The organism is Arthrobacter sp. HLT1-20 (genome assembly GCF_054510895.1).
Map to the genome: position 1 here is coordinate 172,385 of NZ_JBTNDR010000001.1, position 57,671 is coordinate 230,055.

The window sequence follows — 57,671 nt, forward strand, 5'->3', positions numbered from 1 at the left end:
GAACTGGAAGCCAATCCGCTCCCGGCCTCTGTGACGGGGATCGGTCACACCCGGTGGGCCACCCACGGCGGACCAACTGACGCCAACGCCCACCCACATGTGGTTGCCGGCGGAAAGCTGGCCGTGATCCACAACGGCATCATTGAAAACTATGCCCCCCTCAAGGCCGGGCTGGTGGCGAACGGGCACACCTTCCTCTCCCAGACTGACACCGAAGTCGCCGCAACCTTGTTGGGTGAGGTTTACCAGGAACTGGAAGCCGCCGGAACTTCTGCGGGCACCCTGCTCTCCGTTGCCATGCAACAGGTGGCGCAGCGCCTGGAAGGCGCGTTCACCCTGGTGGCAACGCACGCCAATGAGCCCGGAGTGGTCGTTGCCGCCCGACGGAACTCGCCCCTTGTTGTTGGTTTGGGCGACGGCGAAAACTTCCTCGGATCAGACGTTTCGGGATTCATCGATTACACGCGCCGTGCCGTGGAATTGGGGCAGAACCAGGTAGTCACCATTACGGCGGACAACGTCACCATCACCGACTTCCATGGTGTGCCCGCGGAAGGCCGCGAGTACCTGGTGGACTGGGATGCTGCGGCCGCGGAGAAGGACGGCTACCCGTCCTTCATGGAAAAGGAGATCAACGACCAGCCGGATGCCGTGGCGCAAACCCTGCTGGGACGCTCGGATATTGATGGCAACCTGACCCTGGACGAGATCCGGGTGGATCCGTCAGTCCTGAAGTCCATCAACCGGATCATTGTCCTGGCCTGCGGCACCTCGGCCTACGCCGGACAGGTGGCCCGCTACGCCATTGAACACTGGTGCCGTATCCCCACGGAGGTGGAACTCTCCCATGAGTTCCGGTACCGGGATCCGATTGTTGATGAGAATACGCTCATCGTTTCCATCTCGCAGTCCGGGGAAACCATGGACACTTTGATGGCCGTCCGCTATGCCCGTGAGCAGGGTGCCAAGACGGTGGCCATCTGCAACACCAACGGTTCAACCATTCCGCGCGAGTCGGACGCGGTGCTGTACACGCATGCCGGACCGGAGATTGCCGTGGCCTCCACGAAGGCTTTCCTGGCGCAGATCACTGCTGCCTACCTGCTGGGCCTTTATTTGGCACAGTTGCGCGGAAACTTGTTCCAGGGCCAGATCAAGGACATCCTGGCCGAACTGGCCAAGACGCCCGCCAAGATCGCCACGGTGTTGGCCAACGCAGAACAGATCAAGGAACTGGCCCGCAGCATGGCGGACACCCGGACTGTCCTGTTCCTGGGCCGCCACGTGGGCTACCCCGTGGCCATGGAAGGTGCACTCAAGCTCAAGGAGCTGGCGTACATCCATGCTGAAGGCTTTGCCGCCGGCGAACTCAAGCACGGACCCATCGCCCTGATTGAAGAAGGCCAGCCGGTCATTGTTGTTGTCCCGTCGCCGCGTGGCCGTGATTCCCTGCACGCCAAGGTGGTCTCCAACATCCAGGAGGTGCGCGCCCGTGGCGCCATGACCATTGTGATTGCCGAGGAAGGCGACGAATCGGTGCGCGAGCATGCCGAGCATGTTTTCTACATCCCGGAGACCAGCACCCTGCTGGCGCCCCTGCTGACCACTGTTCCGCTGCAGATCTTCGCGTGCGAGCTTGCCACGGCCAAGGGCTACGATGTGGACCAGCCGCGCAACCTGGCCAAGTCAGTCACCGTCGAATAGCGGCAGCTCTGGTCTATGACGCAGTAGATGCTCGCCGAATGCACTTCCCGGCGCGTTTTATGCATCAACTGCGTCATAGTCCCAAGGGGATAGGCTGGGGTCATGATCATTGGGATTGGTGTAGACGTTGTTGACATTGAGCGCTTTGGCCGCCAGCTGGAGCGGACCCCGGGGCTGCTTGACAGGCTGTTTGTGCCTGCCGAGCGCGGCTTGAACACCCAGTCGCTCGCCGCCCGGTTTGCCGCCAAGGAATCCGTGGCCAAGGCCTTGGGCGCCCCGGCCGGGATGAACTGGCAGGACTGCTGGATCGGCTTGGATGAGAACGGGCCCACCATCAATGTCAAGGGAACGGTGGCGGCGGTGGCCAAGTCCAAGGGCATCAAGCACTGGCACCTGTCCATGAGTCACGACGGCGGCATCTCCACGGCCATGGTGATAGCCGAAAGCTGACATGCTCCACGCCTACTCAGCCGCCGCCGTCCGCGCAGCCGAACAACCACTGCTGGATGCCGGGCGTGGCCCGGAACTCATGCACAAGGCAGCCCACGGCCTGGCCATGGGCGTGGTCTCGGTGCTTCGCGCCCGCGGCCGTGGCGTCTACGGCGCCAGGGTTGTCCTGCTGGTGGGATCGGGCAACAACGGTGGCGACACCCTCTACGCCGGCGCCTACCTGGCCGCTCGAGGAGCCCGGACGACGGCGCTGCTCACCAGCGCACGTACGCATACCAAGGCGCTGCTTGCGTTTGAGAAGTCCGGGGGACGACGTGTTGCCCTGGGCGATGGCGTCGCGGCGAGTTTCATGAGCGAAGCCCGGCAGTCCGACGTCGTCATTGACGGGATACTGGGGACCGGCGGCACTGGCGGACTACGGGAGCCGGTGGCGGGGATGGTGGCGCACCTGGCAGGATTCGCTGGGCGCGGGCCGGCGGTGGTGGCCTGCGACCTTCCCAGCGGTGTGGACGCTAGCACGGGCGAGGTGCACGGCCCCGTGCTGCGTGCCGATCTGACAGTCACGTTTGGCGCGCATAAGACGGGTCTTCTCAGTGCTCCGGGCGAGCAGTACGCCGGCACCGTGGCCCTGGTAGATCTTGGAATTGGCCGGCATCTTGGCCTGCCCGGGTTGTCCCGGATTGAGGCCGCGGACTTTGCTGGACTCCTGCCGCAGCCCGCCGCCACTGACCACAAATATACCCGCGGGGTGGCGGGGGTGATCGCCGGTTCGGTGCTGTATCCCGGTGCGGGACTGCTGGCCGTGGCAGCGGCGTCGGCCTGTGGGCCCGGGATGGTGCGCTATCTTGGCCCGGAGCAGGTGGCAACAGCCATCCATGTACGCAACCCTGAAGTGGTGTGTTCGCAAGAATTCCCCCGGCAGGTGCGCGTGCAGGCATGGCTCGCCGGGCCCGGGATTGACGGGGACCAGGCGCAACTGGACCGGGCCGCCGAGGCCATCGGCTCTGGCTTGCCCACAGTGGTGGACGCCGCAGCTTTGGCCCTGGTGACGCCAAGCAGCGGCGGGAATGAATGCCTGGTCCTGACCCCGCATGCCGGGGAGCTTTCGCAACTGCTGGCCCGCTGCGGCGTTGACCTTGACCGTGCCCGGATTGAGGCTTCCCCCTTGGCCGCGGCCCGCCAAGCCGCGGCACTGCTGAGGGCGGTGGTGCTCCTGAAGGGGCCCACCACCGTAGTGGCCTCACCCGATGGGCACGTCTTCACCCAGGCCAACGGTACGCCCCGCCTGGCTGCTGCCGGGAGCGGGGACACCCTTGCCGGGATACTGGTGGCCCTGTTGGCCATGGGTAGCGGGTCGATTCACCTGGCCAGGACCGCCGCGCTCGCAGCCGCGCTCCACGGCCAGCTGGCGCAGACGAACGCCCAGCAGCCACTGAACGCCGGGATGCTGGCGGCGCGCATCCCCGTTGTGTGGGCCAAACTCAGCCAGCAGCACTAACCTCAGGGGGACTTGTGGACATTTGGCCGGGCAGGGCGCACCCATTGGGCGCCCACGCAGATGGTGAAGGCACCAATTTTGCCTTGTTCAGTGACGGTGCGCAGGCCGTGCAGCTGTGCTTGTTTGACGACGCCGGAGCGGAGACCCGCCTGCCGCTCACGGAAGTGGACGGCTACGTTTGGCATGGCTACGTGCCGGGTGTGGGTGCCGGCCAGCGGTACGGGTACCGCGTGGATGGGCCGTGGGAACCTGCCAAGGGGCTGCGCTTCAACGCCAACAAGCTGCTGCTGGACCCCTACGCGCGGGCCGTGAGCGGGCACATCACCTGGGGCCAGCCCCTGTATGGCTACGACTTTGCGCAGCCGCTGGCCCGCAATGATGAGGATTCGGCCGGCCACACGTACCGGTCCGTGGTGGTGGCGGACAGCTTCGACTGGGCCGACGCCCAAGGCCGTCCCGACGCCCGCCCGGGCATTCCCTATCACCAAAGCGTCATCTACGAGGCCCATGTGAAGGGGCTGACAGCCCTGCACCCTGATGTCCCGGAGCACCAGCGCGGCACGTATGCCGGGGTTGCCCACCCCGCGGTGGTGGCCCACCTGAAAAACTTGGGGGTGACCGCCGTCGAACTTATGCCGGTGCACCAGTTTGTCCAGGACGAGCGGCTGTTGAATGCGGGGCTGCGGAACTATTGGGGCTACAACACCATCGGCTTCTTCGCCCCGCACAATGAGTACGCAGCCGGCAGCGATCCTTGCGATCAGGTGCGCGAGTTCAAGGAAATGGTTAAGGAACTGCACGCCAACGGCCTGGAGGTCATCCTTGACGTGGTGTACAACCACACGGCCGAAGGTAACCATTTGGGCCCCACCCTGTCCTTTCGCGGGATTGACAATGACGCCTACTACCGGCTGATTGAGGAGGATAAGCAGCACTACCTGGACTACACCGGTACGGGGAACCAGTTCAACGTCCGGGAACCGCACGCGCTGCAACTCATCATGGATTCGCTGCGGTATTGGGTGACTGAAATGCATGTGGACGGCTTCCGCTTTGACCTGGCCGCCACGCTGGCGCGCGAGTTTTATGACGTGGACAAGCTGTCCACGTTCTTTGAAATGGTGCAGCAGGATCCCGTGGTTTCCCAGGTTAAACTGATTGCCGAGCCTTGGGATCTGGGACCCGGCGGCTACCAGGTGGGCAACTTCCCGCCGCTGTGGACCGAATGGAACGGCAAGTTCCGGGATACCGTGCGGGACTTCTGGCGCGGCGAGCCGGCCACCCTGGGCGAATTTGCCACCCGGCTCACAGGCTCATCGGACCTCTATGGCCATTCCGGGCGCCGCCCCGTGGCCTCCATCAACTTTGTTACGGCCCACGACGGCTTCACCCTGGCCGACCTTGTCAGCTACAACAGCAAGCACAATGAGGCCAACGGGGAGGACAACCGGGACGGTGAATCCCATAACCGCTCCTGGAACTTTGGTGTGGAGGGCCCCACGGACGACGCCGGCATTGTTGCGTTGCGGGCCCGTCAACAGCGCAACTTCCTCACCACCTTGCTACTGTCCCAGGGCGTTCCGATGATCCTGCACGGAGACGAACTGGGCAGAACCCAAAACGGCAACAACAACGCCTACGCCCAGGATTCGCCGCTGACGTGGATCAACTGGGAGGCTGCGGACACGGCACTGGTGGACTTTGTCTCCCGGCTGGGGCGGTTGCGGGCGGCGCACCCCGTGTTCCGCCGTCGTCGGTTCTTCAGCGGCCGTCCCGTGGAGCGCGGGGACGACGCCGGGCTGCCGGACATTGTGTGGCTGCGGCCCGACTCGGCGGCCATGACCGGAGACGACTGGGACAACGCCTTTGGGCACAGCATTGGTGTTTTCCTCAACGGGGACGGCATACCGGATTGCGACGCCCGGGGCCGGGCCGTGGTGGATGACTCATTTCTGATGCTGTTCAACGCCAGTGCGGCAGGCGTTGATTTTACGCTGCCCAGTGCCGAGTACGCCCAGCGCTGGGTGGTGGAAGTCCACACCGACGGTGTCCCCGACAGCCAATTGACGGCGGGGGATGTGGTCCCGGTGGCGTCGCGCGCGGCCCTGATCTTACGGGGGCTTGGGCGCAGCTGATCCTGGGTTGCGGCGGCGGCAGGCGGCCGGGCCAGCGCCCTAAGGGTGTGTCTGGCAGGGCCACCCAAATGGCGGTTGGCGGGGCGCCGGTGGTGGCAAGATAACAGGTATGACTTTTCATGCAGCGGAAAACCGTTACGAGACCATGCCCTACCGCCGTGTTGGGCGCAGCGGGCTGAAATTGCCAGCCATTTCGCTGGGCCTGTGGCACAACTTCGGGGACGATAAGTCCTTTGACGTGCAGCGGGACATCCTGCGCCGGGCCTTCGATCTGGGCGTCACCCACTTTGACCTGGCCAACAACTACGGCCCGCCGGCCGGCAGCGCGGAAACCAATTTTGGTCGCCACTTCAAGGACGACTTTGCTGCGCACCGCAACGAGCTGGTCATCTCCACCAAAGCCGGCTACCTGATGTGGCCTGGCCCGTACGGCGAATGGGGCTCCCGCAAGAGCCTGCTCTCCAGTCTGGACGAGTCGCTGACCCGCATGGGCCTGGACTATGTTGACATCTTCTACAGCCACCGCCCGGACCCGGAAACACCCATGGAGGAAACCATGGGCGCGCTGGACCACGCCGTGCGCTCCGGCAAGGCACTCTACGCCGGCATCTCCTCCTACACCCCGGCCCAAACGCTGGAGGCCGCCCGCATCCTGAAAGAAATGGGCACGCCGCTGCTCATTCACCAGCCCTCCTACTCCATGCTGAATCGCTGGACCGAAAACGGGGAGCCGAACCTGTATGAGGCGCTCGACGCCGTAGGGGCTGGTTCCATCGCCTTCTCACCATTGGCGCAAGGCGTGCTCACCGACCGTTACTTGAAGGGCGTCCCCGCCGATTCCCGTGCGGCGAAGGAGCACTTCCTGCACGAGCACGATCTCACGGCGGAGAAGATGGACCGCGTGCGCGGACTGAACAACATTGCTGCCGGCCGCGGGCAGTCACTGGCCCAGATGGCCATCGCCTGGATCCTGCGTGAGCAGCCCAAGGGCACCCCCGTCACCTCGGCCCTGGTGGGCGCATCGAGCGTGGCGCAGCTGGAAAACAATATTGCAGCCATCAACAACCTGGAATTTAGCGCAGCTGAGCTACATGCCATTGATGAGTTTGCGGTGGAATCAGACATCAACCGGTGGGCGCAAAAGTAGCATTCTTGGCGGTTTTGTGACAAAACTGCGAGACACTGCTGCCCTGAGGGAACAAATTCGGGGCAGCAGTAGTTGACTAGAATGGTTAAGGGCGCCGTTGGGGCGTCAGGTCCGGTCGAAATAGCCGTGCGTCGTGTCTTTATGTCAACCGTGAAGGCGTGCGTCGACCCATCACCATAAGTGTGAGAGCCGGACCCTGTGAGTTTTATGAAGGAGTTCCGTGTCCAATCATCCTATTCGGGTTGCCATCGTAGGCGTAGGAAACTGTGCCGCATCGTTGGTACAGGGTGTCCAGTACTACCAGAACGCTGATCCCAGCGCGAAGGTTCCGGGCTTGATGCATGTTGAGTTCGGCAAGTACCACGTCAATGACGTGCAGTTCGTGGCAGCATTCGACGTTGACAGCAAAAAGGTGGGCCTGGATCTTTCCGACGCCATCGGTGCCAGCGAGAACAACACCATCAAAATTGCTGACGTTCCCAACTTGAACGTGCCGGTCCTGCGTGGAACCACGCTGGATGGCCTAGGCAAGTACTACCGCGAGACCATCGTTGAATCCGATGCGGCCCCCGTGGACGTTGTGGCAACCCTGAAGGCTGCCAACGTTGACGTCATGGTCTGCTACCTGCCTGTTGGCTCCGAAGCCGCAGCCAAGTTCTACGCCCAGTGCGCCATCGACGCAGGGGTTGGCTTCGTCAACGCCCTGCCCGTCTTCATCGCCGGCACCAAGGAGTGGGCTGACAAGTTCACCGCCGCAGGCGTGCCGATCGTGGGCGATGACATCAAGAGCCAGATCGGTGCCACCATCACGCACCGCGTCATGGCGAAACTGTTCGAAGACCGTGGCGTCGTATTGGACCGCACCTACCAGCTCAACGTTGGTGGCAACATGGACTTCAAGAACATGCTCGAGCGAGAGCGTCTGGAATCCAAGAAGATCTCCAAGACCCAGGCCGTCACCTCCAACACCTCAGCCGTGTTGGGCGAAGACGATGTCCATATTGGTCCGTCCGACTACGTGGCCTGGCTTGATGACAGGAAGTGGGCTTTTGTCCGCTTGGAAGGCCGCAACTTCGGTGACGCCCCCGTGTCTCTGGAGTACAAGCTAGAAGTGTGGGATTCACCCAACTCGGCAGGTGTCATCATCGACGCCATCCGTGCGGCCAAGATCGCCCTGGACCGCGGCATTGGCGGGCCCATCCTGTCAGCCTCTAGCTACTTCATGAAGTCCCCGCCGGAGCAGTACGCGGACGACGTTGCCCACGAGAAGGTTGAAGCCTTCATCCGGGGCGAGATCTAAAACCCCTTCTTACCGACGCTATCGCAGCAATGGTGCCTTTTTTCTGAACGCTATCGCAGCAATGGTGCCTTTTTTCTGAACGCTATCGCAGCAATGGCTGAAAAAAGCAGAACGCCCTCTCACTCTTGTGAGGGGGCGTTCTGCTGTCCGGGCGTTCTGCTGTCCGAGCGCTCCGTGGATCTTGGGCCAGGGCTCGTTTCGGCCTGCGGTGGAATGGCTCAGCTGCCGGACGCAAAGCCTGAGGCAATGGACGGATCCACCCAAGCATCCCGCAAGGCCATCTTGATGAGCCCCACAGCATTCTGAAAACCGTCAGCAACATCTGACTGGGTGAATATCAGCACGGTCCAACCGGCAGCCCTGAACGCTTTGTCCCTGCGGAGGTCACTGCGCTGCTGAAGCTCGTCAAGGTGATGGGCGCCGTCGAACTGCAAGGCAATACGGTGGGCACGGTAGCCGGCGTCTGCCGAAGGGCTGCCGGGCCGGTTCCACAAGGTGAGCTGCAATTCGGGCTCCGGCAGGCCGGCGTCGAGCATGGCCAGGCGTAGCAGCGTTTCCGGGCTGGAATCGGCGCCCACACGCATGAGGTTGAGCGCTTCGCGGGCGTGGACGATTCCCTGGAAGTTTGTGTGCCGTCCCAACATGGCCCGCAGCGACTGGAGTGTGGCGTACGGTGCCTGGCGGCCCTCGAATTCCGGCCGCGGAATGCGGATGAGCTGGTCGCCCATGCACACGAGATCGTTCAGCGGCAGTGTGCGGGCCAGGTCAAGCCAGGTGCGCGACCGGGTGCTGATGGGCAGGCCCCCGTCGAGCTCGATTTCATCGCCAAAGAAGAGCATTTTGTGGGCGGTGATGCCTTGTCGGCGCACTTCAGGTGTTTTCCGGGGCTTGCTCAAGTGCAGTTCATTGGAATCGCCCAGCCAGGGCGGAAGCACCAATTGCTGCAGCCGGGCTGCGGTGGAATGCGAGATCCAGGCCCCGGGTGAGGCCGCGCAGAGTGCACGCGCCGCCTCCCGCAGCTCGAAGTCCCAACCGGCTGGCCGGTACAGGCCGTAGCTGACGGCCATTACGCCCTTGCCCCTCAGCCGGTGGCGGGGGATTCCCAGCGCTGCAGCCTCGGCCCGCGTGAACGGTGCAGCCGGAATACTGGATTCGTCATTGGATTCCATGAACATATTCTGGCGCAATTCGGCCGCCCGCGCGCAAAGTTATCCACAGCTGGTCACACGACGCTGGCCGTAGCATTGATGCCACGGCCAGCGGTGCGAGAGCGTTGAGTAAAATCCAGCCATTGCTGCGATAGCGTCGGGAAAAAACACGCCATTGCTGCGATAGCGTCGGGCTGTGGGCGGCGGGGCTACTTGATGGAGCCCCGCATGACGCCGGAGATGACCCAGCGCTGGGCGAACAGGTAGATCAGCAGCAACGGGGCCATGGCCATGAGGTAGGACGCAAAGGCCGTGGTGTAGTCGGTGTTGAACTGGTTTTGGAAGACGAACTGGACCAGGGGCAGGGTGCGCGTGCTGGGATCGGAGAGGATCACCAGCGGCAGCATGAAGTCATTCCACGCCCACAGGCAGGTAAGGATGCCCACTGTGGCGTTCATGGGTGTCAGGATCGGGAAGATGACCTTGCGGAACGTGGTCCAGACACTGGCACCGTCCATGATGGCGGCCTCTTCCAGCTCCGCCGGGATGGACTTGATGAAGGCTGTGTAGACAAAGATGTTGAAGCTCAGGCCGTAGACCGTGTACAGCAGGAACAAGCCCACGGGGTTGTCCAAACCAAGGATGGACATCTGCTTGGTCACCGGCAGCATGATGATGGGGAACGGCACAAACAATGCGGCGATGAAGAAGTAGTACAGCGCCTTGAAGAACGGGCGGTGCATGTTCCGGGCAATGGCGTAGGCCACCAGGGAGTTAGTCAGGATGGTCAGGACGACCGCCCCCACAGTCACAATGCCCGAGATGAGCAGCGCGTTGGGGAAATTGGTCAGCGTCCACGCATTGGCGAAGTTCTCCAGGTGAATGCTGGTGGGCAGTGCCAGGCCGTTGCCGCTGAGCTGGTCCGAGGATTTCAGCGCCGTGACAATGGTGAAGTACAGCGGAATCAGCACTGTCAGCGACAGCACCGCCACCAGAAGTGTCAGGGGGATGTTGATGGAGGTGCGACGGCGGACCTTGGCTGGGATGCCGGCAGTCACCTGTGCCGTGGTTGAGGTGGGCGTGCTCATGAGAAGTCAACCTCCTTGCGCGACAGTACGCGCAGCTGCAGTAGGGCCAGGGCAACGATGACCACCAGGTACACCACGGAGTTGGCCATTTGGTAACCAAATTCGCCGCCTTGGAAGCCGCCACGGTAGATGACCATGGCCACCGATTCGGTGGAGGTTCCGGGACCACCGTTGGTCAGGGCCACGATCTGGTCGAAGACTTGAAGCAGGCTCTTAAGTGCGAGCACCATGTTGATGGTGAAGTAGCCGGCGATCAGCGGGAACGTGATGGAGACGAACTGGCGCCACGGTGACGCGCCGTCCAGGCTGGCAGCCTCGTAGAGCTCAGCAGGCACTGTTTGGAGCCCGACCAGGTAGATGATGACGCTGAAGGCGATGGACTGCCACGCGGTGACACCCACAATGCCCAGCCAGGCCAGGTCGGGGTTAGTCAGGATGGAGGTGGAGAGCCACTTGATCCCCAGTGCCTGGCCGATGAGCGGCAGGTTGTTGGAGAGCAGGTAGTTGAAGACGTAGCCAACAATCAGCACCGAGAGGATGTTGGGGATGAAGAAGATCCCGCGGAACGCCGTCTGGTACTTGATCTTGGAGTTGAGCAGGAGCGCAATGAAAAGGGCGCCCACATTGACCACAATGGTGGTGGTGACGGCGAAGACGATGGTGAAGACATACGAATCCAGGATCCTGTCGTCCTTGAACAGGTTCACGTAGTTGGACAGTCCCACAAAGTTCCACTCGCCGTAGCCGGCGTAGTTGGTGAAACTGTAGAAGATGCCTGTCAGGGTGGGGAGGGTGTGCAGGACCAGGAACAGGACCAGGGCCGGAACCACCATCCAGTAAAACGTCTTGTTGGCCCGGGACGGGCGCCGGCGTTGCAGGCCGGGGGCGCTGCGGGGCTTCTTTGCCCTGGCCGTTGTGGTGGTCATGGTCATTCGCCTTTCTTGGTGGTGGTGCGGGCTGCGACCTTTTCAAATTCGTGGTCCATGCGGGTCAGGAATGCCGGCTGGTCCTTGTCAAGGATGAATTGCTGCAGGAGCGCCGGCAGCGGGATGCTGGCCGGCACATGATGGTCGAAGTAGCCAATGACGCGGCCGTCGGTGAAGAAGCCCTGCATGCCTGCCAGGGCCGGGTCTGTGCTGGTTGCGGCGTCCGTGACGGGGGTCAGGGACGACTGCGCGGTGGCGTAGTAGTCCAGGACGGCCGGGGACATGAGGTAGTCGACGAACTTTTTGGCTTCAACGGGGTGCTTGGTGTCCTTGCCAATGGCCAGTGTCACGTCCACACCGGAGACCAGGGTGTTCTTGGCCGGATCGTTGGTGGTGGGGTACGGGAACGATGCAATCTTCGCGTCGGGGTTCGCCGCGCGGATGGCCGGGATGGCGAAGCTGCCCTGCAGGTACATGGCGGATTCGCCGGCGCCAAACGCCGCGTTGCCGTCGTCGTACCCGACGCCGTCAGCACCGGGCTGCGCGTAGCTGAACAGTTTCGCCAGTTTCGTGGCGGCCTCGCTGCCGTTCTTTTCAAAACTGAACTGGCCTGTTGCGGGAGTCCAGCTGGCGGAACGGACATCGTCAAAGAAGTCCGCCGGCATGAGGTTGCCCGCAAGGTTCACGTAGGAGGGCAGCACCGTCCAGGCGTCCTTTAATGTCATGAAGAACGGGTTGACGCCGTTGGCCTTGAAGGTGTCGGCTGCGGCAATGAGGTCGTCCCAAGTTTCTGGCACTGCCACACCGTATTTGGCGAAAATTTCCGGGTTGTACAGGACGCCGCTGGCGTTGTTGGCAAACGGCAGTCCGTTGGTTTCGTTGCCGTGGCAGGTGCCCAGGCCGTTCAAAATGTCCTGCACGGACGGGATGACCCGTTTCGCCGCGGGCAGCTCGGAAAGGTCGGCGAAGATGCACGCCTTGGACAGCTCACCGAAGTTGCCGTTGCCGTTGAGGGTCAGGACATCGGGTGTCTTGTCCTTCACCAGCAGTGTGCGAATGGCGGTGTCGGGTTCGGGCACGTTGTTGATGACCACGTCAATGTCCGGGTTTGCTGCCTCAAAGTCGGCCACAATTTTTTCAAACTGGCCCACGGCTTCCCGCTTGAACTGGAAGAAATCGAGCGTGACGCGGCCGTCGTCGGCGGGGCCGCAGCCGCTCAGGCTCAGGGTGAGGGCCAGGACGACGGCGGCACTTGCCGCAGCCTTGCCCGGACCCTTCCGGAGCGCCTGGCTCAGGCGTTGTGTTGCAAACATGCGAACTCCTTAGATGGCCCGGGCAGGATCGGCGTCGACCCTGGTGAGCATGATGAGCACTGATTGTTCGGGGAAGAGGACGGGGGCGGCAAGGCCCACGGTCTCCAGGACGCGTCCTGAGAGCACGCAGTCAGCCAGGGGCCAGGCTAGCGGGGATTGGCCGTTGCCTACTTCCTCATCCAGGGGATGGGACAGTGCCAGCCGGTAGCGGGCGTCAGGGGACAGGCCGGGGATGGTGACCCGTCCGGAGGGGTAGGTGATGGAAGCTTCGCGTTGGGTGAGGGCAAAGACGGCGCGCTCGCCGTTGCTGGCCACCACGCCGCGCAGGTCCATGGCTTTGTCGGCGAGATCGGCGTGAACGGAGACCCCGGTGTGGAACAGTTCACGGTTGTCCTTGTGGAACTGCACCCAGCCGGCTAGTTCGGCCGTTTGTTCGGCACTGATGTGTGCAATGTTCCATTCGATGCCGAAGTGGCCAAAGATGGCTGTGCGGGCCATGAAGCCGAGGCTGTGTTGGCGCCGGGTGGAATGCGAGATGGGGCCGCCAATGTGGGCGCCCATGAGCTCGTAGGGGACCAGGAGGGAGGTGTTTTCCTGGTTGTCGAGCCGTTCGATCGGATCGATGCAGTCGCTGGTCCAGATCCTGTCCGTGTATTCAAGGATGCCCAGGTCCACGCGGGCGCCGCCTGAAGCGCAGCTTTCAATTTCCAGGCCGGGGTGGCGGGCCTTGAGCTCGGCCAGCAACCGGTACAACGCCAGCGTGGTTTCCCGGACGGCCGCGCGGCCCGTGCGGGGATCGGAGGCGTCGAGCAGGTCCCGGTTATGGTCCCACTTGATGTAGCTGATGGGGTATTCGGCCAGGATCGCGTCAATGCGCCCCAGGAGGTAGTCGAAGCACTCGGGGTGCGCCAGGTTGAGCACCTGCTGCTGTCGGGCGCTGACGGGCCAGCGGCCGTCGGTGTGCAGGATCCACTCCGGATGGTTACGGGCCAGGTCGCTGTTCGGGTTGACCATTTCGGGTTCAAACCACAGGCCAAACTCCATGCCCAGGCCGTTGACGTGGGTGATGATGGGCCCCAGGCCGTCGGCCCACACTGCCGGGTCAACAAACCAGTCACCCAGCCCTGCTGTGTCGTCGCGGCGGCCCAGGAACCAGCCGTCGTCGAGCACGAAGCGTTCCACACCAATGGCGGCAGCCTTGTCCGCCAGGGTCACCAGTGTGCTCAGGTCATGGTCAAAGTAGACGGCCTCCCAGGTGTTCAAGGTGACGGGACGGGGGCGGGTGGGGTGCGCCGGCCGGTCACGCAGATCCGCATGGAACCGGGCGGACAGCTCATCCAAACCATTGCCCCAGGAGCCCAGTGCCCAGGGGGTGGAGTAGCTTTCGCCGGGCCCCAGGGTGACTTCGCCGGGCAGCAGCAGCTCACCCGCGGAAAGGAAGCTCTCACTGGTGATGGTGCGTTCGGCGCTGAGCCGGTGGTTGCCGCTCCAGGCCAGGTGCACGCCGTGGACCAGGCCGCTGCGGTGGCCAAAGCCTGCGGAGCCAGCCAGCATGAGCAGAGTTGAATCCGCCCCGGGACGGCCGCGGCGGCTCTCCCTGACATGGGCACCCACGGTGAGGGGGCGCTGCTGGGCGGTGCGCTCCTTCAGATGCCGTCCGGTGGTGTCCACGATGGTGGCGGCGGAGGCAGGCAGCGGGAACACTGTGCCCAGCTGGTGCAGCTGGTAGTTGCCGGCACCAACGTTGGTCAGTGTGTGGCGTTGGTGCAGCACGCCGTGGGCGCTCAGGGCCAGCTCCGTGACCAGCTGAAGCCCGGCAGCAGGATCCTCTGCCGTGATGGTGAGGGCGTGGTCCTTGTGCTCGACGCCGGTGGTGGCCAGGGCGCTGGCCCAGTCGGTGCCGGAACGCTGATCCAACATACGCTGGCCCAGCAAGGCGGGCGAGCCCTGCCAGCCAAAGACCTCCTGGGGCAGGAGGGTCAGGCGGGCCGGGATGTCGATGCCACCGGAGACTCGTTGGGACGCTGCCGCGGTGGCAACGGCTGCCAGTTCGGATTCCGGCAGGACCCCGGTGTCCGTGCCCCAGTGGACGATGGTGGGGACGCCGGCTGTGGTCAGGTCAACGATGACCGAGGTGCCGCCGCGATGCAGCTGGGCGTAGGAAGATTCAAAACTCATGTATTAGTTTTACCGCAAAAGTAATTAGAGTGTCAAGGGTCACTTTATTGTCGCAAAAGTGGCCGTGCCTGCCGCAATTAGATGCAAGTTGCAATAAACTGGAGCCATGAACTCCGTCTTTCCACTATCCGCGCTCCAGCCGGAGCAGCCCAGAAACCCGGCGGCGCTCGCCGACTCGGCCCTTGAGCTGGCGCGGCTGGTGTTGGTCCGCGGCCCCATCTCCCGCGGCGAGCTGGCTCAGGAGCTCAAACTCAGCGTGGCGAGCCTGACTCGCCTCAGCAAGCCGCTGCTGGATTCAGGGCTCCTGGTCGAAGGGGAATTGGTCGCTGACGGCACGGTGGGTAGGCCCGTGAGGCTTTTGGACGTGCGCAGCGACTGCGCCCATTTTGTGGGAGTCAAGGTCACCGGCGACCTCCTGCAGGCGGTGTTGACCGACGCCCGGGCCACCATCGCAGCTGTTGCCACCCTGCCCCTGACTGAAACGTCCCCCGCGGCCGTTGTGGCCGGGATTGTGGAAATGGTGGAGCGGCTCAGTGCCCAGGAGGCTGTGCTGGTGACGGGCGTGGGGGTCTCGCTGGGCGGCCAGGTGAGGCCCGATGGCGTGGTGCACAGGGCGCCGTTCCTTGGCTGGAAGGATGTGCCGTTGGCCCAGATGCTGGCGCAGCAGCTGGGTCTGCCGGTGGTGGCGGACAATGATGTGAGCGCACTGGCGGCCGCCGAGCAGTGGTTTGGTGCTGGCAAGGAAACCGCTGATTTTGCCGTCATCACCATTGGTGCCGGAGTGGGCTATGGGCTGGTGATGCGCGACCACGTCAGGCGGACCGCGGACATGGGCCTGGGCTTGGGCGGGCATTTCCCACTGGATCCCAGCGGCCCCCTGTGCATGGACGGGCACCGGGGTTGCTCCACCGCCATGCTGGCCATCCCCAGCATTTGCGCGCAGATTTCAACGGCCTTGGGCCGCCCCGTGACCTACAGCCAGGCGCTGGAGCTGGCTGCCGGCGGCAACCGTGTGGCCGAGGCAGTTTTTGCCTCGGCAGCCAGGGCCCTGGGCAAACTGATAGCCGCAGCGGCAAACCTCACCATGGTCAACACCGTTGTGCTCGGCGGTGAGGGGATAGCGTTGTTCGCGGCCACGGAATCCACAGTGCGTGCGGCGCTCGCTGCGGACAGGGACCCGGAGGCCGAGGCGGTCAAGCTGCGTGTGGCCTCCGCCGACTTCACCGAATGGGCCAGGGGCGCGGCAGCGGTGGCCATCCAGGCCCAGGCGTTCATCGTCTAACGCGGAACCCAGCCTCAGGGCCATTTCCCAGGCGGCGAAACGGGCCATGGGCTAGCATGGCAGAAACGCGAGGAGGCGGTCCCCATGTCACGAATGTCCAGCCTGAGAAGTTCCGCACATGCCGCGGGATCGCGGCTTGCCGTGGCGGCCCTCCTGCTCTCCGTGGTGGCCGTGGTTGCCGGTTGCGCCCAGCAACAGCCCGGTCCTGGCGGCACCAGCGCACCGTCCGGAATCGCCACGCCGCCGGCGAGCATCGACCTGGCCATCACGCTGACTGAAGCGCCGGGTGCCGGGCCCCGCACCTTCCGGCTCGTGGCCAGCGGGTCAACCCCGGCGCCGGAATCCACCCTGCCCGACTCCGCCGCGGCACTTGCCGCAGTGGAGCAGCACGGCGAAAAGATTTTCTTTGCCCTCCCGGACCCAAACCGTGTTTGCACCCAGCAATACGGCGGCCCACAGTTGGCCACCGTGACCGGGACGTTCAAGGGACGGACCGTCAACGCAGCCTTCAGCAGGACTGACGGCTGCGAAATTTCACGCTGGGATGCGCTGGCCCCGCTGTTTGGGGCGCTGGCAGGCGGAACCGGCGCCGTCTAGTCGCAACACACTACTAGCGGGAGTTTCCTGGCTGATCGGTCCGAGGTTGGTGTGGGTTTCGGTATCTTGGGTGAGCATGCGTCGGGGTTGATCCCTGGATAGGCATGGGCCGCCAAGGGGATTCGGCCGTCTTGGGTGATTACCAAACCCAGCCCAACCAGGCGCAGATCGGCGTGTTTCTGCTTCGCTTTCCCGCGCTGGGTGATCGGCGCCAACGCCAGGTGCGTCCCCGCCGACGCGCCAGCATTCTTGCATCGGGGTCAGAGGACTTCGTCCATGATCCCGGCAATATCCAGCCGGGCCGGGATGCCCCAGGCCGCGGCGCTGTCACCGAACCCCAAATGCTTCGTCCGGAACAGAGACGGCCGCCCTGGGCATTGGGCAGATGTTCAATGTCCTTCGCGGACCCCTGATACCGTTCGGAGCCCATCTTCGGCTTGCCCTCAACCCGCGCCATTTCACGCAGGCACCAGCCAGGGGTCCTCGCCGCCCAACCCCTTCCAGCCCACCACGCACGACGGCGGCCATCCAGCACGTCGGGATCACCGCCGTCGTGCGTGCGAACAGTGCTGTGGAACCGGGGGCAGTGAAGCCCCAGTGCCCTACAACTTCAAGTTGCCCGGAGCTTGCTCGGTGGGGAACGCCACCTCCGCCTTCTTGCCCTTCTTCGGCTTGTCCTTGTGCTTGCCGCCCTGCTCCGGAACCACGGCGGTGCCGCCCGGCGTTACGATCACGGAGACAAACGTTGCCGTGCCCGCACTGCCAAAGGCGATCCGGCCCAGGTAGTTGCCCGGGGCCAGACCGCTCCAGCTCAGTGTGACGTTGCCGGACTTCCCGTTGGCGAGCTTCAGCGGATTAGGTGCCACCGAGGCGTTTCCAGCGTTGGCCCCGAGAATTGCGGCATCCACTGTGGCCTTCACAGCGCCCCCGCCGGTGCTGGAGTACAGGTTGGCGAGCACAGTGTACGTGCCAGGGGTCGGGTTGGTCAGCGACAGTGTTTCGCTGGAGGAAGCCGTCCGAACGTCACTGTACTGGCCCTGCGGATTGAATACGATCATGTCGTAATCGGCACCGTCGTTCGATGAGATGACCTGGAACTTGGCCAGCTCAGTCCCCTCCGGAACCACCACCTCCTTGAGGTAGTTGGAGGCGTTGGTGGCCACGGAGAGAGGACCGGGCACCAACTCAATGGCACTGGAATCCGCTTTGGAGAGGCCGTTGAGGGTCAGAGCCACGGGGGCATTGGTACCTGAAACCACAGGAATCTTGCCGCTGCCGGTGCCCGTGGCGGAGCTGAAGCTGATCTCCGGAGCCACCAAGGCTGCCAATGGACGGACAGCCACCGGTGAGGTCACCGTGGCCCCTGCTCCCTGCCAGCTCAGATTTCCCATGGCGAAGGCGCCCAAGGCTGCGCCGGCGTTTTCAAAAGTGACCTTGAACGAGCGCTTCTCGCCGGCCTGTGAGAAGTTCAGCACGGAGGGGGTGACCTTGACGTTGACGCCGGGCACGCTGGCCGTGGCCCGGTACATGCCCGGAGCCAGCGCCGTAACCGTGCGCGTGAGCGTGACCTTGCCGGCCAGGCTGCCCACGGCGAAGGACGCCACATTCATGTCCCTCGGTGCAGTGCTGCCCAGCCCCGGCATGCCCAGATCCAGTCCTGTGCCCTGAATGAACTTCAGGTAGTCGGTGTCGCCGGCGTCGTAAACCAGCCCGGGGGCCAGCGCCTTGGCCACGGCGGTCTGGCCGGCGCCGGTGGCAAAGACGTCGCCGTTCTTGCTGCCGTCCGCGTTGACCACGGTGGTGGCGGTTGTCATCATGGCCGACTTCACGGTAGCAGGCGACCAGGAAGGATTTCTGGCCAGCAAAAGTGCGCCAAAGCCGGCAACATGGGGTGCGGCCATGGATGTTCCGGACATCATGCCGAACTGGTCGCCGCCGGTGGCGATGGGTGAAACGCCGGCCAGCACGGCAACGCCGGGTGCGACGACGTCGGGCTTGAGCAGATCAGAATTGGTGGCGCCCAGGGGGCCGCGCGAAGAGAATCCGGCCACCTGCGGCTGCGGGGTAACCGGCAATCCGGTGGTGTCCGTGTCAACCAGGGAGACCAGGATCTCCGGGTTCGCCGTGACCTTATCCTTGATGAGCTGTGTTGCCGGTGGGTTCACATGGACGGTGGGCACTGCATGCAGGTCCACGTCCTCCGAGGAGGGGGTGACATTGGTGAGGATCATGCCCACCCCGCCGGCCCGCTTGACCTCGGCACTCTTGGCGGTGCGGTCGATCACGCCACGGTCGCACACCACCACCTTGCCGGCCACCTTTGCCGCGTCCAAGGTGTTGGGGCCGCACAGTGTTGGATTGGCGGCACCGGCAGCGGCTGCCGTGGCCGCCAGGATCGCGCGGCTTGCCGGAACCTTCGTCTCCATCATGCTGGCGCCGCGGAATTTGGTGCCGTCGGAGAACTCCGCCGTGCCCTGGAGTTCGGAGGAGAAGGACGTGGCAGCCACTGTGGTCAGCCACGGGGCGCCGTGGTTGACGGTGCCGGCCGTGGGGCCGGAGTTACCGGCCGATGCCGCCACGAAAATTCCGGCCGAGGTGGCCGAGAGGAACGCGAGGGAAACGGGGTCCGTGGTGGAGGAGGTGCTGCCCGAGATGGAGTAGTTCAACACGTCAACGCCATCAAGGATGGCCTGGTTGATGGCCGCGACGGCGGCGGAGGAATAGCAGCCGCCCGTGTCCGGGTCGGTGTCTTCCCAGCAAATCTTGTACACGGCGAGTTTGGCGGCAGGGGCCACGCCACTGGTGATGCCCATGTTGCGGCCGCCAATCTTCGCCGCCACGTTGGCGTTGCCGGCGGCGGTGCTGCCTGTGTGCGTGCCATGGCTGGAAACATCCACAGGGGACAGCACTTCCTCGGCGGAGCGGTCCCCGGCCGGCACGGAAGCCAGGAAGTCATCGGCAAAGTAGTGGGCGCTGAGAACCTTGGAGTTGCAGGCGGTGCCATCAAAATCGGCTCCCGTGCCCACACCCTTCTGGCAGTCACCGGTGAACGTTTCGCCATTGGCCTTGAGCATGGCGATCTTGCCGTCCTCAGTGCGGTACGGGACGCCAACCTTCGGATTGCCCTTCAGCGGCAGGACCTTCTCGCCCGCGAAGAACGGGCTCGACGGCGTGTAGCCGGTGTCGATGATGCCAACCACAACGCCTTTGCCAGCCTTGTCCTGACCGCCGAAGCTTGTGTTCCAACTACCCTTCTTGCCGCTCAGGCCAAGGAAATCGGTGCTGGAGTAGTCGGGGGTGTTCTCGGTATCGGGGGCAACCACCAGCACGCTGGGATCCTTGGCCAGGGCCAACGCCTGGTCGGCCGAAAGGTTTGCCGAGAAGCCGTTCAGCGCTGCCGTGAACGTGCGCTTGACCTTGACGTTTTTGCTCTTGGCCACGGCCGCTTGCTTGTTCTCCAGGTGGGCCTTGTACTTCTTGACCTCTGACCGGTTGGCGTCGAGCTTTTGGCCGGCAGCCGGTTTGGTGGCCGCAAGGCCTGCCGTGCCGCCGCCGTACATGGCAATGGGCTGTTCGGCGAGGACCACAATGTAGCGTCCGCTTTGGTAGTTTAGCGGCGCCACATCTGTTGTGGAGATGCCGGGCATTGCGGTCTGGCTCTGGTTGGCCGACGCCGGCAATGCCCCCACTGTGGCCAGAAGCAACGGCACGGCCGCGCAGAGTGCCACGGCCTTTCGCAGTCCTGGGCTTCGAAAGAGAGTTCTTCCCGTTCGTTTCATGGTGCTGTGACCTTTCAACAGGATCTCCGGCAGGCGTCTTGCCTGACGGGTGCAACATGGCAGTCCGGCGGGGTCCCGAATGGTGAAGGGGTGCTCTGCGCCGTCGCAGCCAACCTGAACAGGCTACCGAGTGGCAGCTCGCGTGTGAGCTGAAACACAGCCAAAGGGCTGTGGACTGGTCAAAGGGGCAGGAGCTTGTGGGCAGGTGACTGGCCCAAAGTACGACGGCGGGTGCCCGCCATGGCCGCAAGGCTCAGCTGCAGGCGGGACATGGGGTGAAACTGCAGTTAGCAGCCCGGCGGGGCCTCGTATTGGTATTTCAGGGCAAGGTCGTAGCTGAGGATGCTTTGGGCGGCTGTTTTTTCCCAGCCAAATGACTCGGCAAAGACCGAGGCTGCCCGGCCCATGTCTGCCCGGGTTTCGCCAAAATCGTGCAGCGACGCAATGGCGTTGGCCCACAAGACCGGTGAGCGACCTTCCACCAGCAGGCCCGTGCGGCCGTCACTGACGGCCCGCGGCAAACCGCCAACATTGGTGGCAATCACGGGTGTGCCACAAGCCTGCGCCTCCAGCGCCACCAGGCCAAAGGACTCGCTGGAGGAGGGTACGGCCACCACATCGGCACTCCTGTACCAGTGGGCCAGTTGCTCGGGGCCAACGGGCGGGTGGATGGACGCAACACTTGAGAGGCCGGCGTCGTCAATGAGGCGGGCAAGATCATACTTGTCGCTGCCGCTGCGGGCGCCCAAAAACGTCAGTGCCAGGTCAATATCCGGCCGTTCCTCGCGCAGCAAAGCAGCAGCCTTGACCAGCACGTGCGGGCCCTTGAGTCGTTGCAGGCGGCCGGCAAAAACCACGTGGAAACGCCCGGGGGCAATGCCCAGATCCTGCCGCGACCTGTCACGGAACGCGGGTTTGAAAATTTTCAGGTCGACGCCGGGGGAGACAACATCGATGCGTTGCTCACAGCCGTCGTAGTGACGTTCAAGCTCTGCAGCCTCCGCCGTAGTGTTGGCAATCAGGCGCGTGGCTGCGGCCACAATGTGCTGCTCACCGTCCACCCTGATGCCGGGCTCGGCCGTCTGGCCCTGCGGGAGGTGGTGGTTCTTGACCCGCGCCATGGTGTGCATGGTGTGCGCCAACGGCAAGTCCAGGCGCTTGGCCACCAAAATTCCGGCGACCCCGGAAACCCAGTAGTGGGAATGGACCACCTTGACCGGAACACCGGCGAGGGATTCCACATGGGCGGAAACGGCGTCGGCCATTTCATTGATGAGCTCCGGCAGGGCCTCCTTGGAGAGCTTGGAGAAAGGGCCGGCAGTGATGTGGTGGACGGTGACGGCGGGGGCCAGTTGCACCGAATCCGGCTGGGACGCGCCCGTGCGGCGGGTATAAATGTCCACGGCCACGCCCGCGGCAGCCAGTTCCAAGGCCAGGTGGCGGACGTAGACGTTCATGCCGCCGGCGTCACCGCCGCCAGGCTGTTCCAGCGGAGAAGTGTGCAAGGAGAGCATGGCGACGCGTCGAATCTGATGCATGGCTTCCCTCCTAACGGGTACTTGGGGCGGGCCCCGGGACTGGGGGCATGGGAACTGCAACAAAAGTGTCACTACATATCTTGTCACTGCCGGTGACCACCACCTAGCTGTATTGCCAGGGTGTAGGGGGAATCTGCCTTAGGAAACATCACGCCCCTACGTGTGAAACGCACCACCGGTAGGGCAGGCTCCCGCAAAAAGACCTAAAATGGGCTGGTGACCTCCTTCGTTGCGTCGGTTCAAGAGCCCACACCGGGCCTTGAACGGCAAGCCATCATTGACCTGTCCGCCATCGCCAACAACATCCGCCACCTGCGTTCCTTGGTGGAACCTGCCCAGTTCATGGCTGTGGTCAAGGCCGACGCCTACGGCCACGGCGTGGTTCCGGTGGCACGGGCAGCCGTTGCCGCCGGTGCGAATTGGCTGGGCACCGCCCACATCAGCGAAGCCCTTGCCCTGCGGATGGCTGGCCTGGCCGTGCCCCTGCTGGCCTGGCTGCACACCCCCGCCAGCGATTTCACGGCAGCTGTTGCCCATGACATTGACCTGGGCTGCTCCGGCTGGGAACTGGAGCATATTGTTGCAGCGGCCCGGTCCCTGCAACGCCCGGCCCGCATCCACCTGAAGATCGATACGGGCTTGGGCCGCAACGGCTGCACACCCGAGGAATGGCCCGCCGTGGTGGCAGCCGCCATGGGCTACCAGGCCGAAGGGCTCCTGCGTGTGGCGGGGGTCTTCAGCCACCTGGCCGTGGCCGACGAACCCCACCGGCCCGAGACTGACGAGCAGTTGGCGCGGTTCCGCGACGCCGTGGCAGTTGCCGAAGGCGCCGGCGCCCACCTGGAAGTGCGCCACATCGCCAACACCCCGGCCACCCTGACCCGGCCGGATTCGCACTTTGACATGGTGCGGGTGGGCCTTGGCATTTACGGTCTTTCCCCGTTTGAGGACACCACGTCGGCGCAACTGGGTTTGGTGCCGGCCATGACGCTGCAAACCCAAATTGCGCTTTGCAAGGATGTGCCGGCCGGCCAGGGCGTCTCCTACGGGCTGAACTACGCCACCACGGCGGCCACCACCTTGGGACTGGTCCCGCTGGGCTACGCCGACGGCATCCCGCGCATTGCCACCGGCGGGCCCGTGCGCGTCAACGGCACCACCTACCCCGTGGTGGGCCGGATCGCCATGGACCAGATGGTCATCGACTTGGGCCCTGCGGGGCGTTTGGGCTTTGCCGGGGCGCCCGTGCCGGGTTCGGCGCTGGGCTCCACGGCCGTCCTGTTTGGCAACGGGGCCGACGGCGGACCCCTCGTGGAGGAGTGGGCGGCGGCCGCCGGGACCATCAACTATGAAGTAGTGACACGCATCAGCCAGCGGGTCCCGCGCAGCTACATTGGCGGCGACACCGCGGAAGGCGGTGCCTGATGGTCTGGGAATTTGCCACCAGCACGGCCGAGCAAACCCAGGAGCTGGCACACAGGCTTGCCGGGCTACTCAAGGCCGGTGACCTGATCATTCTCAGCGGTGAGCTGGGAGCGGGCAAGACCACCTTCACGCAGGGGCTGGGCAGCAGCTTGGGTGTGCGGCCGGGCATTATTTCGCCCACCTTTGTGCTGGTGCGCATCCACCCGAACCTCCCCGACGGGCCCAACCCGGGCGGGCCGGACCTGGTCCATGTGGATGCCTACCGGCTGTCCTCGCCGGGCGAAATAGATGACATTGACCTGGAAAACACCATGGATTCCTCGGTGACGGTGGTGGAGTGGGGCGTGGACAGGGTGGAGCACCTCGCCGCCAGCCGCCTGGACATTGAGCTGGTGCGTGCCGTTGGCGGAGCTCCCGCTCCCACAACCACCCCGGACCTTGACGCGGACACCTTTGATTTTGCCGACGAGGACGACGACGAACCCCGCCTGTTGCGCCTCCAAGCCATTGGTCCGCGCTGGGATGGCACCGATTTTTCGGTGCTGGGCCAGCCGCTTTCAACAGAATAGACAGTAGATATTGTGCGAATCTTGACCATTGACACCTCAGCCGTGGCCAGTGCTGCAGTGCTGGACTTTGATCCCCGGAACCTGGCCCAGACGGCGCGGGTTGTGGCGAACTTTGCCACCACAGACACGCGCAGCCACGCCGAGGTACTGGCACCCGGGGTGAAGTCACTGTTCACCGACCCCGTCACAGAAGGCCCTGCGCTGGACGCCATCATTGTGGGCACGGGCCCCGGCCCGTTCACCGGACTGCGATCCGGGATCACAGTGGCCCGCACACTGGCCTTCACCTGGGGGGTGCGGCTATACGGCATGATGAGCCTTGACGCCTTGGCCCAACAGGTTTTTGACACCCCGCGCTACCTTGACGGGCGGGCCGTTGCACCTCTGGCCATGGCCGACTTTGTGGTGGCCACGGATGCCCGCCGCCAGGAGGTTTACTGGGCCAAATACAGTGCCAGCGCCGTCCTGCTCGACGGCCCGCATGTGGGCCCGGCGTCCGACATTGCGCCAGTGCAGGTCTTTGGTGCCGGTGCCGGCATCTACACCCAGCAACTAACGGCCAACGGTTGTGTTGTGGAGGCAAGCTTCGCTGCGGAACAGCCCACCGCCCTGGAATTGGGCCGGGCGGCCATGCGCAGGATTGCTGCCGCCGGCTCCCTGGAAGGCGCAGGGTTCTTGGATTCCACACCGCTGTACATGCGCGAATCCGACGCCAAGGTTCCCGGCCCCCGGAAGCGGGCACTGTGAGCACCGCAGCGGGTGCGCCCGCCCAGCCCAGTCCCGCCGTGCTGCGCGCCATGGAACCGGGCGACATTGACTTCATCACAGCCCTGGACGCCCAACTTTTTGGGGTGGACTGCTGGCCGCGGCACATGTTTGAAGATGAGCTGGCCCAGCCCGAAACCCGGAAGTACATCATCGCCGAGGTTCCGGACGCCTCGCGGCATCCCCAGATTGCAGGCTATGCCGGCCTGATGTGTGTGGAGCCGGTGGGTGACATCCAGACCATTGGCGTCCTGCCGGAGTTTGAGGGCCGTGGCATTGCTCGCGCCATGATGGCCAGCCTCATCGCCGAGGCCGCCCTGCGCGGCGCTAAGGAAATCATGCTCGAGGTCAGCTCCGCCAACCCGCGCGCCCAAGATCTGTACAAACGCAACGGTTTTGAGCACATCCACACGCGGCGCAAGTATTACAGGGACGGCTCGGACGGGCTGATCATGCGCCTGACGCTGCCCGCTCCCACTGATGTGAAGGACCCCTCATGAACCAGAGCAACCCGCTGATTTTGGGCATTGAATCCTCCTGCGATGAGACGGGTGTGGGATTGGTGCGCGGCACAACGCTGCTGACCAACACCGTTTCCTCCTCCATGGAGGAGCACGTCCGTTTTGGTGGCGTGATTCCGGAGATTGCCTCCCGGGCCCATCTGGACGCTTTTGTCCCCACCTTGCAGCAGGCACTTTCCGATGCCGGGGTCACGCTGGCGGACGTGGACGCCATTGCCGTCACGAGCGGACCGGGCCTGGCTGGCGCCCTCATGGTGGGTGTCAGTGCGGCCAAGGCGCTGGCACTGGCCACTGGCAAACCGCTCTATGCCATCAACCACCTGGTGGCGCACGTGGGGGTGGGGCTGCTGGATGAGTCCATCGCTGCGGCGTACGACGGCGGGGCGTTGCCGGAGAATCTCGGCGCCCTGCTGGTCTCCGGCGGGCACACGGAAATTCTGCGGGTGCGCAGCATCGCCTCCGACGTGGAGTTGCTCGGTGCCACGATTGACGACGCCGCGGGGGAGGCCTTTGACAAGGTGGCCCGGCTGCTGGGGCTGAACTACCCGGGCGGGCCCGCGATTGACCGGCTGGCCCGCGAGGGCAACGCCAAGGCCATCCGGTTCCCGCGTGGGCTGACCATGCCCAAATACATGGGCACCGCCGAGGCGCCCGGCCCGCACCGCTACGACTTCTCCTTCTCCGGCCTGAAGACGGCCGTGGCCCGCTGCGTTGAGGGGTACGAGGCCCGCGGCGAGGCCGTTCCCGTGGCCGACGTTGCGGCGTCGTTCCAGGAAGCGGTGCTGGATGTCATCACGGCCAAGGCAGTGCTGGCGTGCAAGGAGCAGGGCATCACCACCTTGCTGCTGGGCGGCGGCGTGGCCGCGAACTCCCGGTTGCGGGAGCTGGCGCAGCAGCGCTGCCTGGCCGCCGGAATTACGTTACTGGTGCCCAAGCTGTCGCTGTGCACCGACAACGGCGCCATGGTGGCGGCCCTGGGGGCGCAACTGGTCATGAACGGTGTTGCCCCCAGTGACCTGGCGTTTGCCCCGGACTCCTCCATGCCGGTGACGAGCATCAGCCTCTAGTCCAAACTTTTCCAACTGGCCCGCAGAAAACGGCGAAAATCATCCATTTTGGCGTGATTTTCGCCGTTTTCTGCGGGTCAGTTTCTTGGGCCGGTGGGGACTAGTTGGTGGCCATCTCGGCAACCAGCGAACGTACCACGGCGCGCAGGTCACCGTCGGTGGCGGTCGCCACGGCCCGTTGGCGCTGGTAGCTGGCACCCTTGTTGAGTATGGCCTCAACGCTTGCCAACTCATCCGCGCAACCCAAACGGGCGGCAACCGGCTCAAGCTTGTTCAGCAGCTCCATGGTGTGCTCGGTGACAAGCTGTTCCTTGCCAGCGGCATCCAAAATGATGATGGCGTCCATGCCATAGCGCGCCGCCCGCCACTTGTTTTCCTGGATGTGCCACGGGGGCATGGTGGGGATGGAGCCGCCGTCGTCCAAGGTATTTGAAAAGTCCTCCACGAGGCACTGGGTGAGGGCGGCAATGGCCCCAATTTCCTCCAGCGTGGACATGCCGTCGCAGATGCGCATTTCGATGGTGCCAAGCCCCGCCACGGGGCGGATGTCCCAACGTATTTCGTTCGTGGCGTCGATGACACCGGTGGTGAACATGTCCTGCACGTAGGACTCGTACCCCGCCCAGTCCGGAAACTGGAACGGCAGGCCGGCCGTGGGGAGTTGCTGGAACATCAGGGCGCGCTGGGAGGCGTATCCGGTGTCTTCGCCGTTCCAATACGGGGAGGAAGCGGACAATGCCTGGAAGTGCGGGAAGTAATTGACCAGTCCATCCAGGACGGGCATGGCCTTGGACACGTGGTCCAGCCCCACATGGACGTGAACTCCGTAAATGAGCATCTGACTGCCCCACCATTGGGTCCTGTCAACCAGCTTGGCGTAGCGTTCCTTGTCAGTGACGGCCTGGGTGCGCGGATTGCTGAACGGGTGGGTGCCGGCGCTGAGCAGGTCAAGACCCAGCGGCGTGGCAGCTTCTCGGAGAATGTTGAGGTTCCGGCGCAGGTCTTCGGTGCCCTCGGCCACCGTGTGGCAGATTCCTGTGACCAATTCCACGGTGTTCTGCAGCATTTCACCCTTGATGTGCGGGTGCTCGCCGTCAGCCATCACCTCGGGGTGGGCTGCTGTAATGTTGGCGAAAACGTCATTGGCGCGGGCGTCCAATTCACCGGTTTGGTGGTCAACCAGAGCGATTTCCCACTCCAGTCCAAGAGTGGACTGCTCTGATTTAGCGAAATCAATCTTCACTGGGGCGCCCCCTTGGCAGCAACTAAAATCTCGGGTGCGAAGCGGCAAAGGCGCCGGGTGCATTCTGATTGTAGTTCAGGTTTTCCGGCACAATGGGGTGTGCCCATTTTGAACAAAGACATGACATTGTGTATTTCCCTCGCCGCACGGCCCAGCAATACTGGTACGCGCTTCCACAATTACCTGTACGACGCCCTAAACCTCAACTACGTCTATAAGGCTTTTGCCCCCAAGGATCTGGGGCAGGCAGTTGCCGGCATTCGGGGTCTGGGCATTCGTGGGGCGGCCGTTTCCATGCCCTACAAGGAAGATGTCATTCCCCTGATCGACGTCATGGATGCCTCCGCCGCCGCCATCGATTCGGTGAACACCATTGTTAACAATGATGGCGTCCTCACGGCCTACAACACCGATTACTTGGCCATTGCCGAATTGCTGGCGAGCCATGAAGTCCCCGCCGATTTCACTGTCTTGTTGCGCGGCTCCGGCGGTATGGCTAAGGCTGTTGCGGCTGCCGTGCACGACGCCGGACTCACTCGCGTTTCGATTGTGGCCCGCAACGCTGTGGCTGGGCAGGCACTGGCCGGTCTGTACGGTTTCGGCTGGCTGCCCGACGTGGGCGGGGCAACGGCTGACTTGCTGATCAACGTCACGCCGCTGGGCATGGCAGGTTCGCAGGAATCAAGCCAATCCTTCGACGACGCCACGGTGGCAGCCGCGCAGCTTGTGTTCGACGTGGTGGCGCTTCCCTCCGAGACGCCTCTCATCAAGGCGGCCCGTGCGGCGGGCAAGCCCGTCATCACCGGCGCTGAGGTCATCGCCATCCAGGCGGCCGAACAGTTTGTCCTCTACACAGGTGTGCGCCCCAGCCCCGAGCTGGTCCGCGAAGCGTCCGAGTTCTCCCGCGCCTAGAGACGCTCTCGCAGCAATGGCTACTTTTTCCGGAACCCTGTCGCACTGAACTGCGAAAGCGTTCCGCTGAAACTGACCACTGCTGCGAGAGCGTCGGGAAAAAACACGCCATTGCTGCGAGAGGGTTTGGGGGGTGTGGTTTAGGGTGCGCCTGTGGCGCCGTGTGGTTCAACCACTACGGCCACCCTGTCCTCGCCGATGCGGGTCAGAATCAGCGTTGCCTTGTTAGGCCCCTTGCCGGACCCTGTGAGGAGCTGGCGGCGCAATTCTTCGGGAGTCGTTGAGACGCCGCGCTTCTTGATGTCCAGCACACCGATCCGGTTGGCCTTGACCCAGCTCTTGAGTGCTTTCACGTTGAAGGGCTTGACCTCCAAAACCTTGTAGCCGCGGGCGAAGGGCGTGTCCACCGGAGTATCCGTGCAGATGTAGGCGATGTGCTCGTCCACTAGGTGCGCACCCATGGTGCGGGCCAAATCCGCCACCAACCCTGCACGGATCACGGCGCCGTCGGGCTCGTAGAGGTACCCGGCGATGGGGCCCACCTCAACGTCCTGGGCGCCGGGATCGTAGGCCACGGTGCTGGTGAGTTCATGCATGCCGTGCGGCCCCACCACCAGGGCTGCTCGGCGGATGCCGGGGCGGGCCAGCGCATTGAAGTACAGGCCAGCTTCCACCACATCTCCGTTGACGGATATCCATTGCGCCTCGGCGGACTCCGGGACGGCCTCGTGCGGAATGCCGGGACCCATTTTGACGCCCACGGCCTTGCCGGAATCGGCCAGCTTTTCCACGAATGACAGCGGCGGTGAAAATGCTTCGGGGTCAAAGAGCCTGGTGGTTCCTGAGGTGTTGGTGGTGCGGCGGGCCGGATCCAGCCAGACGCCCTCAATGCCGCTCAGGTCCGTTTCCTCGGCGCGGCCGCAAATGACAGTCGCCTCGGGGAAGGGCATGAGGTTCACGGTGGTGCAGGCTGCCGTAATTTCATCCATCTCCACAGCTGTCACGACAATGTCCAAGCTGGCCATGGCGAGTGAATCCGCACCCAGGCCGCAGCCCAGATCGGCCACCCTGATGATCCCGGCTGCCGTAAACCGCTGCGCGTGCAACGCCGCAATGCTCAAACGGGTGGCCTGCTCCAAGCCAGCCTGGGTGAACAGCATTTGGTGCGCGAATTCGCCAAACTTCGCCTCAGCCTTGGCCCGCAGTCTCGATTGGGTGAGCGCAGCCGCCACCAGCTCGGGGGAATGCCCGGCTTTGCGCAGGGATTCGTTGAGTTTGAGGGAATCGGCGTCCGCATAGGGGCCCAGAGAGGACAGAAGTTCCCATCCAGCAACGGTGAGAAGAGGGGAAATCGCATCAGTGGACATAACTAAATCGTAACCGCCAGCCATTACGTGACGAGCGTCACCGCAAATAGCGCACTAATAATTTGCGCAATTATTCCTTGTCGTAATAGCGTTCTAAGGAACGCCTAAGGATTGCCTAAGCTAATCTAACTTTTGGAGAAATACGATGTTGAAGAAGCACCTGCTGACTTTCGCAGCCACCGCCGCCGTCCTGGCTCTGACCGCCTGCGGCCAAAGCGGCACGGCAGGTGCACAAGACAAAGCGTCCGGCACTGTCTCCATCACGCATGCTCAGGGCACTGCAGACATTCCACTGAACCCGAAGAAGGTCTACACGTTTGACCTGGGCGTGCTGGACACCTTGGACGTTTTGGACGTCCCGGTTGCGGGCGTGCCGCAGGCCAACCTGCCCGCAGCGCTGAAGGAGTACGCCTCCAAGGATGTCGCCAACATCGGCACCATGAAGGAACCCGATTTTGAAGCGATCAGTGCCGGCGCCCCCGACTTGATCATCATCTCCGGCCGCACCGCAGGCTCCTACGCCGAACTGAGCAAGATTGCCCCCACCATTGACCTGAGTGTGGACGCGAAAGCTCCGCTGGAATCTTTCAAGACAGTCTCAACAAGCCTTGGCAAGATCTTTGACAAGGAGGCTGTGGTCACCGAGAAGATCAAGGCCATTGACGCCAAGATCGCCGATACCAAGGCCAAGGCCCCCACAGCCGGCACCGGTCTGATTGTCATGACCAGTGGCGGTGAGCTCACCGCCTACGGTGCAGGCTCCCGCTTTGGCCTGATCCACGATGTCTTGGGCGTGCCCACGGCAACGGATGTCAAGGCCGAGGGCTCGCATGGCGAGGCCATCTCCAACGAGTTCATTTCGAAGACCAACCCCGCCAGCCTGTATGTGATCGACCGCGACGTTGCCACCGGTGAATCCGCAGGTGCGGCGAAGGCTGTTCTGGACAACCCGCTGGTTCAGGGCACCGATGCTGCCAAGAATGACCGCATCACCTACCTCGACCCGGCCAGCTGGTACTTGGTGGGCTACGGCCTCAACAATGTAGACGCCATGGTCGGTGCCATCGCAGGCTCGGTAGCGAAGGCATAATTGCCCCTACTGCGTACCTCTTGGTAGCGAGCAGCTGGACCTCAAGAAGACAAAACTCAAGGATTTCCTGTGTCACTTGCAACGGCTGAAGCCGCGCCCAAGGTGAGTTCAATGCGACGCCCCATCAGTTCCGGCACCATGCTGGCGCTGGGTGGGGCTGCCGTGTTGGTGCTGGCCATTGCGAGCATGTTTGTGGGCGTCAGTGACGTCTCCCTGCCAGCTCTGATGGCGGGGGACCCTCACGCCTGGCACGTGCTCTGGGTCAGCAGGATCCCGCGGACCATCTCCGTCATTCTGGCTGGCGCCGCTGTCAGCGTGGCCGGGTTGATCATGCAACTCATGGCCAGAAACAAGTTCGTTGAACCCTCCATGGTGGGTACGGTTGAATCTGCCTCACTGGGAATCCTTGCCGTCACCGTATTATTCCCGGCAGCCTCACTGTTCGCCAAAATGGGTGTTGCCAGTGTTTTTGCCATGGCCGGAACGGCCTTGTTCTTGGTGATTCTGCGCCGGATGCCCTTGCGCAACACCTTGGTGGTGCCGCTCGTGGGCATCATGCTCGGTGGAGTCATCGCCGCCGTCACCACCTTTTTTGCCTACCGCTTTGACCTGCTGCAAACCTTGAATTCGTGGATGGTGGGGGACTTCTCGGGCGTCATCCAGGGCCGCTATGAGCTGCTGTATCTGGTGGGCGCACTGACTGTTGTGGGGTTCATCTGTGCCGATCGATTCACTGTCATCGGCTTGGGGGAGGAGTTCACCACCAATTTGGGTATGAACTACAACCGCATCATGATGCTGGGCCTGGTGATCGTGTCCTTGATCAGCGCCGTGGTGGTGGTCTCCGTGGGTGCCATCCCGTTCCTGGGCTTGATAGTGCCGAATCTGGTGTCCATGTTTTTCGGCGACAACGTCCGCCGCGCCATCCCGTGGGTGGCAGTTTTTGGTGCCGCCTTTGTCCTGGTGTGCGACATCATTGGACGTACCATTCGCTACCCGTTTGAGATCCCTGTAGGCATCATTGTCTCCGCCGTGGGCAGCTTGATCTTCTTGTACTTGCTTCTGGGAAGGAAGAAAAGGAATGCCAACTAGTCCGCTCCCGGCAGCACTGTCCATCAACGCCCGCACGCCCGGCGCCAAGAAATTTGAACTGTCCTCAACAGTCCTGTTGACGATTTTGGCAGTGCTTGCGGCCACATTGATTCTGGTCTTCATGACGGTCGAGATCCGCGGGAATTTGGGCTACATTCTCCCTCGCCGCGCCATCAAAGTCGGCTCGATGATCCTGGTGGCGTATGCGGTGGGCATGTCCACAGTGCTGTTTCAAACAGTGACGGCAAACCGCATCCTGACCCCGTCCATCATGGGCTTCGATGCCCTGTACATTTTGCTGCAGACCGTCCTGACGTTTGTGTTGGGCGGCCAGGTGCTGCTGTCCCTGCCCACACCGCTGAAGTTCGGGATGCAGGTGCTGCTGATGGTGGCCTTCTCCTTGTTGCTGTACCGCTGGCTATTTACGGGCAACGGCAAGAGCCTGCACCTGATGCTGCTGGTGGGCATAGTCTTTGGCACCTTGTTCCGAGGGTTCTCCGCACTGCTGCAGCGGCTCATGGATCCCAGTGAGTTCTTGATCTTGCAGGACCTGTTCTTTGCCTCCTTCAATCAGGTGGACGGGACGTTACTGCTCGTGGCGATTGCCGCCGTCGTCCTTGTCTCCGTCCCTGCCTGGCGCCTGCGCCGCGAGTACGACGTCCTGGCGTTGGGCCGTGAAACATCCATCAATCTGGGTGTGGACCACCGCAAGGCCGTGACCAAAACGCTGGTGATCTGCTCCGTCCTGGTAGCGGTCTCCACAGCACTGGTGGGGCCCATCACCTTCTTCGGCCTGCTGGTGGCGTCGCTTGCCTACCAGCTGGTGCCCAAGTTCAAGCACGCCACAGTGCTCCCCGTCGCCGTACTCCTGGGCATCATCTCGCTGGTGGGCGGGCAGCTGGTGCTTGAACGCATTTTTGATTTCAACAGTGCGTTGAGCATTGTCATCGAATTTATTGGCGGCTTGGTGTTCATCGGGCTGCTGTTGAAAGGCTCACTGAAGTGATTGAAATTTCCGGTGTCAGCAAGTCCTACGGCAGCCAAAAAGTGGTGGACAACGTCACGGCAACCATCCCAGCTGGCGGGGTCACCTCCATCATTGGCCCCAACGGCGCAGGCAAATCCACGCTGCTTTCCATGATCAGCCGCCTGCTGCCCATGGACGCCGGCGGTGTCGCCGTTGGTGGCCTCGATGTCAGCACCACACCCAGCCGTGAGCTGTCCCAGACCATGGCCATCCTGCGCCAGGAGAACCAGCTCAGTGTTCGGCTCTCGGTGCGAGACCTGGTGGGTTTTGGCCGCTTCCCGCACAACGGCGGCCGCGGCACGGCGGCCGACAAAATCCACATCGACCAGGCCTTGGACTACCTGGAGCTGGGTCCGCTGGCGGACCGTTTCGTGGACGAACTCTCAGGCGGCCAGCGCCAGCGCGCCTTCATCGCCATGGTGCTGGCGCAGGACACCAAATACCTGCTCCTCGATGAGCCGCTGAACAACCTGGACATGAAGCACTCGGTTCACATGATGCGCACACTGCGAAAAATGGCCGATGAATTGGGAAAAACCGTTGTGCTGGTCATCCACGACATCAACTTTGCCTCGTGCTACTCGGACAACATCTTGGCCATGAAGGACGGCAAGCTGATCGCCCAGGGCACCCCTGTCGAACTCATGCACAGCTCCGTGCTGGCCGATGTGTACGACATCGACATACGCATCGAGGAAATTGACGGCAACAGGATCGGCGTCTACTTCGCCTAACCCATCTGTGACGCACTTGTTGCATCAAAACGCGCTGGGAAGGCGCTTTCCAATGCAACAACTGCGTCACAGATGGGGGACTAGGTGTCCTTGCGGATCCAGCGGAACGTTAGCTTGCATAGGATCAGCCCCACAACAAGCCACAGCCCCATGACCAGTGCCACCAGGCCCAGATTCCAGGCGCCGCCCGGTTCGGCCTGCTCAAAGGCGGCGGGCAGAAACACGCTGCGCATGCCCTGGGCCATCCATTTCAGCGGGAACACGCTGGCAACGTTTTGCAGCCAGCCGGGCAGCTGCGAAAAGTTCAGGTACACCCCGGAGATGAACTGCAGCAACAACACAATGGGGATCACCACGGCCGTGGCGCTTTTGCCGGTGCGAGGCAGGGCGGACAGGGCAATGCCCAGCACGCAACTGGTGATGACGCCAAACAAAAACACCCAGGCGAATGTCAGCCACTTGCCCGGTTCGCTGGGCAGGGCCACGTCAAAGGCAAAACGAGCCACGAGCAGCAGCAGCGTCACCTGCAGGACGGAGCTGACCATGACCATGCCGATCTTGCCCATGAAGTAGGAAAACACCGGCAGGGGAGTGCCGCCTAGCCGCTTCAAGGTGCCGTCGCCCTTCTCCCCGGCAATGTCCACGCCCAGATTCTGCACGCCGCTGAGCAGCATGCCCGCGGCCACCATGCCGGGTACGTAAAACGCGGCAAAGGAGATGCCGCCGCTGCCATCCGGGGCTGCCCCGATGGTGCCGCTGGTACTGAAGGCCACTGCGAAAATGGACAGCATCACGATCGGGAATAGGAACGTGAAAAAGACTGAGTCGCCCTGCCTGAAGTACAGCCTGAGTTCGTAGCCGATCCGCCGGGTGCCCAATGAAAGTGTTCTCATGCCACGTCCTGCTCTTCGCGTGCTGCGGCTGCACGGGTGCCCACCAAGTCTAGATAAATGTCCTCCAGGCTGGGACGGGTGATTTCCAATGCCTCCACCTCGCCGCCTGCCTCGCTGTAGAGCTTCGCCGCGAGTGCCGCGGGTTCCGTCGTGCGTTCTACCCGGACGACGCCGTCCTGCCGCCACCGCACGAGCGGCACCCTTGCGCCGGCCCCGCCAATCTCATCGATGCGGCCAATGTCCACGAGTTTACCGCCCACAATGACTCCAGCTCTGTCGGCCAGGGTCGCGGCCTCATCCAAGTAGTGCGTTGTCAGCAGGATGGTGGTGCCCTCGGCCTTGAGCTGGTTGATCAAATCCCAAAATTGCCGCCGAGCCTCAGGGTCGAAGCCGGTGGTGGGTTCGTCCAAGAACAGCAGCTTGGGGCGGCCGATGATGCCCAGTGCCACATCCACCCGCCGGCGCTGCCCGCCGGAAAGCTTGCTGATCCTGGTCTTTTCCTTGCCAGCCAGTCCCACGGCCTCGATCACTTCCCCCACCGTGCGCGGGTTCGGGTAGTACCCGGCAAAGTGGGACAGCTGTTCAAGCACCGTAACGTTGCCACTCTCCCCGCTTGATTGCAGCACAATGCCCAGCTGGGCCTTCCACTCCAATCCGCCGTGTTGGGGATCGATGCCCAGAACGCTGACCTCCCCGTTGCTGCGGTCCCGGTAACCCTCGAGAATCTCAATCGTGGTGCTTTTCCCTGCACCGTTGGGACCCAGCAAGGCAAAGGTTTCCCCGCTATGGATGTCAAAACTGATGCCATCCACGGCCGTGAAGGCGCCGTAGGACTTCCTGAGATCACGCACGTGCACCGGCACTTGGCTGCTTGTCATTTGTTCATCCTTGCACCAAGAAGGGAACCCGAACAGCACCCGCGCAAAATTGGCGGCGCGTTGGGTTGGTGGGGCGTGAGAGCGCAGCTCATGAGACTTCCGGCCCTGCAACCGCATTTGATGCGCACTCACCACGAACACCGCACACCCGTCCCGGCGCAAAGGTGCGCCGTGAGCGAAACCAGGCCCGCCGACGTCGCACTTTTAAGTCGAAAACTGGCACTCGCCTTGACCGAGTGCTAATCAATTCCATAGAGTCAGAGTTAGCACTCTCACCCCGAGGGTGCTAACTTGCTTATCTTTTTGGCCATGGGAGCAACACCGGCACCGCGACGACGGTTGGGGCTCCTGATAAACATGGTGAAGAAGACTGCCAGCCATCCAAAGAATTTACGTGTGAAGGAGAGGTCCGAGTGTCGGTCTCTATTAAGCCTCTTGAGGATCGTATTGTTGTTCGCCAGCTCGAAGCAGAGCTGACCACCGCTTCCGGTCTGGTTATCCCGGACACTGCCAAGGAAAAGCCCCAGGAGGGCGAAGTTGTGGCAGTTGGACCCGGCCGCGTTGACGACAACGGCAACCGTGTCCCGATCGATGTTGCCGTTGGCGACGTTGTCATCTACTCCAAGTACGGTGGAACCGAAGTGAAGACCGGTGGCGAAGAGCTCCTGGTTCTCTCGGCCCGCGACGTACTGGCCATCGTCGTTAAGTAACGACTTTTGCTCTAGTAACCACTTTGTAAAGCCCCGCGGCCGGGACCGTTCTTAGGTCACGAGCGCGGGGTCTTTGCGTGAAAGGACACACCGCATGGCTAAGCAGCTTGCATTTAATGACGACGCACGGAAGGCCCTTGAGGCCGGTATCGACAAGTTGGCGGACACCGTTAAGGTGACCCTCGGCCCGCGCGGTCGCAACGTAGTACTGGACAAGAAGTGGGGCGCTCCCACCATCACCAACGACGGCGTCACGATCGCCCGCGAGGTGGAGTTGGAAGACCCGTACGAGAACCTCGGCGCACAGTTGGCCAAGGAAGTTGCCACGAAGACCAACGATGTTGCCGGTGACGGCACCACCACGGCCACCGTTTTGGCACAGGCTCTGGTCAAGGAAGGCCTGCGCAACGTTGCCGCAGGTGCGGCTCCCGGCGAGCTCAAGCGCGGCATCCAGGTTTCCGTTGAAGCCATTGCCAAGCGCCTGCTGGAGAACGCCCGCCCGGTTGAGGGTGGACAGGTTGCAGAAGTTGCCGCCATCTCCGCTCAGAGCCAGGAAATCGGCGACCTGCTCGCCGAGGCATTCGACAAGGTCGGCAAGGATGGTGTGATCACCATCGAGGAATCCTCCACCACCTCCACCGAACTGGTCCTCACCGAGGGCATGCAGTTCGACAAGGGCTACCTGTCCCCGTACTTCGTCACAGACGCAGAACGCCAGGAAGCTGTCATGGAAGATGCACTGGTTTTGATCAACCAGGGCAAGATCTCCAGCCTGCAGGAATTCCTGCCGCTGCTTGAAAAGGCACTTGCTGCCAACAAGCCGCTGTTCATCATTGCCGAAGACGTTGACGGCGAGGCCCTGTCCACGCTGATCGTCAACCGCTTGCGCGGCACCTTGAACGTAGTTGCCGTCAAGGCTCCGGGCTTCGGCGACCGCCGCAAGGCCATGCTGCAGGACATTGCAATCCTGACCGGCGCACAGGTTGTCTCCCCGGAGATCGGCCTGACTCTGGACCAGGTTGGCCTTGAAGTACTGGGTACGGCCCGCCGCATCACAGTCACCAAGGACAACACCACCATCGTTGACGGTGCCGGCACGGCTGAGGAAGTTGCCGACCGCGTTGCCCAGCTGCATGCTGAGCTCAAGCGCACCGACTCCGACTGGGACAAGGAAAAGCTGCAGGAACGCCTGGCCAAGCTGGCCGGCGGCATCGGCGTGATCAAGGTTGGCGCAGCCACCGAGGTTGAGCTGAAGGAAAAGAAGCACCGCATTGAGGACGCTGTATCCGCAACGCGTGCCGCTTTGGAAGAAGGCATTGTTGCCGGTGGCGGTTCCGCACTGGTCCAGGCCGCCAAGGCTCTTGACGAGGATGCCACCGTTGCAGCCCTGACCGGCGATGCAGCAACAGCTGTTGAACTGGTTCGCAAGGCTGTTGCCCAGCCGCTGCGCTGGATTGCCCAGAACGCCGGCCACGACGGCTACGTTGTTGTGCACAAGGTTGGCGAACTCGAAGACGGCTTCGGCTTCAACGCAGCCACCGGCGAGTACGAGAACCTGGTCAACGCCGGCGTCATCGACCCGGTCAAGGTCACTCGTTCGGCCCTGCGCAACGCGGCCTCCATCGCAGCTTTGGTGCTCACCACCGAAGTTCTCGTGACGGACAAGCCTGCCGATGCCGAGGAAGCCAGCCACCAGCACTAACTGGGGCCCGGCCGGATAAAAAAATGCCGCCGTTCCCGCATTTTGCCACCGATATACCGGTGGCATTTTGCGGGAACGGCGGCATTTTTGCTTTAGCGGCGGAAAGTGCTGCGAACTCCCGGCCGTGGCGGCCCAAATTTCGCCCGGGCCGGTGTGTGCTGAGAGGGTGCCGGACGACGTCGTCGGATCAGCCGGTAGATGAGCAAGACTGCCGCGGCCGAGACAATGATGCCGGCAATGTTGAGCAGGAGCTGCAGGGCGGAGCCGGCTGCACGGTCGGGCTGGCCCAGCACCAATGCCACGGCAACATACCCCGCTGCTGGAACGGTGGTGACCGAGATGAAAACACCCACCAACATGGTGGATTTGCGCCCAATCAGTGACAACATTCCGGCGGCGCCCGCCAGGACCGCCACGATGAATGAATACCAGCCGGGGTGGTAGATGAATTCCGTGGAGCTTGACCCGGCCATGACCTCGGCCGGGTCAAAGAGGCCCAGCGGGACTGAAACGGCTGCTGCCAGCGCTGTGACGGCCATGGCCAGCGGGAACCCAACCACCAGGGCCAGGGCCGCGCGTCGGGCAAGTTTCCAGCGCCTGTCCACGAGCGCCAGGGCCAGGCCGGCGAGGGCACCGAACTCCGGCCCCAACACCATGGCTCCAACAATGGCGATCGTGGAGTCCGTGACAATGCCAATGCCCGCCAGCTGCACGGCGATGATCATGAAGGCCAGGTAGCTCCACGTCAGCTTGGACTCCTCGCTGGTGTCCTTCTCCACCTCATCCCAAATGATGGCGTCAGCCTCCTCCCCGGGCACAGCGCTGTCGGCGTCCTCAAGGCGCTTCGAGATCACCAGTTCCGGGGTGGTGATGGTGACCGAGCCGATCCCCTCAATGTTGATCGCATGGAGTTTCTCCAACAGCTCTTCAACACATTCCCGAACAGCCTGCACGGTAATGACGTCACCGGCTGGAACTAAGGAGGCGCCCTGAAGCCTGGAAACTTCAGAAACACCGGCATGATTCGTGACAAGGTCCACCACCCGGTCCGAGAGCCCTGCCGGAATAACAATACGAATTTGCAGTGCCATCAGCTGCTTCCTGTGGGGCCGGTTGGTTGATCGGAACACTACTACAGGACCGCCCTCTGGGCGCTGCCAATACTGCCCGCCGCGGGGCGCCTCGTGTGACCCAGACCTCGGGAATAGGGTCAGGGCGGCTTTCGTTTTAGAATGTAAGCAACGCACAGACAGGCTCCGTAATCACGGGACCAGTCATCGGATGCACACCCTTAAATGGTTCTACCCCCGCCAAGGAGCCTTCGTGTCCCAGCCTGAAATTCATGACCCCTTCGCCTTTGTTGGCCTGACCTACGACGACGTCCTGCTCCTTCCCGGCCACACCAACGTCATCCCTTCCGAAGCTGACACCAGCTCACGTGTTTCCAAGCGCATCACCGTGCAGACACCGTTGCTGTCGGCCGCCATGGATACCGTGACCGAATCGCGCATGGCCATCGCCATGGCCCGCCAGGGTGGTTTGGGTGTTGTGCACCGCAACCTGTCCATAGAGCGCCAGGCCGAAGAAGTTGACCTGGTCAAGCGCAGCGAATCAGGCATGATCACCAACCCCGTCACCGTTGGTCCGGACGCCACCTTGGCCGAGCTGGACGAGTTGTGCTCACGCTTCCGCGTTTCCGGCCTGCCCGTGGTTGACACAGACGGCCGCCTGGTGGGTATCGTGACCAACCGGGACACCGTTTTCATCCCGGAGAGCGAATACTCCCAGCGCCTGGTCCGCGACGTCATGACCCACATGCCGCTGATCACCGGCAAGGTTGGCATCAGCCGCGAAGAGGCCTCCTTGCTGCTGGGCAAGAACAAGATTGAAAAGCTTCCCCTGGTGGATGCTGCCGGCGTGCTCCGCGGCCTCATCACCGTCAAGGACTTCGCCAAGGCCGAGCAGTACCCGCTGGCCACCAAGGATGACAAGGGCCGCCTGCGCGTCGGTGCGGCCATTGGCTTCTTCGGCGACGGCTTTGAGCGCGCCATGACACTGGTTGAGGCAGGCGTTGACGCCCTGTTCGTTGACACCGCCAACGGCCACAGCCAGGGTGTTTTGGAAATGATCCAGCGCCTCAAGAGCGAGAAGGCTGCCGCCCACGTTGACGTCATTGGTGGCCAGGCCGCCACTCGTGAAGGCGCCCAAGCCCTGATCGACGCCGGTGCCGACGGCATCAAGGTTGGCGTTGGTCCGGGTTCCATCTGCACCACCCGTGTGGTGGCAGGCGTTGGCGTTCCGCAGATCACAGCCATCTACGAATCCGCCAAGGCTGCCATCCCGGCCGGCGTGCCGTTGATTGCCGACGGCGGCCTGCAGTACTCGGGCGACATCGGCAAGGCGCTGGTTGCCGGTGCCGACACCGTGATGCTGGGTTCCCTGCTGGCCGGCACCGAGGAGTCCCCGGGCGAGACAGTCTTTATCAACGGCAAGCAGTTCAAGGCCTACCGTGGCATGGGCTCCTTGGGTGCCATGCAGTCCCGCGGCAAGAACACCTCCTACTCCAAGGACCGTTACTTCCAGGCGGATGTCACGGGCGACGAGAAGCTCATCCCCGAAGGCATCGAAGGCCGTGTGGCCTACCGCGGCCCGCTCTCCTCGGTTGCGTACCAGTTGGTGGGTGGCCTGCGCCAGACCATGTTCTACGTTGGCTCCCCGACCATCCCGGAGCTGAAGGCGCGCGGCAAGTTTGTCCGCATCACCGCAGCTGGCCTGAAGGAATCCCACCCTCATGACATCACCATGACCGTGGAAGCCCCGAACTACAAGTAGTCCCCCGCCGTCGTACGTTAAGAGAGTCTTGTGCACGAGGGCGTTCTTGGGCGGGCAGCGATGAGTGGTTAGAATCAGCAACATCCCGTGCACCACACAACAGAAGGACACTCTTGAAGTTCGACGACATACTCCTGATGCTGATCGCCGCTGAGCCGGGCACAGGCTATGACATGCGCCGACGGCTCTCCACCGAGGGTGTGTTTATCCGGGCCAACGTGGACCAGTCCCAGATCTACAGAACCTTGGCCAGGCTGCAGCGGGCCGGCATGGTGGATTTTGTGGAGGAGAAAAGAGAAAATGCTCCGAATGCCAAGGTCTACTCGCTGACGCCCACCGGGATTGTGTACCTGCAGGAATTCACCGAGTTGGACTATGTCCCGGCCGAGCGATGGCAGGAAGCGGATTTTGGGGCGCAGTATCAGTGCCGAATGTGGCTCAATCCAACTGCGGTCCCGAGGATGTTGGAGATTGAACTGAGTTTCCGAAGGCAGCAGATCGCCAAGTATCGAAATCGGGACCGCACCATCCGCGTGAACAATCCGGCCTTCGACATTGACCAGGACCTGATCAAGGAATTTAGGAACAACTCCCACGAATTCGGTGCCCGATCAATGGACCAATGGGTTGATTGGGTGGAGTCCCAATTGAAAGTCTGGAAACAGCGTCTGGCGGAGCGCTCCTAGGCTTGCCAGCCCAGCTTGACGGGACACTTTAGCCTGCCCTGAAACAGGCCGGGTCCTGGATATTTGTCATCCCCTCAATTCTCTCCTTGACACGGCTTGGTGTCGTGCGTCACTATAGGACAAATCACTATAGGCGTCGTCCTATAGTGGCGCTTGTGGAAACCTGCTCCTTTGTTGGCAGGGATCCCTGGCTCAGACACGTTCAAGGGAGAATGACTATGAGATCCATGCGGATAGCAGCAACAGCTGCCGTTCTTGCCCTCGCACTCGGGTTGGGTGCATGTTCTGCTTCGCCGAAGCAAGCTGCCAATGGCCAGGGGGCCGGTGTCGGCACCCTCACGCTTGCGTCATTGGCGGACAATAATTCGTTTGACCGCGCAGCGCTAGAAATTGGTCACAAGGTCCAGTATTGGATGCCGGTTTTTGACACGCTGCTGGTTCTCGACCCGGATTCGGTGCCGCAGCCCGGTCTAGCCACCGAATGGTCCTACAACGAGGACAACACAGTACTTTCCCTGACGTTGCGCGAAGGCGTGAAATTCAGCGATGGCACACCGTTTGATGCCCCAGTGGTGGCAGCAAACCTTGACTACCTGAAGAAGGGTGGCGGCCAGAACGCCTACATGGCCAAGTCGATTGAGACGGTGGACGTTGTTGATGCCACCCACGTCGACGTGGTGCTGAGTGCCCCGGATCCCGGGCTCCTTGGCTACCTCGGCGTTGTTGGCGGGGCCATGGCAAGTCTGGGTTCGCTGACGGCAAGCGACAAGGCCACCAACCCCGTCGGCACCGGCCCGTATGTGCTGGACACGGCCAAGACAGTGGCGGGCAGCCAGTTTGTGTATGAACGCAAAGCTGACTACTGGGACCTGAAATCTTTCCCCTACGAGAAGCTCATCATCAAACCGATGACAGATGTTACTGCCCGCATCAACGCCCTCAAATCGGGCCAGGTGAACGGCGGGTCCATCGACGCCAAGAGCATTGCAGAAGCCAAGGCAAGCGGCCTGCAGGTGACCACCACCCAGGTTGACTGGACGGGCCTGTTCCTGGCTGACCGTGAAGGCAAGGTTGTTCCCGCGCTCGGTGATGTGCGCGTGCGTCAAGCGATCAACTACCTCTTCGACGCTCCAGCACTCCTGAAGGGAATCGGCTTGGGTCACGGCGAAGTCACCAATCAGGTCTTCGGCGTGTCCAGTCAGGCCTACGTGCCGGAGCTGGACAACTACTACACCCATGATGAGGCGAAGGCGAAGAAACTCATGGCCGACGCCGGATATGCCGACGGATTCACTGTTCAAATGCCCGATTCGCCCGGGTTTGCTGCTGTCAGCCCGGTCCTCGAGCAGACACTCCTCAAGCTCAACATCAAGACCGAATGGGTCAAGGTTGCCCCCGATGCGCTCATTGGCCAGATTCTTGCGGGTAAATTCCCCATGTTCTTGTTCAACCTGGGAAGCCAAACGGCGTGGCAGGACATTCAAAAGCTCGCGTTGCCGACTTCGCCGTGGAACACCTCCAAGGTGAACTCGGAAGAACTTATGGGCTTGGTGAAGAAGGCCCAATTCGCCACGGGCTCAGAGCAGGACACCGCAATGGCGGCCGTGAACACCTGGCTCGTCACAAACGCTTGGTTCGCCCCGCTCTACCGCATGTCCTTGCCCTATGGAACAGATGCCACGACAAATGTGGTGCTCCAATCGCAAAACGCTGCCCCGTGGATTCGCAGCTACTCGCCCGCCCACTGATTCTCCCTGGGGCGGTCGGCCACGTCCGGGCCGCCCCAACTCACTGACAGGCAATTTTCATGCTCCCTTTTGTGATTCGACGGCTCCTTTCCGGAGTGGTCCTGGTTTTTGTGATTGCAACAATCACGTTCGTGCTGATTAATTCCTCGACGGGAAACGTTGCACGGAACATTCTTGGCGAAAACGCCACGGCTGAGCAGGTGGCGGCCAAGACCACCGAGCTTGGCCTCGATCAGCCTCTCCTCAGCCAGTACTTCAGCTGGCTGGGGGGAGCGCTCTCCGGGAACTTTGGTAGCTCGTGGCTGAACAGCGAATCCGTGACCGATGCCCTGATGAGCCGGATGCCGGTCACCCTTTCCATGGTTGTCAGCGCCATTATCGTCATCGCGTTGATCAGTGCCGTGCTTGGTGTCACGGCGGCTGTCAAGGGTGGCCGGCTCGACCGGCTCATTCAGGTGGTCAGCGTCGTTGGTTTCGCCCTGCCCAACTTCTGGGTGGCACTGATGCTGGTCCTGACTTTTTCATTGTCCCTGCAACTGTTGCCAGCCACAGGCTATGTGGCGCCGTCGGAGAGCCTCCTGGGATGGGCTGCGACGCTTCTGCTGCCCGTCACCTCGCTCGTCTTGGGTGGGGTGGCCTCGGCCGCGCAACAAATTCGTGGCGCAACCATTGATGTGCTGCGGCAAGACTACATCCGCACCTTGCACGCCCGCGGATTGTCCCCCCGGTCGGTGGTGCTCAAGCACGCGCTGCGCAATGCAGCAGGCCCTGCGCTGACAGTGCTGTCATTGCAATTTATTGCCTTGCTAGGTGGCGCAGTGGTGATTGAGCGGGTCTTCGCCATTCCTGGCATTGGCACGCTGACAGTCAACGCTGCCCTGAGCGGCGACGTCCCGCTGCTCATGGGGATTGTTGTTGTGATGGCAATTCTTGTGGTTCTTGTCAACCTGGTCATTGATATTGCCAATGGTTGGGTCAATCCGAAGGTGCGTGTGCAATGACCGAATCCGTAAAACCCGTCGTCGCGGCAGCGCCGCCTGCAGTGCGCCAAAGTATTCTGCGCACAGTTCTGCACAATCCCATGGGGTTGGGGGCGGTCATTGTGTTGTCCGCCGTTGTCCTCCTCAGCATCTTTGCGCCCTTGTTCGCACCCCACAGCCCCACCGAGGTGCGTATTGACCTGATCAACGCGCCACCCGGTGGCGAGTTCCTGCTCGGTGGTGACGGTGCCGGGCGTGACATCCTCAGCCGGCTCGTCTTCGCCGGCCGCAACACGCTCGTTGGGGCCTTGATTGCCGTTTTTGTTGGCATGACGGGCGGCGTTGTTTCAGGTCTTCTTGCCGGGTACTTTGGTAAGTTCTTTGACTCCTTGTCGAGCTGGGTGGCCAATGTCCTGATGGCCATGCCGTCCATGATCCTGTTGTTGGCCCTGTTCAAGGCCCTCGGCTCCTCAATGTTCATTGCCATGGCAGTGTTTGGTGTTCTCATCGCCCCTGGTTTCTTCCGGCTGGTTCGAGGACTGGTGATCAACGTCAAGAATGAACTCTATGTTGATGCAGCGAGAGTTTCGGGCCTGAGCAACCTGCGCATCATTGGCCGGCATATCGTGCTGGTGGTCCGGGCTCCCATGGTAATCCATACTGCTGTTGTCTCCGGTGTGGCCATTGTGCTCCAGTCGGGCCTGGAATTTCTTGGCCTGGGCGATCCGTCGCTCCCCACTTGGGGCGGGATGCTCCAGGATGCCTTCGCTAACATTTACGTTTCCCCCACCGCTATCATTTGGCCAGGCACGGCCATCGCCATTACCGTGGCGTCGCTGGTACTGCTGGGCAACGCCATTCGTGACGGGTTCCAACGCGTGGACAGCGGTCCGGCAAAGGGCCGTGCAACGCGCCGGGCGCCCCAGAGCAGTTCCCCGGAAACGAAACAACGGACAGTGCCGGTGACGCCGGCGACCGACGACGGCCCCGATGTCCTGCTGCGCTTGACCGGTGTTGGGGTGGGCTACCCTGCCGGCACAACAAGCAAGGAGGTTGTGCGGGGCGTTGACCTGCACGTGCGCCGGGGTGAAGTGCTCGGACTTGTGGGCGAATCCGGTTCGGGCAAGACGCAAACTGCCTTCGCCATTTTGGGCCTACTGGCACCCGGGGGGCACGTTACCCGCGGCAGCATCACCTTCGATGGCAAGGAGATCTCAGATCTGCCGGCCCCGGCAATGCGGGCACTGCGCGGCAGGCGTATTGCCTACGTGCCGCAGGAGCCCATGAGCAATCTTGACCCATCATTTCGGATCGGGGACCAGCTCACCGAGCCGCTGCGGGCGGTCCTGGGTTTGTCCAAGAAGCAGGCTGAAGAGAAGGCGCTGGAGTTGCTGGCCCGGGTGGGGATTTCCCATCCCCGACGGACATTCGACGCATACCCCCATGAGATTTCAGGTGGCATGGCGCAAAGGGTTCTTATTGCCGGCGCAATCTCGTGCGGTCCCGACCTCCTGATAGCCGATGAGGTGACAACAGCCCTCGATGTGACGGTCCAGGCCGACGTGCTAGAGCTGCTGCGGGAACTGCAGAGTGAACTAGCCATGGGAGTCATTCTTGTCACCCACAACTTTGGGGTGGTCGCCGATCTGTGCGACCGGGTGGCCGTGATGCAGAACGGGCAGGTCATTGAGACAAACACTGCCCTGGAACTCTTTGCCAACCCGACGCACCCCTACACCCAGATGCTGCTGTCATCGACCCTGGAAGACAGTGTCCCCAGAGACCTCGTAGTCACAAAGCAAGGAGCACAATGATGAGCCAAACCATGTCGCAACCCGGTGCGGAGCTCCTCCGTGTCGAAAACGTTGTGGTCGATTTCCCTCTGCGGGGCTGGCGCAAGCCGGACTTCCGTGCCTTGCGCGGAGTATCGCTGGATATCCGCGCCGGGGAAACGGTGGGCTTGGTGGGCGAGTCGGGCTCGGGCAAGACAACCCTGGGTCGCGCTGTTCTCGGGCTGGCGCCCGTGGCCTCCGGGAGCATAAAGTTCGACGGCGTAGAACTGGCGGGTGCCACCATGCAGCAGCGACGGGCCATGGGCTCGCAAATACAGGTGGTCTTTCAAGACCCGTACACCTCGCTGAACCCCGCTATGACCATCGAGGAAATCTTGATCGAACCGTTGGTGGCCCGCGGATCCCTCACCAGGGGCCAGGCCCGCAAGCGCGTGCGGACGCTGCTTGACCAGGTGAACCTGCCCAGCGATGCCGCCGACAGGCTTCCCCGAGAGTTCTCTGGCGGGCAACGTCAACGCGTTGCCATCGCCCGCGCCTTGGCCCTTTCGCCCCGGCTGATCGTGTGTGACGAGCCGGTTTCGGCGTTGGACCTCTCAACCCAGGCCCGGGTGCTTGATCTGTTCGTGGACATTCAGGAACAGACGGGTGTGGCGTATCTCTTTGTCTCTCATGACCTTTCGGTTGTGCGTCACGTCAGCCACCGCGTAGCCGTGATGTACCAGGGGGAGATCGTTGAGTACGGGCCGTGCTCGAGGGTCACGGTGGAACCCGAGCACCCATACACTCGCAAGCTGCTCATGGCAGCACCCGTACCCGACCCGGTCCGGCAAAAAACGCGCCGCGAAGAGCGCCGCAAACTCATACTCGCAGGGGAGATCAACTAATGCGCGCAGTTGTAGTCATGTTTGACAGCCTCAATAGGCGGATGCTGCCGCCTTACGGCGCCGAGGGTGTTCATGCGCCGAACTTTGAACGGCTGGCTGAGCACACCGTAACTTTCGAGAATTGCTATGCCGGCAGCATGCCTTGCATGCCGGCGCGTCGCGAATTGCACACTGGCCGCTACAATTTCCTTCACCGCTCGTGGGGTCCACTGGAGCCTTTTGACGATTCGATGCCGGAGATCTTGAAATCGTCCGGTGTCTACACCCACATGGTCACCGACCACCAGCACTACTGGGAAGACGGCGGGGCCACCTACCACACGCGCTACAACACTCATGAGTTCTTTCGTGGGCAGGAAGGGGACGCCTGGAAAGGGCATGTGCACGACGCCGATGCCCCGGAGAGTCTCAACGGAAACAATCCGTTGGTACGCCAGGACTGGATCAACAGGCAGTACTTGCAAAACGAGGCGGACCACCCCCAAACACGGACCTTCGACGCTGGCCTGGAATTTATGGAGACCAACCGGGACGCTGACAATTGGTTCTTGCAGATTGAGTGCTTTGACCCGCATGAGCCGTTCTTTAGTTATGACGACTACCGAAAGCTCTATGCCGACGACTACGAGGGAGTGCACTTCGACTGGCCCTCATACCGGCGGGTGACCGAAGAACCGGAAGAGGTCCAGCACGCGAAGAACGAATACATGGCGCTGCTGAGCATGTGCGATGCTTCGCTTGGGCGGGTCCTGGACACCTTTGACGAGCAGAATCTCTGGGATGACACCATGCTCATCGTGTGCACAGACCATGGCTTCCTCTTGGGGGAGCAGGGTTGGTGGGGCAAAAGTGTGCAGCCCTGGTTTGACCAGAACATTCACACCCCGCTCTTCATTTGGGATCCCCGCAGCAGGCAGGCCGGCGCCCGGCGAGACACACTGGTCCAAACGATCGATCTGGCACCAACGCTGCTGGAATTCTTTGGGCTTGAGCCCACTGACGACATGCAGGGGCAGCCGCTGGCTCGCACGATTGCGGACGATACGGCGATACGTGAGGGTGCACTCTTCGGCCTCTTCGGCGCCCATGTCAACGTGACGGACGGACGGTACGTTTACATGAGGGCCAGTGTTTCAGCAGACAATGCGCCGCTTTTTGACTACACGCTGATGCCGACGCATATGCGCTCGCGATTCATGGCGCACGAACTTCAAGACATGGAACTGGCGCCGCCGTTCACGTTCACCAAGAACGTTTCTCCATTGAAGATTCCAGGCTGGGTCATGGGGAACCCTCATGCCTTTGGCACCTTGCTGTTCGATCTGGAGAACGATCCGCAGCAGCAGCACCCCTTGCGCCACGACGAGTGCGAGCTGCGCATGGCAAATCTGATGGTCGAGTTGATGCGGGCGAATGATGCGCCGGCGGAGCAATATGAACGTTTGGGGCTTCCCCTCGACGGGCCGGCGATGAGCGCGCACCTCCTGGTGGAAAAGCAATGGCACCAGATGCAAGCAGCACGTACTTCTGCTGTGCGAGTCCATGAGATGCCCGCCGATGCTGTGGTCTCCACCATGACCCTCAATGAACTTCTGGAGGACTCCCGAACACGTCCCATTCTCCTGGCGCAAATGCCCGCCTTGGCACACCCCCCTTTGGTCAGGATGCTGGGGCAGGGAACCATCCTGCACGCGGCGGCCATGCGACCTGACTTTGGTTCCAGCCATATTCATGCGCTGGAGACAGTACTCAGTGGCGCCTTGGGGCGGGTGGCAGGGGCCTGATCATTGCTGCGCACCCCGGTGGGGAATCGGCCTTGTAGCTATTGCGGCGTTGCAGAAAGCATCAATCTGTGACGCCGCAGTCGTGCTGGGTGGAGCGCAGCGAGAATTATCTGATGCGTGCTTGGAATCCTCTTGTCTACCAATACTTACCATGGTAATGTTTTCAAATGGCTTGGAAGGTGACTCGCGTCACTTTCCAAGGGTGTGAGTTCGGAGCTGCAGCACCGGAGTTTCCCGCCCAAACCACCACCACAGCACCGAGCTATCGAGAGGCCAACATGTCCAATAGTTTTCAACTTCCGGAAGGGTTCTTGTGGGGAGCGTCGACGGCGGCCCACCAGATCGAAGGAATGAACGTCAACAGCAATTTCTGGGCGTATGAGCACAGCGGAATGCTCAAGCAGCGATTCATCGACATGAGCGGTGATGCCTGTGACAGCTATCACCGGTGGCGTGAAGATATGGACCTCTTGGCGGGCTTCGGATTTACCGACTATAGGTTCAGCATCGAATGGGCGCGCATTGAACCCGCACCCGGTGAGTTTTCCAATGCTGAGATTTCCCACTACCGCCGCATGGTGGACGGTGCCATTGCGCGGGGCCTTCGCCCGATGCTGACACTTCATCACTTCACCGTTCCGCAGTGGTTTGAGGAACAGGGTGGTTGGGAAGCGGACGGTGCCGTTGATCTGTTCGGGCGCTTCGTTGAGGCGGCCGCTCCCATCTTTGCCAACGGAGTCGAGCGTATTTGCACCATCAATGAGCCCAATATGGTGGCAAGATTCGCAGCGGTTCGCAAGGCCGTCTTCGCCGGCACGGCATGGGAAGGTTCCGAATTCTCCGGTTACGACCAGGCCACAACCGTGGCCTTGATCGAATCGCACAGGCGGGCCGTGGAAGTCATCGGCCGCATAGCGCCCTCCATCCAGGTCGGCTGGTCCGTTGCCATCGCCAATTATCATGTGGTCGACGGTGGGGAAGCGGCTGCTGCGGAGCTCGCCTCACGTGCACGGGATGTCTTCGTCGTGGCTTCAAAGGAGGATGACTGGATTGGTGTGCAGGCCTACACTCGTGCCTTCGTTGGGCCAGAGGGTCAGCGCCCTGTTCCGGCAGGTGCCCCGACCACATTGACAGGCTGGGAGTACTACCCGCCCGCCCTGGGTGAAGCCATCCGCACGGTCGCCGGCTTAGTGCCGGGAACGCCCATTGTGGTGACGGAGAACGGCATTGCCGAAAGCGATGATGTCCGCAGGGTTGCCTATACTTCCGGCGCGCTCCAGGGGCTCCGCGAAGCAATGGCCGATGGTATTGACGTTCAGGGCTACTTCCACTGGAGTGCGTTGGATAACTACGAATGGGGCAGCTATGGACCTACTTTTGGCTTGGTCGCCGTGGACAGGAAGACCTTTGTCCGCACGCCTAAACCCTCAGCGTCGTGGCTTGGCACCGCAGGGCAAGCCCGATCGATCGACCTGAGCCAAGCACCCCTCCATTAACTTCCCCGCCACCTCAAGGACCGCCATGACACCGTCGTCAGGAACTTCCAGCAGCACCATCGCCGCAACCGCAGAATCGCAGTCCCCACCCGGTTCCCAGGAATCCAAGCCGGTGGCCCCGCGCCGGCTCATGGCCACCGTTGCCCCAGCTCATTTGAGTATTTCCCTGATTTGGGGTGCCGTCCCTTCCATATTGCTGGCGCTGCAGGTGCAGCAATCATTCGGTGAAGAGGCAAAGGTTGCCGTCCTTGCCATGGTTTCCATGTTCGGTGCGCTGGCGGCAATGATCGCCCAGCCGATAGCAGGGGCGCTGTCGGACCGCACGCGCAGCCGTTTCGGCAAGCGGGCGCCGTGGATAGTTCTGGGCGCCTTGTGCGGCGGGCTGTCCTTGCTCGGCATGGCGTTCGCCAACAACATCGTCTTCTTGGTGATCGCCTGGGTCATGGTTCAAATTAGCTACAATTTTGCGCAGGGACCTCTGAGCGCCATCATGCCCGACAGGGTTCCCCGGGCCTTCCGCGGTACATTTGCCGCCATCCTGGGACTCGGCGGCATGTTTGGATCGCTGGGCGGCCAAATTCTCGCCTCATCATTGTCGAAGAACATCCCGGGCGCCTACCTGCTCCTTGCCGGCTTCGCAGTCATTGTCCTGACGCTGTTCGTGGTGCTCAACCCGGACCGCTCCAGCAAGGACGCAGTGGTGGAGCCGTTTGTCATGCGCCACTTTGCGCTGACCTTCTGGGTCAGCCCCAGAAAGCACCCGGATTTCTTCTGGGCCTTCACGAGCAGGTTACTGACCTACACGGGCTACTTTGTGGTGGTTGGCTACAAGCTGTACATCCTTCAGGACTACATCGGCCTGGGTGATGAAGCAATCACCATGATTCCGGTCGTTGGCCTGGTCTCGCTGGCCGGCTTGCTGTTGAGCACGCTTGCGGCGGGCAGGCTCTCGGATGTCCTAGGTAGGCGGAAGCCCTTCGTCCTAGTCTCTGGACTTCTTGTTGCCGTGGCGTTGTTCATTCCTCTGCTGCTTCCGAACCTCACCGGCATGTTGCTCCTGGCCGGTCTGGCCGGTTTTGGATTCGGTTGTTTCCAAGCCGTTGACGCAGCCCTGATCTCTGAAGTACTTCCCTCTGATGCCTCCTTCGCCAAGGATCTGGGCGTGGTCAACATGGCCGTGACGCTTCCTCAGATTCTTGCCCCGGCATTCGCCGGATTCATTGTGCTCGCCTTCGGCTACGCGCTGCTTTTTCCCATTGGTGCCGTCATCGGTGTCCTGGGGGCGTTGGCAGTCCTGCCGGTCAAATCGGTCAAATGAGCACCGTTTCATTCACCCATCCCGTAGTCGTCCAAGCTAAGGAACACCGTAAAATCATGAATGTCAACAAAGCAGCCCACCTTAGTCTTAAGCAGAAGGCGGCCCTCACCTCAGGTGCAGGATGGTGGGACACCGTTTCCTACCCTGAAGCCGGCATTTCCGCCGTCGTCATGTCCGACGGCCCCCACGGTGTCCGCTTTCAGGACAAGGATGCAGACCACCTGGGGCTGTCCAGCAGTGCCCCCGCCACCTGCTTTCCTCCCGCAGCAGCGCTTGGTTCAAGCTGGGACAGAGGTCTGACCCACCGGGTGGCGGTGGCCTTGGGCACTGAAGCGCAGTCCTTCGGCGTCAATGTCCTGCTGGGGCCCGGCATCAACATCAAGCGCAGCCCCTTGTGTGGGCGCAACTTTGAGTATTTCTCGGAAGACCCACTACTGAGCGGGGAACTCGGGGTTGCCTGGGTGAACGGGCTCCAGTCCCAGGGAGTGGGGGCCTCCTTGAAGCATTTCGCCGCCAACAACCAGGAAACCAACCGGTTGACTGTCAGCGCCGATATTGCGCCCCGTCCGCTGCAGGAAATCTACTTGCGCGCCTTCCGCCGCGTCATCACCGAGGCAAAACCCTGGACCGTAATGTGCTCCTACAACCGGATCAACGGCGTGTATGCCTCTCATAACTCCTGGCTGCTGACCGATGTGCTGCGTCGTGACTGGGGATACGACGGCGTGGTGGTCTCGGACTGGGGCGCCGTCGTCGACAGGGTGAAGGGAGTTGCCGCCGGGATGGACTTGGAGATGCCCTCATCGTCAGGTGTGGGGCCAGCTCAAGTTGCTGCTGCGATCCTGGCCGGCACCTTGGATCAGGCCGCGTTGGATACCAGCGTGAACCGACTTGCCGCGCTCGCCGCCAAGAGTGCGGCAGGTGCGCGGCCCGGAACCACCTATGACGCCGACGCCCACCACGCCCTCGCCCGTGAAGCCGCTACCCATGCCGCGGTTCTGCTGAAGAACGACGCCGGACTCCTGCCACTGGATCCGGCGACGGGTTCAAAGATTGCCGTAATCGGCGAATTTGCCAGAACACCCCGGTACCAAGGCGCAGGAAGTTCAACGGTGGAACCCACCCGCCTTGACAACTCTCTCACTGCGATCAGGGCACTGGCCACCAACGCCGGCATCACATTTGCGCCAGGGTTCACCGTGGACCAGCCCACCGATGGAGATCCAGCATTGCACGCCGAAGCTGTGGCACTCGCAGCAAGCTCCGACGTGGTGCTGCTCTTCTTGGGACTGCCAGCAAGCTACGAATCCGAGGGCTTCGACAGGGAACATCTCAATCTGCCGCAGGAACAGCTCGCGCTGCTGGACGCCGTCGCGGCCGTCAACCCGAAGGTCGCCGTGGTGCTGGCCAACGGGGCCGTGGTAGCCGTCTCCTCCTGGGCCGGGAAGGTTCCGGCAATCCTTGAGGGCTGGCTGGGCGGACAAGCTGGCGGCGCGGCCGTGGCGGATCTGCTCTTTGGCGTGGCTAACCCCTCCGGTAGGCTCACCGAGACCATCCCGCTCCGGCTCGAGGACACGCCTTCCTACTTGAACTTTCCCGGCGAGGCCGGGCACGTGAACTACGGTGAAGGGCTGTTCCTCGGTTACAGGCACTACGATGCCCGCAAATTGCAGGTCTCCTATCCCTTCGGGCACGGTTTGAGCTACACGAATTTCGAGTACTCGGATCTTCGGATCACTGAGGCCGACGGCGGTGCACAGCTCACTGTCGCCGTGCACAACAGCGGCAGCCGGGCCGGGCGCGAAGTGGTCCAGGCGTATGTTGAGGCGCCCGGATCCAGAGTGCAACGCCCGCTGCGCGAGCTTAAAGGATTCGCCACCCTTGACTTGCAGCCCGGTGAAACCGGTGAGGTGGTCATCACTGTGCCGCGGGACGAGTTCGCCTACTACGACACCACCTCCGAGGGATGGGTGGTTGAGGAATTGAAGTACGTGTTCCGTGTGGGCGCATCAAGCCGCGATCTCCGGCTCGACGGCAGCATCCAGATTCACAGCGAAACCTTCGTTGCCCCCGTTGACAGGGAGTCCAACATTGGGCAGTGGTTTGCACACCCAGTAGGCGGGCCGGCGCTGCGGGAACTGCTTGGACCGGTGTTGCAGACTTACCGTGCTGGCGCCGCGGAGGGGTCCACCCGGGACAAGATGTTGATGGGCACTCGGCTGGGCCAGCTGGCCCAGTTTCCGGTCATTCCCGTAACAGATGCGGATTTGGACGCCCTGCTGAAGCTTGTCAACGGCAGCTGAACGCGGACGAGGGCGCGCCCTCCACACCCGGCGCAGTTTTCCACTGGCAATATCCACAACGGGGGACCAAGGTAGCATCGAGGTCATGGGTAAGCGAGGTTCCTACGCCAAGGGCGATGCAACGAAGGACGAACTTTTAACGTCGGCGCTGGAAGTGGTGGGCCGGGTCGGCTACGGGCGCAGCTCAGTGCGTGAAATCGCCGAAAATGTCGGCATCACCCACGCCGGGCTGATGCACCACTTCGGTTCGAAGGACGTTTTGTTCAGGGAAGTCCTCAGGAAGCGGGACCAGATCTCCAGGGCGCGGTCTGAGGACGCCGGATTCGCTGTGGGAACCCCGGAACACTTGACCACCACCATCCGCACCAATGCGGAGGTGCCCGGATTGGTGCAGCTCTATGTGCGCCTCTCGGGTGAAGCAAGTGAGGCGGGCAATGCGGCCCACGATTTTTTTGCGGAGCGTTTCCATGACTTGCGGGAACTGGCAACGCATCAGATCAGGGCTTTTCAGGGCGAGGGCAGGCTGCCGGCCAAACTTGATGCGGAACGAATTGCCGTCCTCGTCCTGGCTGCCGCTGATGGTCTGCAACTGCAGTGGCTCTACAATCGTGACCTGGACATGCCGGGGCACATCGAATACCTGTTGGAAGCCTTCGGGCTGGTGGAAGAATCAGGCCACTACCCAGCCGACGGCTAAGGCGGCCCATTCGGCCCGGCTAGGCCTCAGTCCAACGCCGACTCGAGTGCTGCCATGGCATCCTCTGCCGGAAGCGTGGTCTCGGTGAACTCGGATTCGGAACCAGAACGCAGCACCCATTCACCTGTTTCCACGGCCGTGAGCTGGGCGACCGCCTGCTCGGCGCCCGTGCGCAGGCGCCTGATGACGGCGGTGGCTGGCAAGCCTTCGGCAGCGCCAGCCAAGTACTCCTGGACCAGATGCAAGGCCAACTCCTGCATGGCGGATCCGGACTCGATGGGCTGGAGTTCGTGCACCCCGAGCGGGCTCAAACTCAGCAGGACGGCCCCAACGTTGGAGCCCACAGCGAACAGCACGTGGTTGGTTGTTGGCGTGGTCAGGGAAATCTCCAGCCACTCCTGGGCCTGGGCCAAAACCGAACCCACTATGGCGCATTTCTCCAGGGGGACAATCCTCTCGCCCTGAAGTTCCGCCAGGCCGCGCACCATCAAGGTGGTGATTCCGGCGTTGGTGAGAAGTTCGTTGTCGCTGTGTTGGTCAAGCCGGAACAACCCCAAGGTCACCGCCGCCGACTCCGTGGGGGTCATCGCCAGCAGACCCAGCAATTCATGATCGGTCATCCGCAGTTCTGTGTCAGTCATGGGTCCAGCCTACAGAAACAGCTCCGGGAGCCTCCGCGCGGCAGCCGCCAGCAAGCCAAAGCCGCGCAGTCACGGCTAGAATCAACGCATGCTCCCCGCCTATGACCCCAACGCCGACTACACGCACTGGGACTCCGGTCTCTGGACCAGGGTGCTGGCCGCTTCAGGGACCCAGAATCCGCTCACCGAGGCCCCCTTCACCGAGGCGATGCTGGCCGGACTGGCGGGCGGAATCGGCTTCATGATCTTCACTTTTGAGTACAAGGAAACCACCACGGCATCCGTGGTGACTCGTTTTCACCCCGGCCCTTACACGGAGAACTTGCTCCGCCGCAGCGGTGCGGACGTCAACATCCAGCAGACGGGGAGCGCCACCCTGGCCCAGGCACGGTTAGATGCTGCCCTGGCAACAGGGGCGCCCGCAGTAGTCCGTGTGGTGCGCGGCAAGCTGCCGTGGGTTGCCGCGGACGCGCCCGCGGACATGGACTCCATGGATGTTGCTGTGGTGGCCCATGACGGCGACGGCTACTTGGTGGACGACGGCGGCGGGCGGCTGGAGCGGATATCCGCACCGGCGCTGGCGCAGGGGCGCGGTGCCCGGAAGGCGGACAAACACTGGCAGGCCCACGTGTTGCAGGGGAGCGGGCCCGAGCGGACAGGGGAGATCCTGACGCCGGACGTGGTGCGAGCGGCCATGGCGGAGACCGCCCACGCCCTGGTGACCCAGCAGGCGCCACCCGGAATTCCGCCGGGATATGCCAAGAACTTCGGCATTCTGGGCATGCGCCAGTGGGCGGAACGGCTGCGGGACACCTCCACCAAGCGCGGCTGGACACGAATTTTTGGCGACCCGCAACGCTCCTTGGCAGGCCTCGCCATGCTGCACGGCCTGCTAGCCGGCAAACGGTTCAGCGGCCCGGGAGCCCTCCGGCCGTTGTATGCGCAATTCTTGCAGGAGGTGGCGACGCTCGGGGTGGGGGATTCCGGCGTCGGGCTCCCCGTTACAAGGGGCCAAGCTGCCACACAATACCAAGAATTGGGCGTGCTCTGGGATGAGCTGACCGTTCTGATCGGGCGGGACGGGGAGCCAGATTTCGCGGCCATGGCGGCGAAAGTGGAGCATATTGCCGATCTGGAGGAGGCGGCCGCCCTGGCCCTGCAAACGTCCGTGGACTGAGCGGTTTAAGGGCTGCGGCGCTTGCTGCGATAGGCTAGGGGGCGTGACTTATGAGATTGAGATTGGCCGTGGAAAGCGTGGACGCCGCGCATACTCGTTGGATGAGATTTCGATTGTGCCCAACCGGCGTACTCGCGATCCCCAGGATGTGTCGGTGAAATGGCAGATCGACGCCTACCAGTTTGAGGTGCCCGTCATTGGTGCGCCCATGGATTCGGTGATGTCCCCGGAGACTGCCATTGCCCTAGGCAAATTGGGTGGTCTGGGTGTCCTGGACCTGGAAGGACTGTGGACTCGCTACGAGAACCCGCAGCCCGTGCTGGATGAGATTGCCACGCTGGAAGGCTCGGTGGTTGACCCCGAGACCACCCGCCGCCTGCAGGAAATCTACAGCGCACCCATCAAGGAAGAGCTGATCACCGCCCGCTTGGCCGAGATCCGTGCCGCCGGTGTGACGGTTGCCGGCTCCCTGACGCCGCAGCGCACCCAGGAGTTCTACAAGACTGTCATCGCCGCCGGGGTGGACATCTTTGTGATCCGTGGAACCACAGTTTCCGCCGAGCACGTGTCCAAGACCACCGAGCCGCTGAACCTCAAGCAGTTCATCTACGAGCTCGACGTCCCCGTCATTGTTGGCGGCGCGGCAGGCTACACCTCGGCCCTGCACCTGATGCGCACTGGTGCAGCCGGTGTCCTGGTGGGCTTCGGCGGCGGCGCCTCCACCACCACCAGCCGAGCCCTGGGCATCCGCTCACCCATGGCCAGCGCCATCTCCGACGTTGCAGCGGCCCGCCGCGATTACATGGACGAGTCCGGCGGACGCTACGTGCACGTGATCGCCGACGGCGGCATGGGTTCCAGTGGCGACATCGTCAAGGCCATCGCCATGGGCGCCGACGCCGTCATGCTCGGGGCAGCCTTGTCTCGCGCTGCCGAGGCACCCGGCCAGGGCTGGCACTGGGGTGCTGAAGCGCACCACCAGGAACTGCCCCGCGGGCACCGCGTCAAGATGGACACGGTGGGAACCCTGGAGGAAGTGCTGTACGGCCCGGCTCACCAGGCCGACGGCACGTCCAACTTGATTGGTGCACTGCGTCGCTCCATGGCCACCACAGGTTACTCAGACCTGAAGGAATTCCAGCGGATTGACGTCATCGTCAACCCGTAGTTTTACTTTTTCAACGTGCCCCGGCCCCTTCGGCCGGGGCACGTTGTGCGTTAACGCCGGCCCCGCCCGAGCCCCGTCTGTGGGGA

The 57,671-nt window shown here is 62.5% G+C and carries 46 protein-coding genes and 1 pseudogene (1 of these 47 cut by a window edge); 33 read left to right on the forward strand and 14 right to left on the reverse strand.

What is annotated here, in order from left to right; genetic code table 11:
* The 6 genes from glmS to ACX80Q_RS00850 all read left to right on the forward strand — a co-directional run.
* On the forward strand, positions 1-1,704 hold the 3' portion of the coding sequence (gene glmS / locus ACX80Q_RS00825) for a glutamine--fructose-6-phosphate transaminase (isomerizing) (RefSeq protein WP_459328615.1). Its footprint begins 201 nt before the window's first position; 1,704 of the gene's 1,905 nt are visible here — the last part of the coding sequence; the start codon falls outside the window, past its left edge; the stop codon is at positions 1,702-1,704.
* A 102-nt stretch (positions 1,705-1,806) separates the two neighbouring features.
* Positions 1,807-2,154 carry a holo-ACP synthase gene (locus ACX80Q_RS00830; RefSeq protein ID WP_459328616.1) on the forward strand — a complete coding sequence of 116 codons (348 nt, stop codon included), beginning with the start codon at positions 1,807-1,809 and terminating at the stop codon, positions 2,152-2,154.
* Between the two features lies 1 nt (position 2,155).
* The gene (locus ACX80Q_RS00835; RefSeq protein ID WP_459328617.1) at positions 2,156-3,652 is read left to right on the forward strand and encodes an NAD(P)H-hydrate dehydratase; all 1,497 of its coding nucleotides are present in this window, start codon (positions 2,156-2,158) and stop codon (positions 3,650-3,652) included.
* Positions 3,653-3,666: 14 nt separating this feature from the next.
* The gene (gene glgX, locus ACX80Q_RS00840; protein WP_459328618.1) at positions 3,667-5,787 is read left to right on the forward strand and encodes a glycogen debranching protein GlgX; all 2,121 of its coding nucleotides are present in this window, start codon (positions 3,667-3,669) and stop codon (positions 5,785-5,787) included.
* A 109-nt stretch (positions 5,788-5,896) separates the two neighbouring features.
* Entirely contained in the window at positions 5,897-6,934 is a 1,038-nt protein-coding gene (gene mgrA, locus ACX80Q_RS00845; protein WP_459328619.1) for an L-glyceraldehyde 3-phosphate reductase, read from the forward strand.
* A 220-nt stretch (positions 6,935-7,154) separates the two neighbouring features.
* Positions 7,155-8,234 carry an inositol-3-phosphate synthase gene (locus tag ACX80Q_RS00850; protein ID WP_459328620.1) on the forward strand — a complete coding sequence of 360 codons (1,080 nt, stop codon included), beginning with the start codon at positions 7,155-7,157 and terminating at the stop codon, positions 8,232-8,234.
* Between the two features lie 218 nt (positions 8,235-8,452).
* Here the strand turns inward: ACX80Q_RS00850 and ACX80Q_RS00855 are convergent, their stop codons facing one another.
* The 5 genes from ACX80Q_RS00855 to ACX80Q_RS00875 form a co-directional block, all read right to left on the reverse strand.
* Positions 8,453-9,403: a DUF559 domain-containing protein gene (locus ACX80Q_RS00855; protein ID WP_459328621.1), complete on the reverse strand. Its 951-nt coding sequence runs from the start codon at positions 9,401-9,403 to the stop codon at positions 8,453-8,455.
* 188 nt (positions 9,404-9,591) lie between these two features.
* Entirely contained in the window at positions 9,592-10,470 is an 879-nt protein-coding gene (locus ACX80Q_RS00860; RefSeq protein ID WP_459328622.1) for a carbohydrate ABC transporter permease, read from the reverse strand.
* Entirely contained in the window at positions 10,467-11,396 is a 930-nt protein-coding gene (locus ACX80Q_RS00865; protein WP_459328623.1) for a carbohydrate ABC transporter permease, read from the reverse strand. The genes ACX80Q_RS00860 and ACX80Q_RS00865 overlap by 4 nt, the downstream gene beginning before the upstream one ends.
* A 2-nt stretch (positions 11,397-11,398) precedes the next feature.
* On the reverse strand, positions 11,399-12,709 hold the full coding sequence (locus ACX80Q_RS00870; protein WP_459328624.1) for an ABC transporter substrate-binding protein: 1,311 nt from the start codon (positions 12,707-12,709) through the stop codon (positions 11,399-11,401).
* Between the two features lie 9 nt (positions 12,710-12,718).
* Positions 12,719-14,887, reverse strand: coding sequence for an alpha-galactosidase (locus tag ACX80Q_RS00875; protein ID WP_459328625.1), 2,169 nt, complete (start codon positions 14,885-14,887; stop codon positions 12,719-12,721).
* 106 nt (positions 14,888-14,993) lie between these two features.
* On the opposite strand from ACX80Q_RS00875, the gene ACX80Q_RS00880 reads away from it, so the two are divergent.
* Both ACX80Q_RS00880 and ACX80Q_RS00885 read left to right on the forward strand, forming a co-directional pair.
* Entirely contained in the window at positions 14,994-16,169 is a 1,176-nt protein-coding gene (locus ACX80Q_RS00880; protein ID WP_459328626.1) for an ROK family protein, read from the forward strand.
* A gap of 84 nt (positions 16,170-16,253) precedes the next feature.
* Positions 16,254-16,766 carry a serine protease inhibitor gene (locus ACX80Q_RS00885; RefSeq protein WP_459328627.1) on the forward strand — a complete coding sequence of 171 codons (513 nt, stop codon included), beginning with the start codon at positions 16,254-16,256 and terminating at the stop codon, positions 16,764-16,766.
* 80 nt (positions 16,767-16,846) lie between these two features.
* Here ACX80Q_RS00885 and ACX80Q_RS00890 read toward each other — a convergent pair.
* The 3 genes and pseudogenes from ACX80Q_RS00890 to mshA form a co-directional block, all read right to left on the reverse strand.
* Positions 16,847-17,223, reverse strand: a pseudogene (locus ACX80Q_RS00890) (IS1634 family transposase); the annotation flags it as partial.
* 145 nt (positions 17,224-17,368) lie between these two features.
* Positions 17,369-20,494, reverse strand: coding sequence for a S8 family serine peptidase (locus ACX80Q_RS00895; protein ID WP_459328628.1), 3,126 nt, complete (start codon positions 20,492-20,494; stop codon positions 17,369-17,371).
* A gap of 338 nt (positions 20,495-20,832) precedes the next feature.
* A complete protein-coding gene (mshA, locus tag ACX80Q_RS00900; protein ID WP_459328629.1) occupies positions 20,833-22,083 on the reverse strand; it encodes a D-inositol-3-phosphate glycosyltransferase in 1,251 nt (416 codons plus the stop codon).
* Between the two features lie 216 nt (positions 22,084-22,299).
* On the opposite strand from mshA, the gene alr reads away from it, so the two are divergent.
* Genes alr through tsaD form a run of 5 tightly spaced genes read left to right on the forward strand, consistent with a single transcriptional unit; the run spans position 22,300 to position 26,430 of the window.
* Entirely contained in the window at positions 22,300-23,508 is a 1,209-nt protein-coding gene (alr, locus tag ACX80Q_RS00905) for an alanine racemase (RefSeq protein ID WP_459328630.1), read from the forward strand.
* Positions 23,508-24,077 carry a tRNA (adenosine(37)-N6)-threonylcarbamoyltransferase complex ATPase subunit type 1 TsaE gene (gene tsaE, locus ACX80Q_RS00910; RefSeq protein ID WP_459328631.1) on the forward strand — a complete coding sequence of 190 codons (570 nt, stop codon included), beginning with the start codon at positions 23,508-23,510 and terminating at the stop codon, positions 24,075-24,077. The genes alr and tsaE overlap by 1 nt, the downstream gene beginning before the upstream one ends.
* Before the next feature lie 12 nt (positions 24,078-24,089).
* Complete coding sequence (gene tsaB / locus ACX80Q_RS00915) at positions 24,090-24,824, forward strand: tRNA (adenosine(37)-N6)-threonylcarbamoyltransferase complex dimerization subunit type 1 TsaB (RefSeq protein WP_459328632.1); 735 nt, start codon at positions 24,090-24,092, stop codon at positions 24,822-24,824.
* Positions 24,821-25,342 carry a ribosomal protein S18-alanine N-acetyltransferase gene (gene rimI, locus ACX80Q_RS00920; protein ID WP_459328633.1) on the forward strand — a complete coding sequence of 174 codons (522 nt, stop codon included), beginning with the start codon at positions 24,821-24,823 and terminating at the stop codon, positions 25,340-25,342. Before tsaB ends, rimI begins: the two co-directional genes overlap by 4 nt.
* Positions 25,339-26,430 (forward strand): tRNA (adenosine(37)-N6)-threonylcarbamoyltransferase complex transferase subunit TsaD, encoded by a 1,092-nt coding sequence (tsaD, locus tag ACX80Q_RS00925; RefSeq protein ID WP_459328634.1) that lies wholly within the window; start codon positions 25,339-25,341, stop codon positions 26,428-26,430. Before rimI ends, tsaD begins: the two co-directional genes overlap by 4 nt.
* A 100-nt stretch (positions 26,431-26,530) precedes the next feature.
* On the opposite strand, the gene ACX80Q_RS00930 is transcribed toward tsaD, so the two are convergent.
* Positions 26,531-27,673, reverse strand: a complete 1,143-nt coding sequence (locus tag ACX80Q_RS00930) for a glutamate--cysteine ligase (RefSeq protein ID WP_459328635.1) — start codon at positions 27,671-27,673, stop codon at positions 26,531-26,533.
* A gap of 99 nt (positions 27,674-27,772) precedes the next feature.
* Between ACX80Q_RS00930 and ACX80Q_RS00935 the strand changes: the two genes are divergently transcribed.
* The gene (locus tag ACX80Q_RS00935) at positions 27,773-28,585 is read left to right on the forward strand and encodes a shikimate 5-dehydrogenase (RefSeq protein ID WP_459328636.1); all 813 of its coding nucleotides are present in this window, start codon (positions 27,773-27,775) and stop codon (positions 28,583-28,585) included.
* Positions 28,586-28,725: 140 nt separating this feature from the next.
* Here the strand turns inward: ACX80Q_RS00935 and ACX80Q_RS00940 are convergent, their stop codons facing one another.
* Entirely contained in the window at positions 28,726-29,952 is a 1,227-nt protein-coding gene (locus ACX80Q_RS00940) for a class I SAM-dependent methyltransferase (RefSeq protein WP_459328637.1), read from the reverse strand.
* A gap of 145 nt (positions 29,953-30,097) precedes the next feature.
* Between ACX80Q_RS00940 and ACX80Q_RS00945 the strand changes: the two genes are divergently transcribed.
* The 4 genes from ACX80Q_RS00945 (at position 30,098) to ACX80Q_RS00960 (ending at position 33,895) form a co-directional block, all read left to right on the forward strand.
* A complete protein-coding gene (locus tag ACX80Q_RS00945; protein ID WP_459328638.1) occupies positions 30,098-31,042 on the forward strand; it encodes a siderophore ABC transporter substrate-binding protein in 945 nt (314 codons plus the stop codon).
* A 111-nt stretch (positions 31,043-31,153) separates the two neighbouring features.
* Complete coding sequence (locus tag ACX80Q_RS00950) at positions 31,154-32,134, forward strand: ABC transporter permease (RefSeq protein WP_459328639.1); 981 nt, start codon at positions 31,154-31,156, stop codon at positions 32,132-32,134.
* The gene (locus ACX80Q_RS00955) at positions 32,124-33,140 is read left to right on the forward strand and encodes an iron chelate uptake ABC transporter family permease subunit (protein ID WP_459328640.1); all 1,017 of its coding nucleotides are present in this window, start codon (positions 32,124-32,126) and stop codon (positions 33,138-33,140) included. Before ACX80Q_RS00950 ends, ACX80Q_RS00955 begins: the two co-directional genes overlap by 11 nt.
* Entirely contained in the window at positions 33,137-33,895 is a 759-nt protein-coding gene (locus ACX80Q_RS00960; RefSeq protein WP_459328641.1) for an iron ABC transporter ATP-binding protein, read from the forward strand. The genes ACX80Q_RS00955 and ACX80Q_RS00960 overlap by 4 nt, the downstream gene beginning before the upstream one ends.
* Before the next feature lie 80 nt (positions 33,896-33,975).
* On the opposite strand, the gene ACX80Q_RS00965 is transcribed toward ACX80Q_RS00960, so the two are convergent.
* Both ACX80Q_RS00965 and ACX80Q_RS00970 read right to left on the reverse strand, forming a co-directional pair.
* Positions 33,976-34,788 (reverse strand): ABC transporter permease, encoded by an 813-nt coding sequence (locus ACX80Q_RS00965; RefSeq protein ID WP_459328642.1) that lies wholly within the window; start codon positions 34,786-34,788, stop codon positions 33,976-33,978.
* Complete coding sequence (locus tag ACX80Q_RS00970; protein ID WP_459328643.1) at positions 34,785-35,666, reverse strand: ABC transporter ATP-binding protein; 882 nt, start codon at positions 35,664-35,666, stop codon at positions 34,785-34,787. Before ACX80Q_RS00970 ends, ACX80Q_RS00965 begins: the two co-directional genes overlap by 4 nt.
* 413 nt (positions 35,667-36,079) lie before the next feature.
* Between ACX80Q_RS00970 and groES the strand changes: the two genes are divergently transcribed.
* Entirely contained in the window at positions 36,080-36,376 is a 297-nt protein-coding gene (gene groES / locus ACX80Q_RS00975; RefSeq protein ID WP_038464523.1) for a co-chaperone GroES, read from the forward strand.
* A gap of 94 nt (positions 36,377-36,470) precedes the next feature.
* A complete protein-coding gene (groL, locus tag ACX80Q_RS00980; RefSeq protein WP_459328644.1) occupies positions 36,471-38,078 on the forward strand; it encodes a chaperonin GroEL in 1,608 nt (535 codons plus the stop codon).
* 92 nt (positions 38,079-38,170) lie between these two features.
* Here groL and ACX80Q_RS00985 read toward each other — a convergent pair whose 3' ends face one another.
* Positions 38,171-39,169 (reverse strand): DUF389 domain-containing protein, encoded by a 999-nt coding sequence (locus ACX80Q_RS00985; protein WP_459328645.1) that lies wholly within the window; start codon positions 39,167-39,169, stop codon positions 38,171-38,173.
* 232 nt (positions 39,170-39,401) lie between these two features.
* On the opposite strand from ACX80Q_RS00985, the gene guaB reads away from it, so the two are divergent.
* The 11 genes from guaB (at position 39,402) to ACX80Q_RS01040 (ending at position 54,599) form a co-directional block, all read left to right on the forward strand.
* The gene (gene guaB / locus ACX80Q_RS00990; protein ID WP_459328646.1) at positions 39,402-40,910 is read left to right on the forward strand and encodes an IMP dehydrogenase; all 1,509 of its coding nucleotides are present in this window, start codon (positions 39,402-39,404) and stop codon (positions 40,908-40,910) included.
* A gap of 113 nt (positions 40,911-41,023) precedes the next feature.
* Positions 41,024-41,596: a PadR family transcriptional regulator gene (locus tag ACX80Q_RS00995; RefSeq protein ID WP_459328647.1), complete on the forward strand. Its 573-nt coding sequence runs from the start codon at positions 41,024-41,026 to the stop codon at positions 41,594-41,596.
* Positions 41,597-41,814: 218 nt separating this feature from the next.
* Positions 41,815-43,344: an ABC transporter substrate-binding protein gene (locus ACX80Q_RS01000; protein WP_459328648.1), complete on the forward strand. Its 1,530-nt coding sequence runs from the start codon at positions 41,815-41,817 to the stop codon at positions 43,342-43,344.
* A gap of 59 nt (positions 43,345-43,403) precedes the next feature.
* On the forward strand, positions 43,404-44,345 hold the full coding sequence (locus ACX80Q_RS01005) for an ABC transporter permease (protein ID WP_459328649.1): 942 nt from the start codon (positions 43,404-43,406) through the stop codon (positions 44,343-44,345).
* Entirely contained in the window at positions 44,342-46,138 is a 1,797-nt protein-coding gene (locus ACX80Q_RS01010; RefSeq protein WP_459328650.1) for a dipeptide/oligopeptide/nickel ABC transporter permease/ATP-binding protein, read from the forward strand. Before ACX80Q_RS01005 ends, ACX80Q_RS01010 begins: the two co-directional genes overlap by 4 nt.
* Positions 46,138-47,001: an ATP-binding cassette domain-containing protein gene (locus ACX80Q_RS01015; protein ID WP_459328651.1), complete on the forward strand. Its 864-nt coding sequence runs from the start codon at positions 46,138-46,140 to the stop codon at positions 46,999-47,001. The genes ACX80Q_RS01010 and ACX80Q_RS01015 overlap by 1 nt, the downstream gene beginning before the upstream one ends.
* Positions 47,001-48,785 carry a sulfatase gene (locus ACX80Q_RS01020; protein ID WP_459328652.1) on the forward strand — a complete coding sequence of 595 codons (1,785 nt, stop codon included), beginning with the start codon at positions 47,001-47,003 and terminating at the stop codon, positions 48,783-48,785. Before ACX80Q_RS01015 ends, ACX80Q_RS01020 begins: the two co-directional genes overlap by 1 nt.
* A gap of 278 nt (positions 48,786-49,063) precedes the next feature.
* On the forward strand, positions 49,064-50,281 hold the full coding sequence (locus ACX80Q_RS01025) for a glycoside hydrolase family 1 protein (protein WP_459328653.1): 1,218 nt from the start codon (positions 49,064-49,066) through the stop codon (positions 50,279-50,281).
* 25 nt (positions 50,282-50,306) lie between these two features.
* Positions 50,307-51,599, forward strand: coding sequence for an MFS transporter (locus ACX80Q_RS01030; RefSeq protein ID WP_459328654.1), 1,293 nt, complete (start codon positions 50,307-50,309; stop codon positions 51,597-51,599).
* A gap of 56 nt (positions 51,600-51,655) precedes the next feature.
* Positions 51,656-53,902 carry a glycoside hydrolase family 3 C-terminal domain-containing protein gene (locus ACX80Q_RS01035; RefSeq protein WP_459328655.1) on the forward strand — a complete coding sequence of 749 codons (2,247 nt, stop codon included), beginning with the start codon at positions 51,656-51,658 and terminating at the stop codon, positions 53,900-53,902.
* A gap of 85 nt (positions 53,903-53,987) precedes the next feature.
* Positions 53,988-54,599, forward strand: coding sequence for a TetR/AcrR family transcriptional regulator (locus ACX80Q_RS01040; RefSeq protein WP_459328656.1), 612 nt, complete (start codon positions 53,988-53,990; stop codon positions 54,597-54,599).
* 26 nt (positions 54,600-54,625) lie between these two features.
* Here ACX80Q_RS01040 and ACX80Q_RS01045 read toward each other — a convergent pair whose 3' ends face one another.
* Complete coding sequence (locus ACX80Q_RS01045) at positions 54,626-55,240, reverse strand: hypothetical protein (protein WP_459328657.1); 615 nt, start codon at positions 55,238-55,240, stop codon at positions 54,626-54,628.
* A gap of 88 nt (positions 55,241-55,328) precedes the next feature.
* Here ACX80Q_RS01045 and ACX80Q_RS01050 point away from each other — a divergent pair, with 88 nt between their 5' ends.
* Entirely contained in the window at positions 55,329-56,417 is a 1,089-nt protein-coding gene (locus ACX80Q_RS01050; protein WP_459328658.1) for a BtrH N-terminal domain-containing protein, read from the forward strand.
* Positions 56,418-56,460: 43 nt separating this feature from the next.
* Positions 56,461-57,585: a GuaB3 family IMP dehydrogenase-related protein gene (locus ACX80Q_RS01055; protein WP_459328659.1), complete on the forward strand. Its 1,125-nt coding sequence runs from the start codon at positions 56,461-56,463 to the stop codon at positions 57,583-57,585.
* Positions 57,586-57,671 lie beyond the last annotated feature (86 nt).

Coding starts and splice junctions, on each gene's coding strand:
- ACX80Q_RS00830 (WP_459328616.1), top strand. CDS start 1,807: ATGATCATTGGGATTGGTGTAGACGTTGTTGACATTGAGCGCTTTGGC.
- ACX80Q_RS00835 (WP_459328617.1), top strand. CDS start 2,156: ATGCTCCACGCCTACTCAGCCGCCGCCGTCCGCGCAGCCGAACAACCA.
- mgrA (WP_459328619.1), top strand. CDS start 5,897: ATGACTTTTCATGCAGCGGAAAACCGTTACGAGACCATGCCCTACCGC.
- ACX80Q_RS00855 (WP_459328621.1), bottom strand. CDS start 9,403: ATGGAATCCAATGACGAATCCAGTATTCCGGCTGCACCGTTCACGCGG.
- ACX80Q_RS00860 (WP_459328622.1), bottom strand. CDS start 10,470: ATGAGCACGCCCACCTCAACCACGGCACAGGTGACTGCCGGCATCCCA.
- ACX80Q_RS00865 (WP_459328623.1), bottom strand. CDS start 11,396: ATGACCACCACAACGGCCAGGGCAAAGAAGCCCCGCAGCGCCCCCGGC.
- ACX80Q_RS00870 (WP_459328624.1), bottom strand. CDS start 12,709: ATGTTTGCAACACAACGCCTGAGCCAGGCGCTCCGGAAGGGTCCGGGC.
- ACX80Q_RS00875 (WP_459328625.1), bottom strand. CDS start 14,887: ATGAGTTTTGAATCTTCCTACGCCCAGCTGCATCGCGGCGGCACCTCG.
- ACX80Q_RS00880 (WP_459328626.1), top strand. CDS start 14,994: ATGAACTCCGTCTTTCCACTATCCGCGCTCCAGCCGGAGCAGCCCAGA.
- ACX80Q_RS00885 (WP_459328627.1), top strand. CDS start 16,254: ATGTCACGAATGTCCAGCCTGAGAAGTTCCGCACATGCCGCGGGATCG.
- mshA (WP_459328629.1), bottom strand. CDS start 22,083: ATGCATCAGATTCGACGCGTCGCCATGCTCTCCTTGCACACTTCTCCG.
- tsaE (WP_459328631.1), top strand. CDS start 23,508: ATGGTCTGGGAATTTGCCACCAGCACGGCCGAGCAAACCCAGGAGCTG.
- tsaD (WP_459328634.1), top strand. CDS start 25,339: ATGAACCAGAGCAACCCGCTGATTTTGGGCATTGAATCCTCCTGCGAT.
- ACX80Q_RS00940 (WP_459328637.1), bottom strand. CDS start 29,952: ATGTCCACTGATGCGATTTCCCCTCTTCTCACCGTTGCTGGATGGGAA.
- ACX80Q_RS00945 (WP_459328638.1), top strand. CDS start 30,098: ATGTTGAAGAAGCACCTGCTGACTTTCGCAGCCACCGCCGCCGTCCTG.
- ACX80Q_RS00950 (WP_459328639.1), top strand. CDS start 31,154: ATGCGACGCCCCATCAGTTCCGGCACCATGCTGGCGCTGGGTGGGGCT.
- ACX80Q_RS00955 (WP_459328640.1), top strand. CDS start 32,124: ATGCCAACTAGTCCGCTCCCGGCAGCACTGTCCATCAACGCCCGCACG.
- ACX80Q_RS00965 (WP_459328642.1), bottom strand. CDS start 34,788: ATGAGAACACTTTCATTGGGCACCCGGCGGATCGGCTACGAACTCAGG.
- ACX80Q_RS00970 (WP_459328643.1), bottom strand. CDS start 35,666: ATGACAAGCAGCCAAGTGCCGGTGCACGTGCGTGATCTCAGGAAGTCC.
- groL (WP_459328644.1), top strand. CDS start 36,471: ATGGCTAAGCAGCTTGCATTTAATGACGACGCACGGAAGGCCCTTGAG.
- ACX80Q_RS00985 (WP_459328645.1), bottom strand. CDS start 39,169: ATGGCACTGCAAATTCGTATTGTTATTCCGGCAGGGCTCTCGGACCGG.
- ACX80Q_RS01000 (WP_459328648.1), top strand. CDS start 41,815: ATGAGATCCATGCGGATAGCAGCAACAGCTGCCGTTCTTGCCCTCGCA.
- ACX80Q_RS01005 (WP_459328649.1), top strand. CDS start 43,404: ATGCTCCCTTTTGTGATTCGACGGCTCCTTTCCGGAGTGGTCCTGGTT.
- ACX80Q_RS01010 (WP_459328650.1), top strand. CDS start 44,342: ATGACCGAATCCGTAAAACCCGTCGTCGCGGCAGCGCCGCCTGCAGTG.
- ACX80Q_RS01015 (WP_459328651.1), top strand. CDS start 46,138: ATGAGCCAAACCATGTCGCAACCCGGTGCGGAGCTCCTCCGTGTCGAA.
- ACX80Q_RS01020 (WP_459328652.1), top strand. CDS start 47,001: ATGCGCGCAGTTGTAGTCATGTTTGACAGCCTCAATAGGCGGATGCTG.
- ACX80Q_RS01025 (WP_459328653.1), top strand. CDS start 49,064: ATGTCCAATAGTTTTCAACTTCCGGAAGGGTTCTTGTGGGGAGCGTCG.
- ACX80Q_RS01030 (WP_459328654.1), top strand. CDS start 50,307: ATGACACCGTCGTCAGGAACTTCCAGCAGCACCATCGCCGCAACCGCA.
- ACX80Q_RS01035 (WP_459328655.1), top strand. CDS start 51,656: ATGAATGTCAACAAAGCAGCCCACCTTAGTCTTAAGCAGAAGGCGGCC.
- ACX80Q_RS01040 (WP_459328656.1), top strand. CDS start 53,988: ATGGGTAAGCGAGGTTCCTACGCCAAGGGCGATGCAACGAAGGACGAA.
- ACX80Q_RS01045 (WP_459328657.1), bottom strand. CDS start 55,240: ATGACTGACACAGAACTGCGGATGACCGATCATGAATTGCTGGGTCTG.
- ACX80Q_RS01050 (WP_459328658.1), top strand. CDS start 55,329: ATGCTCCCCGCCTATGACCCCAACGCCGACTACACGCACTGGGACTCC.